This is a genomic window from Catellatospora methionotrophica (assembly GCF_011297335.1).
GTDB lineage: Bacteria > Actinomycetota > Actinomycetes > Mycobacteriales > Micromonosporaceae > Catellatospora > Catellatospora methionotrophica.
In genome coordinates this window covers 1-56,460 of record NZ_JAAOTJ010000007.1, presented here as the reverse complement: position 1 = coordinate 56,460, position 56,460 = coordinate 1, and the positions used below count along the sequence as shown (strand labels likewise).

55 protein-coding genes, 2 tRNA genes, 1 other RNA gene and 1 pseudogene (1 of these 59 only partly in view) are annotated in these 56,460 nt (G+C 71.5%); 26 read left to right on the top strand and 33 right to left on the bottom strand.

The window, feature by feature from the left end:
* Positions 1-425, bottom strand: partial view of a hypothetical protein gene (locus HAV40_RS18145; RefSeq protein ID WP_166382797.1) — the 5' portion only. Its footprint begins 226 nt before the window's first position; only the first 425 of its 651 coding nucleotides appear in the window; the start codon lies at positions 423-425; its stop codon lies off the left edge, out of view.
* Between the two features lie 106 nt (positions 426-531).
* On the opposite strand from HAV40_RS18145, the gene HAV40_RS18140 reads away from it, so the two are divergent.
* The 4 genes from HAV40_RS18140 to HAV40_RS18125 are packed head-to-tail and all read left to right on the top strand — an operon-like array spanning position 532 to position 3,597.
* Positions 532-1,092, top strand: coding sequence for a sigma factor (locus HAV40_RS18140; RefSeq protein ID WP_239085976.1), 561 nt, complete (start codon positions 532-534; stop codon positions 1,090-1,092).
* 33 nt (positions 1,093-1,125) lie between these two features.
* Entirely contained in the window at positions 1,126-1,695 is a 570-nt protein-coding gene (locus HAV40_RS18135) for a DoxX family protein (protein WP_166382793.1), read from the top strand.
* A gap of 18 nt (positions 1,696-1,713) precedes the next feature.
* Positions 1,714-2,448 carry a thioredoxin domain-containing protein gene (locus HAV40_RS18130; RefSeq protein WP_166382791.1) on the top strand — a complete coding sequence of 245 codons (735 nt, stop codon included), beginning with the start codon at positions 1,714-1,716 and terminating at the stop codon, positions 2,446-2,448.
* Positions 2,449-2,463: 15 nt separating this feature from the next.
* Positions 2,464-3,597, top strand: a complete 1,134-nt coding sequence (locus HAV40_RS18125; RefSeq protein WP_203671121.1) for a hypothetical protein — start codon at positions 2,464-2,466, stop codon at positions 3,595-3,597.
* Between the two features lie 154 nt (positions 3,598-3,751).
* On the opposite strand, the gene HAV40_RS18120 is transcribed toward HAV40_RS18125, so the two are convergent.
* The 4 genes and pseudogenes from HAV40_RS18120 to HAV40_RS38480 form a co-directional block, all read right to left on the bottom strand.
* Positions 3,752-4,510 carry an energy-coupling factor ABC transporter ATP-binding protein gene (locus HAV40_RS18120; RefSeq protein ID WP_166382789.1) on the bottom strand — a complete coding sequence of 253 codons (759 nt, stop codon included), beginning with the start codon at positions 4,508-4,510 and terminating at the stop codon, positions 3,752-3,754.
* On the bottom strand, positions 4,507-5,277 hold the full coding sequence (cbiQ, locus tag HAV40_RS18115) for a cobalt ECF transporter T component CbiQ (protein WP_166382787.1): 771 nt from the start codon (positions 5,275-5,277) through the stop codon (positions 4,507-4,509). The genes HAV40_RS18120 and cbiQ overlap by 4 nt, the downstream gene beginning before the upstream one ends.
* Positions 5,278-5,279: 2 nt before the next feature.
* The gene (locus HAV40_RS38485; RefSeq protein ID WP_409364942.1) at positions 5,280-5,672 is read right to left on the bottom strand and encodes a PDGLE domain-containing protein; all 393 of its coding nucleotides are present in this window, start codon (positions 5,670-5,672) and stop codon (positions 5,280-5,282) included.
* Positions 5,649-6,326 (bottom strand): annotated as a pseudogene (locus HAV40_RS38480) (energy-coupling factor ABC transporter permease); the annotation flags it as partial. The gene HAV40_RS38485 and the pseudogene HAV40_RS38480, both read right to left, overlap by 24 nt.
* A 107-nt stretch (positions 6,327-6,433) precedes the next feature.
* On the opposite strand from HAV40_RS38480, the gene bcp reads away from it, so the two are divergent.
* Positions 6,434-6,910 carry a thioredoxin-dependent thiol peroxidase gene (gene bcp / locus HAV40_RS18105; RefSeq protein WP_166382785.1) on the top strand — a complete coding sequence of 159 codons (477 nt, stop codon included), beginning with the start codon at positions 6,434-6,436 and terminating at the stop codon, positions 6,908-6,910.
* Positions 6,911-6,979: 69 nt separating this feature from the next.
* Positions 6,980-7,052: transfer RNA gene (locus HAV40_RS18100), tRNA-Leu, on the top strand.
* Between the two features lie 8 nt (positions 7,053-7,060).
* Here the strand turns inward: HAV40_RS18100 and HAV40_RS18095 are convergent.
* Positions 7,061-7,414 carry an MmcQ/YjbR family DNA-binding protein gene (locus tag HAV40_RS18095; RefSeq protein ID WP_166382783.1) on the bottom strand — a complete coding sequence of 118 codons (354 nt, stop codon included), beginning with the start codon at positions 7,412-7,414 and terminating at the stop codon, positions 7,061-7,063.
* A 165-nt stretch (positions 7,415-7,579) separates the two neighbouring features.
* Here HAV40_RS18095 and HAV40_RS18090 point away from each other — a divergent pair, with 165 nt between their 5' ends.
* Positions 7,580-10,687: a M14 family metallopeptidase gene (locus HAV40_RS18090; RefSeq protein WP_166382781.1), complete on the top strand. Its 3,108-nt coding sequence runs from the start codon at positions 7,580-7,582 to the stop codon at positions 10,685-10,687.
* A gap of 88 nt (positions 10,688-10,775) precedes the next feature.
* Positions 10,776-11,291 (top strand): GNAT family N-acetyltransferase, encoded by a 516-nt coding sequence (locus HAV40_RS18085; protein WP_166382779.1) that lies wholly within the window; start codon positions 10,776-10,778, stop codon positions 11,289-11,291.
* A gap of 100 nt (positions 11,292-11,391) precedes the next feature.
* Here the strand turns inward: HAV40_RS18085 and HAV40_RS18080 are convergent, their stop codons facing one another.
* Together HAV40_RS18080 and HAV40_RS18075 are read right to left on the bottom strand one after the other, a co-directional pair.
* Positions 11,392-12,225: an MOSC domain-containing protein gene (locus HAV40_RS18080; RefSeq protein ID WP_166382777.1), complete on the bottom strand. Its 834-nt coding sequence runs from the start codon at positions 12,223-12,225 to the stop codon at positions 11,392-11,394.
* Between the two features lie 154 nt (positions 12,226-12,379).
* A complete protein-coding gene (locus HAV40_RS18075; protein WP_166382775.1) occupies positions 12,380-13,222 on the bottom strand; it encodes a class I SAM-dependent methyltransferase in 843 nt (280 codons plus the stop codon).
* A 122-nt stretch (positions 13,223-13,344) separates the two neighbouring features.
* On the opposite strand from HAV40_RS18075, the gene HAV40_RS18070 reads away from it, so the two are divergent.
* From HAV40_RS18070 to hutH, 6 genes are read left to right on the top strand one after another with little or no spacing between them, the layout of a single operon-like run.
* Positions 13,345-14,202, top strand: coding sequence for a MurR/RpiR family transcriptional regulator (locus HAV40_RS18070; RefSeq protein ID WP_239085970.1), 858 nt, complete (start codon positions 13,345-13,347; stop codon positions 14,200-14,202).
* An 11-nt stretch (positions 14,203-14,213) separates the two neighbouring features.
* Positions 14,214-15,863 (top strand): urocanate hydratase, encoded by a 1,650-nt coding sequence (hutU, locus tag HAV40_RS18065; RefSeq protein ID WP_166382773.1) that lies wholly within the window; start codon positions 14,214-14,216, stop codon positions 15,861-15,863.
* Entirely contained in the window at positions 15,860-17,059 is a 1,200-nt protein-coding gene (locus tag HAV40_RS18060) for an allantoate amidohydrolase (protein WP_166382771.1), read from the top strand. The genes hutU and HAV40_RS18060 overlap by 4 nt, the downstream gene beginning before the upstream one ends.
* Complete coding sequence (locus tag HAV40_RS18055; protein WP_166382769.1) at positions 17,053-18,348, top strand: formimidoylglutamate deiminase; 1,296 nt, start codon at positions 17,053-17,055, stop codon at positions 18,346-18,348. Before HAV40_RS18060 ends, HAV40_RS18055 begins: the two co-directional genes overlap by 7 nt.
* Positions 18,336-19,553 carry an imidazolonepropionase gene (gene hutI / locus HAV40_RS18050; protein ID WP_166382767.1) on the top strand — a complete coding sequence of 406 codons (1,218 nt, stop codon included), beginning with the start codon at positions 18,336-18,338 and terminating at the stop codon, positions 19,551-19,553. Before HAV40_RS18055 ends, hutI begins: the two co-directional genes overlap by 13 nt.
* The gene (hutH, locus tag HAV40_RS18045; RefSeq protein WP_166382765.1) at positions 19,550-21,085 is read left to right on the top strand and encodes a histidine ammonia-lyase; all 1,536 of its coding nucleotides are present in this window, start codon (positions 19,550-19,552) and stop codon (positions 21,083-21,085) included. Before hutI ends, hutH begins: the two co-directional genes overlap by 4 nt.
* Before the next feature lie 137 nt (positions 21,086-21,222).
* On the opposite strand, the gene HAV40_RS18040 is transcribed toward hutH, so the two are convergent.
* The 5 genes from HAV40_RS18040 to murI all read right to left on the bottom strand — a co-directional run bounded on the left by HAV40_RS18040 (position 21,223) and on the right by murI (position 25,550).
* Positions 21,223-22,437, bottom strand: coding sequence for an FAD-dependent oxidoreductase (locus tag HAV40_RS18040; protein WP_166382763.1), 1,215 nt, complete (start codon positions 22,435-22,437; stop codon positions 21,223-21,225).
* Positions 22,438-22,598: 161 nt separating this feature from the next.
* Positions 22,599-23,222: an RdgB/HAM1 family non-canonical purine NTP pyrophosphatase gene (gene rdgB / locus HAV40_RS18035; RefSeq protein ID WP_166382761.1), complete on the bottom strand. Its 624-nt coding sequence runs from the start codon at positions 23,220-23,222 to the stop codon at positions 22,599-22,601.
* The gene (gene rph, locus HAV40_RS18030; RefSeq protein WP_166382759.1) at positions 23,219-23,995 is read right to left on the bottom strand and encodes a ribonuclease PH; all 777 of its coding nucleotides are present in this window, start codon (positions 23,993-23,995) and stop codon (positions 23,219-23,221) included. The genes rdgB and rph overlap by 4 nt, the downstream gene beginning before the upstream one ends.
* Positions 23,996-24,012: 17 nt before the next feature.
* The gene (locus HAV40_RS18025; RefSeq protein ID WP_166382757.1) at positions 24,013-24,759 is read right to left on the bottom strand and encodes an MBL fold metallo-hydrolase; all 747 of its coding nucleotides are present in this window, start codon (positions 24,757-24,759) and stop codon (positions 24,013-24,015) included.
* Entirely contained in the window at positions 24,756-25,550 is a 795-nt protein-coding gene (murI, locus tag HAV40_RS18020) for a glutamate racemase (RefSeq protein ID WP_166382755.1), read from the bottom strand. The genes HAV40_RS18025 and murI overlap by 4 nt, the downstream gene beginning before the upstream one ends.
* 167 nt (positions 25,551-25,717) lie before the next feature.
* On the opposite strand from murI, the gene HAV40_RS18015 reads away from it, so the two are divergent.
* Complete coding sequence (locus HAV40_RS18015; protein WP_166382753.1) at positions 25,718-26,206, top strand: hypothetical protein; 489 nt, start codon at positions 25,718-25,720, stop codon at positions 26,204-26,206.
* A 79-nt stretch (positions 26,207-26,285) separates the two neighbouring features.
* On the opposite strand, the gene HAV40_RS18010 is transcribed toward HAV40_RS18015, so the two are convergent.
* From HAV40_RS18010 to clpS, 5 genes are all read right to left on the bottom strand, one after another.
* Positions 26,286-27,251 (bottom strand): PLP-dependent cysteine synthase family protein, encoded by a 966-nt coding sequence (locus HAV40_RS18010; RefSeq protein WP_166382751.1) that lies wholly within the window; start codon positions 27,249-27,251, stop codon positions 26,286-26,288.
* 167 nt (positions 27,252-27,418) lie between these two features.
* Positions 27,419-27,733 (bottom strand): MoaD/ThiS family protein, encoded by a 315-nt coding sequence (locus HAV40_RS18005; protein ID WP_166382749.1) that lies wholly within the window; start codon positions 27,731-27,733, stop codon positions 27,419-27,421.
* A 65-nt stretch (positions 27,734-27,798) separates the two neighbouring features.
* Positions 27,799-28,314 carry a M67 family metallopeptidase gene (locus tag HAV40_RS18000; protein ID WP_166382747.1) on the bottom strand — a complete coding sequence of 172 codons (516 nt, stop codon included), beginning with the start codon at positions 28,312-28,314 and terminating at the stop codon, positions 27,799-27,801.
* Between the two features lie 63 nt (positions 28,315-28,377).
* Positions 28,378-28,893 (bottom strand): DUF2017 domain-containing protein, encoded by a 516-nt coding sequence (locus HAV40_RS17995; RefSeq protein ID WP_166382745.1) that lies wholly within the window; start codon positions 28,891-28,893, stop codon positions 28,378-28,380.
* Positions 28,894-28,903: 10 nt separating this feature from the next.
* A complete protein-coding gene (clpS, locus tag HAV40_RS17990; protein WP_166382743.1) occupies positions 28,904-29,206 on the bottom strand; it encodes an ATP-dependent Clp protease adapter ClpS in 303 nt (100 codons plus the stop codon).
* A gap of 151 nt (positions 29,207-29,357) precedes the next feature.
* Between clpS and HAV40_RS17985 the strand changes: the two genes are divergently transcribed.
* The 4 genes from HAV40_RS17985 (at position 29,358) to HAV40_RS17970 (ending at position 34,662) form a co-directional block, all read left to right on the top strand.
* Positions 29,358-30,653, top strand: a complete 1,296-nt coding sequence (locus tag HAV40_RS17985; RefSeq protein WP_166382741.1) for a nicotinate phosphoribosyltransferase — start codon at positions 29,358-29,360, stop codon at positions 30,651-30,653.
* 123 nt (positions 30,654-30,776) lie between these two features.
* The gene (locus tag HAV40_RS17980; protein WP_166382739.1) at positions 30,777-31,352 is read left to right on the top strand and encodes an isochorismatase family protein; all 576 of its coding nucleotides are present in this window, start codon (positions 30,777-30,779) and stop codon (positions 31,350-31,352) included.
* A gap of 118 nt (positions 31,353-31,470) precedes the next feature.
* Positions 31,471-33,102 (top strand): glycosyl hydrolase family 18 protein, encoded by a 1,632-nt coding sequence (locus HAV40_RS17975; RefSeq protein ID WP_166382737.1) that lies wholly within the window; start codon positions 31,471-31,473, stop codon positions 33,100-33,102.
* Between the two features lie 132 nt (positions 33,103-33,234).
* Positions 33,235-34,662: an MFS transporter gene (locus HAV40_RS17970; RefSeq protein WP_409364937.1), complete on the top strand. Its 1,428-nt coding sequence runs from the start codon at positions 33,235-33,237 to the stop codon at positions 34,660-34,662.
* Positions 34,663-34,723: 61 nt separating this feature from the next.
* Here HAV40_RS17970 and HAV40_RS17965 read toward each other — a convergent pair whose 3' ends face one another.
* From HAV40_RS17965 to HAV40_RS17955, 3 genes are all read right to left on the bottom strand, one after another.
* Positions 34,724-35,518, bottom strand: coding sequence for an Fpg/Nei family DNA glycosylase (locus HAV40_RS17965; protein WP_166382733.1), 795 nt, complete (start codon positions 35,516-35,518; stop codon positions 34,724-34,726).
* Positions 35,519-35,646: 128 nt separating this feature from the next.
* On the bottom strand, positions 35,647-37,371 hold the full coding sequence (gene ctaD, locus HAV40_RS17960; RefSeq protein WP_166382732.1) for an aa3-type cytochrome oxidase subunit I: 1,725 nt from the start codon (positions 37,369-37,371) through the stop codon (positions 35,647-35,649).
* Positions 37,372-37,575: 204 nt separating this feature from the next.
* Positions 37,576-37,866 (bottom strand): hypothetical protein, encoded by a 291-nt coding sequence (locus HAV40_RS17955; protein WP_166382730.1) that lies wholly within the window; start codon positions 37,864-37,866, stop codon positions 37,576-37,578.
* Positions 37,867-37,974: 108 nt separating this feature from the next.
* Here HAV40_RS17955 and HAV40_RS17950 point away from each other — a divergent pair, with 108 nt between their 5' ends.
* Together HAV40_RS17950 and fdhD are read left to right on the top strand one after the other, a co-directional pair.
* The gene (locus tag HAV40_RS17950; RefSeq protein ID WP_166382728.1) at positions 37,975-40,299 is read left to right on the top strand and encodes an FdhF/YdeP family oxidoreductase; all 2,325 of its coding nucleotides are present in this window, start codon (positions 37,975-37,977) and stop codon (positions 40,297-40,299) included.
* Positions 40,299-41,138, top strand: coding sequence for a formate dehydrogenase accessory sulfurtransferase FdhD (fdhD, locus tag HAV40_RS17945; RefSeq protein WP_166382727.1), 840 nt, complete (start codon positions 40,299-40,301; stop codon positions 41,136-41,138). The genes HAV40_RS17950 and fdhD overlap by 1 nt, the downstream gene beginning before the upstream one ends.
* Before the next feature lie 5 nt (positions 41,139-41,143).
* Here the strand turns inward: fdhD and HAV40_RS17940 are convergent, their stop codons facing one another.
* On the bottom strand, positions 41,144-41,938 hold the full coding sequence (locus HAV40_RS17940; protein ID WP_203671116.1) for an NUDIX domain-containing protein: 795 nt from the start codon (positions 41,936-41,938) through the stop codon (positions 41,144-41,146).
* 194 nt (positions 41,939-42,132) lie between these two features.
* Between HAV40_RS17940 and HAV40_RS17935 the strand changes: the two genes are divergently transcribed.
* Together HAV40_RS17935 and lysS are read left to right on the top strand one after the other, a co-directional pair.
* Positions 42,133-42,828 (top strand): sensor histidine kinase, encoded by a 696-nt coding sequence (locus HAV40_RS17935; RefSeq protein ID WP_166382723.1) that lies wholly within the window; start codon positions 42,133-42,135, stop codon positions 42,826-42,828.
* A 111-nt stretch (positions 42,829-42,939) separates the two neighbouring features.
* A complete protein-coding gene (gene lysS, locus HAV40_RS17930) occupies positions 42,940-44,670 on the top strand; it encodes a lysine--tRNA ligase (protein WP_203671114.1) in 1,731 nt (576 codons plus the stop codon).
* Positions 44,671-44,884: 214 nt separating this feature from the next.
* Here lysS and HAV40_RS17925 read toward each other — a convergent pair whose 3' ends face one another.
* Positions 44,885-45,613 carry a tyrosine-protein phosphatase gene (locus tag HAV40_RS17925; RefSeq protein WP_166382719.1) on the bottom strand — a complete coding sequence of 243 codons (729 nt, stop codon included), beginning with the start codon at positions 45,611-45,613 and terminating at the stop codon, positions 44,885-44,887.
* A gap of 163 nt (positions 45,614-45,776) precedes the next feature.
* On the opposite strand from HAV40_RS17925, the gene HAV40_RS17920 reads away from it, so the two are divergent.
* Together HAV40_RS17920 and HAV40_RS17915 are read left to right on the top strand one after the other, a co-directional pair.
* Positions 45,777-47,975 (top strand): terpene synthase family protein, encoded by a 2,199-nt coding sequence (locus tag HAV40_RS17920; protein WP_166382717.1) that lies wholly within the window; start codon positions 45,777-45,779, stop codon positions 47,973-47,975.
* Positions 47,976-48,227: 252 nt separating this feature from the next.
* Positions 48,228-48,764 carry a hypothetical protein gene (locus HAV40_RS17915; protein WP_166382715.1) on the top strand — a complete coding sequence of 179 codons (537 nt, stop codon included), beginning with the start codon at positions 48,228-48,230 and terminating at the stop codon, positions 48,762-48,764.
* 127 nt (positions 48,765-48,891) lie between these two features.
* Here HAV40_RS17915 and HAV40_RS17910 read toward each other — a convergent pair whose 3' ends face one another.
* The 4 genes from HAV40_RS17910 to HAV40_RS17895 all read right to left on the bottom strand — a co-directional run bounded on the left by HAV40_RS17910 (position 48,892) and on the right by HAV40_RS17895 (position 50,563).
* A complete protein-coding gene (locus HAV40_RS17910; protein WP_203671112.1) occupies positions 48,892-49,215 on the bottom strand; it encodes a PIN domain-containing protein in 324 nt (107 codons plus the stop codon).
* A 71-nt stretch (positions 49,216-49,286) separates the two neighbouring features.
* The gene (locus HAV40_RS17905; protein WP_166382711.1) at positions 49,287-49,505 is read right to left on the bottom strand and encodes a type II toxin-antitoxin system VapB family antitoxin; all 219 of its coding nucleotides are present in this window, start codon (positions 49,503-49,505) and stop codon (positions 49,287-49,289) included.
* A gap of 190 nt (positions 49,506-49,695) precedes the next feature.
* Positions 49,696-49,768, bottom strand: a tRNA-Ala gene (locus HAV40_RS17900).
* A 174-nt stretch (positions 49,769-49,942) separates the two neighbouring features.
* Positions 49,943-50,563: a YqgE/AlgH family protein gene (locus HAV40_RS17895; RefSeq protein WP_166382709.1), complete on the bottom strand. Its 621-nt coding sequence runs from the start codon at positions 50,561-50,563 to the stop codon at positions 49,943-49,945.
* 149 nt (positions 50,564-50,712) lie between these two features.
* Here HAV40_RS17895 and HAV40_RS17890 point away from each other — a divergent pair, with 149 nt between their 5' ends.
* Positions 50,713-51,297, top strand: a complete 585-nt coding sequence (locus tag HAV40_RS17890) for a nucleosidase (RefSeq protein ID WP_166382707.1) — start codon at positions 50,713-50,715, stop codon at positions 51,295-51,297.
* Between the two features lie 99 nt (positions 51,298-51,396).
* Here HAV40_RS17890 and HAV40_RS17885 read toward each other — a convergent pair whose 3' ends face one another.
* The 6 genes from HAV40_RS17885 to smpB all read right to left on the bottom strand — a co-directional run bounded on the left by HAV40_RS17885 (position 51,397) and on the right by smpB (position 56,302).
* Complete coding sequence (locus HAV40_RS17885) at positions 51,397-51,663, bottom strand: hypothetical protein (protein WP_166382706.1); 267 nt, start codon at positions 51,661-51,663, stop codon at positions 51,397-51,399.
* A gap of 169 nt (positions 51,664-51,832) precedes the next feature.
* Positions 51,833-52,208, bottom strand: a transfer-messenger RNA (tmRNA) gene (ssrA, locus tag HAV40_RS17880).
* Between the two features lie 86 nt (positions 52,209-52,294).
* Positions 52,295-53,443 carry an SRPBCC domain-containing protein gene (locus HAV40_RS17875; RefSeq protein ID WP_166382704.1) on the bottom strand — a complete coding sequence of 383 codons (1,149 nt, stop codon included), beginning with the start codon at positions 53,441-53,443 and terminating at the stop codon, positions 52,295-52,297.
* Positions 53,444-53,531: 88 nt separating this feature from the next.
* Positions 53,532-54,926 carry a cellulose binding domain-containing protein gene (locus HAV40_RS17870; protein WP_166382702.1) on the bottom strand — a complete coding sequence of 465 codons (1,395 nt, stop codon included), beginning with the start codon at positions 54,924-54,926 and terminating at the stop codon, positions 53,532-53,534.
* A 63-nt stretch (positions 54,927-54,989) separates the two neighbouring features.
* A complete protein-coding gene (locus tag HAV40_RS17865) occupies positions 54,990-55,745 on the bottom strand; it encodes a cellulose binding domain-containing protein (protein ID WP_166382700.1) in 756 nt (251 codons plus the stop codon).
* Positions 55,746-55,825: 80 nt separating this feature from the next.
* Positions 55,826-56,302: an SsrA-binding protein SmpB gene (gene smpB, locus HAV40_RS17860; RefSeq protein ID WP_166382698.1), complete on the bottom strand. Its 477-nt coding sequence runs from the start codon at positions 56,300-56,302 to the stop codon at positions 55,826-55,828.
* Positions 56,303-56,460: the final 158 nt, after the last annotated feature.

Genomic DNA, 56,460 nt, shown 5'->3' with positions numbered 1-56,460 from the left:
AGCGCGAACCCGACGGCCAGCGCGATGTCGAACGAGGCCGCCTCCCGTCCGGTGTGCAGGTCACCCCCACCCGCGAACAGCGCGGGCAGTGCCAGCAGCACCTGCACCACGGCGGTGGCGCCGAGCGCGACCCGCAGGATCTGCCGGCGGCCCTCGGCCTGCCGCCGGGCGGCCCGCACCGTGGCGGTCCGCTCGGCCGCGACCGCGGCGAGGATCGGGGCCGTCAGGTCGGGCACCGCGACCGCCCGCACCCGCACCGCGCGGGTGAGCTGCTCGGCCGCGCGTGACCAGGAGCGGCAGTCCGGGCACCCGGCCAGGTGCGTGTCGAGCGCGTCCGGCGCGAGTCCGGCCTGCGCGGCCCACGTGGCGGCCTCGCCGTCCAGCCGCGCGGACAGCCCCACGCGCACCTCGTCGCAGTTCGTCATGGGCGGGTAGTCGCCCGATGACCCCGTTCAGTTCCCGCCGGTGTCCCAGGACACGCGTGCCGTCACCGCCCGGGGTGAGCCTGGCAGGCGGTTAGGCTTGCTCCCCGTGCCCCCCGTGCCACGCGACGACACGCTCCCGGTCGACCCGGCCACCGAATGGGCCCTGGCCGCCCGCACGGGGGACCCTGTCGCGCAGGCCGCGTTCGTGCGGGCCACCCAGGCCGAGGTGTGGCGGTTCGTCGCCGCGCTGGTCGACCCCGGCACCGCCGACGACCTGACCCAGGAGACGTTCCTGCGGGCGTTCCGGGCGCTGCCCGCGTTCGAGGGGCGCTCGACGGTGCGCACCTGGCTGCTCGGCATCGCCCGGCGCACCTGCGCCGACCATCTGCGTACGGTGGTAAGGCAGCGCCGGCTGGGCGTACGCCTGGCCGCACAGGTGCTGACGAGCGGGCCGCACCCGGACCCGGCCGGCCAGGTCGGGGCGGCGCTGCTGCTGGACCGGCTGGCGCCGGAGCGCCGGGAGGCGTTCGTGCTGACCCAGCTGCTGGGGTTGTCGTACGAGCACGCGGCGGCGGTGCAGGAGGTGCCGGTCGGCACGATCCGTTCCCGGGTCGCGCGCGCCCGCGCCGAACTGGTAGACGGCGTCGTTAGCGCCTTAGCCGCCTGAGGCGGCCGTACGCGGGGGCGAAGGAGGAACACGATGGACGAGCGCACCGGCTGGCACAGGGCACAGCCGTGGGTGAGCCTGCTGGTCAGGCTCGGTCTGGCCGGGGTCTTCCTGGTCGCGGGCGGGCTCAAGGTCACCGACCTGGCCGCCAACGGCCGCGCCGTGAACGCGTACCAGATCATGTCGTACGACGCCGCCATGGTCGTCGGCGCGATCCAGCCCTTCGTGGAGATCGCCGTCGGCCTGCTGCTGCTGATCGGCCTGGCCACCCGCCTGGCCGCGTGGCTGTCGGCGGGCATGATGGTCGCCTTCATCGCGGGCATCAGCTCCGCCTGGGCCCGGGGCCTGAACATCGACTGCGGCTGCTTCAGCAAGGGCGGCCAGCTGCCGCCCGGGGTGACGCCCAACTATCTTCCGGAGATCTTCCGGGATGTGGCCTTCCTCGCGATGGCCATCTTTTTGATCATCTACCCGGTCAGCCGTTTCTCCCTCGACGCACGACTGGATCGACCGTTCTCCGCCGAGCCGGCGGAAGACGACGTGCTGGAGGAAGACAGTGACGAATCGACCGACCACACCGCGCAGCGCCGCGGGCGGGCCTGACCACCCGGCGGTGACCGCATGAGCAGTCGAAAGGACCAGAACGCGGCGGCCCGGATGGTCCGGGACCAGATCGCCAAGGAGCAGCGTCGCAAGCGCACCATGTGGATCTCCATCGCGGCGGTGTCCGCGCTGGTCATCGCCGGCCTGATCGGCTGGGGCATCTACGCGGGCGCCAAGACGACCGAGTTCACCGCGCCGAAGGGCGCCAACACTGCCGGCAACGGCATCACCAACGGCAGCGGACCGGTCGTCGTCGACGAGTACGTCGACTTCCTCTGCCCGCACTGCAAGACCTTCCACGACGAGGCCGCCGCCTCGATCGACCAGCTCGCCGCCGACGGCAAGATCACGCTGATCACGCACCCGGTGGCCTACCTCGACGGCGCGTCCACCAACCGGTACTCGACCCGCGCGTCGGCCGCCTCGGGCTGCGCCGCCGAGTACGGCAAGTTCACCGCGTTCGCCGACGTCCTGTTCGCCAACCAGCCCGCCGAGGGCGGGGCCGGACCCACCGACGACGACCTGATCGCGCTCGGCCGGCAGGCAGGACTCGGCGACGACTTCGCCCAGTGCGTACGCGACAAGCGCTTCGTCAACTGGGCCGGGCACGTCAGCGAGGAGGCCGGCCGGGCCGGGGTCACCGGCACCCCGACCGTCCTGGTCAACGGCAAGCCCACCCAGGCGAGCGCGGCGACCATCGCCGCCGCGGTGGCCGCGGCCGCCGGGGCCACCCCATCGGCGAGCACCAGCTGACCTGAGCAGGAGCAGATGACACCCCTCATGGCACGGCGGGTGGGCGCGGTCCTCGGGACCGCGCTCACCCTGCTGTTCACCCTCGCCTCCCCGGCCGCCGCGCACGGGGCCGACGCCCCGGACGCCACCAACTACCGCACCGCGATCACCGCCACCCCCGACCTGCCCGGCCTCGAAGTGATCACGATCGAGGCGGGGGCACGGCTCCAGCTGACCAACCACAGCGGCCGACCGGTCGAGGTCCTGGGCTACAACAACGAGCCCTACCTGGAGGTACGCCCCGACGGGGTGTACGAGAACATCCACTCCCCCGCCACGTACCTCAACATCACGATCGCGCACGTCGACCCGCCCGCCCACGCCGACCCGACGGTCGCCCCCGAGTGGCGCAAGGTCAGCGACGAGCCCGTCTACCGCTGGCACGACCAGCGCGCCATCTGGACCGACCCGGTCGAGCCGCCCGCCGTCGCCGCCGCGCCCGGCCAGCCGCACCGCATCCGCGAGTGGACCGTGCCGATGCGCACCGAGGTGACCCCGCTGCAGGTCACCGGCACGTTGGACTGGGTGCCCCCGCCCAGCTCGACCGCCTGGTGGGCCGCCACCGTCGCCGGAGCCCTCGCCATCGCCCTGCTCGGCCTGGTACGCGGCCGCCCCCGCCCGATCACCGTCGCCCTGTCCGCCGCCACGATCGCCGCGGGCGTGCTCGCCCTCGCCTACGCCGTAGCGCGCGAGATCGACGCGGGCAACCACACGGTCGGCCCGATCCTGCTCGAACTGTTCACCGTCCAGCTCTGGCCACTGGTCAGCGCCCTGGCCGCGATAGCCGCCGGGGCGTACTCGCTGTCCCGCCGCGCGGCCGGGGACTTCGCGCTGGCGCTCGGCGCGGCCGCGGTCGGCCTGTTCGCGGGCATGGTCAACGCGGCCGTCTTCCACCGCTCCATCGCCCCGGTCCCCTGGGGCGACACCCCCGCCCGCCTCACCGTCGCCACCATCATCGCCCTCGGCGTAGGCGTCGCCGCCGCCGGCATGCTCCGCCTCCGCGGCACCACCTCCGGCACCCCCACCGAACCCCTGGCCACCCCGGACTCCCCCGCGAACGCCGCCACCACCCCCAGCCCCACCCCGAACAACCCCACCCCCTCCACCTGACCCCACCCCGCCCGGCCGAACGGCCAACCCCGACCTTCATAGACGCTGGCCTATCACATCGAAAATATGCAGATCAAACTCGACGTAATAGGCCAGCGTCTATGAAAAACGGGTGCGGGTGCGGCGGACCCGGCTGCGGCGGGGCCCGACGTCGTCAGGGCACCGGGACGGCGAAGCCGTAGGGGAGTTCCAGGCGGTGGCGGGCCAGCAGGTCGGCGTCGGACAGCAGGTCGCGGGTCGGGCCGTCGGCCACGATGCGACCCGCGTCCAGGATCACCGAGCGCGGGCACAGCTGCATCGCGTACGGCAGGTCGTGGGTGACCATCAGCAGCGTCACGTCCAGCCCGAGCACGATCTCGGCCAGTTCCCGCCGCGCCTGCGGATCCAGGTTGGACGACGGCTCGTCCATGACCAGCAGGTCGGGCCGCATCGCCAGCACCGTCGCGACGGCGACCCGGCGGCGCTGCCCCAGCGACAGGTGGTGCGGGGCACGATCCTTGACCTCGCCCATCCCGACCGCCGCCAGCGCCTCGTCGACCCGCGCGGCCAGCTCGGCCCCGCGCAGGCCCAGGTTCGCCGGGCCGAACGCGACGTCCTCGGCGACCGTGGGCAGGAACAGCTGGTCGTCGGGGTCCTGGAAGACCAGGCCGACCCGGCGGCGGATCTCCGCCAGGCCGGGCCGGTCCCTCGGGTCGACGGTGCGGTCGCCGACCGACACCGTGCCCGACGCGCCGGTCAGGCCGGACGCGGGCAGGATGCCGTTGAGGTGCAGCACCAGCGTGGTCTTGCCCGCGCCGTTCGGGCCGAGCAGGGCGACCCGCTCGCCGGGCTCGATGCGCAGGCTGACGCCGTGCAGCGCCTGGTGGCCGTCGGGGTACGCGTAGCGCACGTCGTCGAGCAGCAGTGCGGTCATACCAGCAACCTATCCGTCAGCAGGACCACGACGGCGAGCGCGGGCACCGCGGCCCCGACCGCCCACTGCCCGGCGGTGGCCACGGTGCCCTCGTGCAGGGCCGCGGGCAGCCGCCCGGTGTAGCCGCGCGAGCGCATGGCCAGGAAGACGCGCTCGCCGCGCTCGAAGGCGCGCAGGAACAGGGTGCCGAGCCCGGACGCGAAGCCGCGCACCTGCCACAGGAAGCGCGGGTCGTCCAGCCGGGACAGCCGGGCGATGCGCATCCGCCGGGCCTCGTCGGCGAGCACGTCGAGGTAGCGGAGCATGAACAGGGCGATCTGGGTGATCGCCTGCGGGCAGCGCAGCCGGTCCAGGCCGACCAGCACGTCGCGGGCCGGGGTGGTGCCGGACAGCAGCAGCGCGATGAGCACACCGAGCGTGCCCTTGACCAGGATGTTCCACCCGGCCCAGAGACCTTCGACGGCCACCGAGAGCCCGAGCACGTCGGTGCGGGGACCGGCCGCGAAGAACGGCAGCAGCACGGCGGTCGCCACGAACGGCAGCTCGATCAGGCTGCGCCGGGCCAGCCACCCGACCGGGATCCGGGCCAGCACCGCGAGCACCGCGATGATCACGGCGTACGCCCCGAAGGCGGGCAGCAGCTCGCGCGGCGTCGCCACCACCACGATCGTGAACAGCACCGATGCGGCGATCTTGACCTCGGGGGCGAGGTGGTGCACGGGCGAGTGCCCGTGCACGTACATCGGATGGGTGTGCCCGGCGCCCACGGCTACTTCTCCGCGGAGACGGCGACCGGGACCTGCTCGGGCGCGGCGGCGGCGCGGCGGCGGCGCACCGTCCAGAAGATCGCCAGCCCGATCGCGAAGGTCAGCGCGACGCCGATGAGCCCGGCCAGGCCGGTGGCGTTGTCGATGCCCTTGATGCCGTAGTCGGCCAGGAACGAGCCGCCGAGTTCGTGGTCGGCCGCGCGCTGCGCGATGCAGCTGCCGCCGGTGATCGCCCCGTCGGCGTCGACCGTGCAGCCCTCCAGCGTCGTCGCGTCCAGACCGTCCGGCGAACCGGACGCGAGGTAGCTCGCACCACCGGCGAGCACCGCGGCGACGGCCAGCCCGCCGAGCACGAAGACCTTCGTGGGTACGCCGCCCGTGGCGGGCCGGTCCAGGCGGGCTCCCCGCAGCGCGTACACCAGATCGGGTCGGACCTTCGCCACGGTGGTGACGGTGACGGCCGCGATCAGGCCCTCACCGATGCCGATCAGCGCGTGCACCCCGGCCATGGTCGCCGAGATCTGCCCGTAGCCGATGGTCAGCGGCACCTCGCCGCCGAGCACGAACTGCAGCACGAAGCCCTGCGACGCCAGCACCACCGACGCGATCGAGGCGAGGAAGACGGCGAAGCCGACGCCCGCGGCGGTCCGCGGCAGCAGCTTGAGCAGGCCGACCAGCACCAGGTAGCCGACGGCGGTGCCGAGCAGCGCCATGTTGGAGATGTTGAGGCCCAGCGCGCTGATGCCGCCGTCGGCGAAGACCAGCGCCTGCACGATCAGGACCACGGACACGCACAGCGCGCCGACCCAGGGCCCGACCAGCGCGGCGGCCAGCGCGCCGCCGAGCAGGTGCCCGCTGACGCCCGGCAGCACGGGGAAGTTGAGCATCTGCACCGCGAAGATGAACGCGGCGACCAGTCCGGCCATGGGCGCGAGCCGGTCGTTGAGGTCCTGGCGCGCCCGGCCGAGGCACAGGACGAGCAGCCCGACGGCCACCACACCGTAGGCGAGCGAGACGGGCCCGCCGATGATGCCGTTGGAGATGTGCATCGCGATATTCACTCAGCCAGCCTAGGGTTGTTGCAAAAGACTTGCAATAAGCTGCGTCGGTCACGCCCTCACCAGCGGCGTCCGGCGGCACGGATAGGGTGGCCGGTGTGACGGAGAACGTACGACTCGCGCCCGGCGACGCCGCCCCCGACTTCAGCCTGCCGACCGCCGACGGCGGCACGCTCAGCCTGTCCGACCTGCGCGGCAAGAAGGTCGTCCTGTACGCCTACCCGGCCGCGATGACCCCCGGCTGCACCACCCAGGCCTGCGACTTCCGCGACTCGCTCGCCTCGCTGACCGCCAAGGGATACGCCGTGGTCGGCATCTCCCCCGACGCCCCCGCGAAGCTGGCGAAGTTCGTCGAGCGCGACGCGATCACGTTCCCGCTCGTCAGCGACCCCGACAAGTCCGTGCTGACCAGCTACGGCGCGTTCGGCGAGAAGAAGAACTACGGCAAGGTCGTGCAGGGCGTCATCCGGTCCACCTTCGTCATCGACGAGAAGGGCCTCATCGAGCACGCCTTCTACAACGTCAAGGCCACCGGCCACGTAGCCAAACTCCGCCGGGATCTCAAGATCGACTGAAATCGCCTAGCCTGCATCACGATCGTCGGCGAGGATGAGCGAGAATACGGCGGGCAGTTGATGCCCCCTGGGGCCGTAGCCCAACGGCAGAGGCACGCGGTTTAGGTCCGCGCCAGTGCGGGTTCGAATCCCGCCGGCCCTACTCATCCGTCAGCTCAGCCCGAGCACCCGCAGGTGCTCGGCGGCGACGCGTTTCGGGACGCACATGCGCCAGGCGTCGATGACCAGTTCGCGCATCTCCTCGGCGTCCAGCGCCGCCAGGCGGGCCTGCACCCAGTGGAAGCGCAGGTCGGACGTACGCGGCAGGAAGAACTTGTCCGGCTCGGCGGCCACCAGCGCGTCGCGGGCCTCCTTCGGATAACCGAAGCCCAGCTCGGTCTCGTCGGCGGATAACGCGGCGAACACGATGCTGCCGACCCGGAACTTGATCCGGTCACGGACCAGCACCTCGTACGCCCTCGGCAGCGCCACCGCCACCTGCCGCACCTGCTCGACCGTGACCATTCGCACGCTCCCCCGTTTCAGCCTGTACGCGCGCCCTGCCGCCAGTCTGCTCCGCACCGGCGACATTCCCGCGCGCGTCTGCGCAGAAGACACCGTGTCTATTGACATATTTAACGGTGTTCCGAAAGGCTCGGTGCGCGAGTCCTTCGACACCCTGGAGGGGCAGTGAGGAAACTACGAGTCGTGGCGGTGTGCCTCGGCATGATCGGCGCCATCGCGCTGGTCGTACCGGCCAGCGCTAAACCGGTCGGCGACAGCGATCGGGCCAGGAACCCGCTCGACGTGTACGTGGGAGAACTGGATCAGAAGCAGCTCGACGCGCTGCGCAAGACCGGCATCGACAGCGAGGAGCTGCGGACCGCGCCGCTCGCGGGCGGCAAGGTGAAGGTCGAGGTCGTGCTCTCCGAGGTGGAGGCGTCCCGGCTGGCCGGGCGCGGTGTGCCGCTGTCGGTGAAGATGATCCGGGGCCAGAAGGCGTCCGACGCGCTGCGCAAGCAGGCCCTGGCGGGCAACACCGTGTACCGGTCGTACAGCGAGCCGGGCGGTATCCGCGAGGAGCTGGAGAAGATCGCGAAGGACAACCCGTCGATCACCAAGCTGCTCACCATCGGGCACACCGTGCAGGGCAAGCCGATCAGGGGCATCAAGCTGTCCCTGGGCGCGCGCTGGCTGCCCGACGGGACCAAGCCGTCGGTGGTCTACGGCGCCGCCCAGCACGCCCGCGAGTGGATCACTCCGGAGATGGTGCGCCGCCTGCTGCACCACTACCTCGACGGATACGGCAGCAATGCCGAGCTGACCAACCTCATCAAGACGCGTGAGCTGTACTTCTTCCCGGTGGTGAACCCGGACGGCTACGACTTCACGTTCACCGAGGGCAACCGGTTGTGGCGCAAGAACCTGCGCGACAACAACGGTGACGGGCAGATCACGGCCGGCGACGGCGTCGACCCGAACCGCAACTACGCGTTCAAGTGGGGCTACGACAACGAGGGGTCCTCGCCGGACCCGTCCAACGAGACCTACCGGGGCAGCGGGCCGAACTCGGAGCCGGAGAGCAAGGCGCTCGACTCGTTCTTCAAGCGGGTCCGCCCCGACTTCTACATCAACTACCACTCGGCCGCCGAGCTGCTGCTCTACGGCACGGGCTGGCAGGTGAGCACGCCGACGCCGGACGACACCATCTACCAGGCGCTGGCCGGTGACGACGCGAACCCGGCGGTGCCCGGTTACGACCCGGACATCTCAGCGGAGCTGTACACGACCAACGGCGACGTCGACTCGCACATGCAGGCCAGGTACGGCACGCTCGGCTTCACTCCCGAGATGACGACCTGCGAGACGGTGTCGAACTCCATTCCGGACGACGAGTGGCTGGCCGAGGACTGCGCCAGCGGCTTCAACTTCCCGGACGACGAGGACCTGATCCAGGCGGAGTTCGTCAAGAACATCCCGTTCGCCCTGTCGCTGGCCAAGTCGGCGGCGCGGCCGGACGACCCGGTGTCCGCGCTGGGCCACGTCACCCCGCACTTCGTGACCGACGCCTTCGACGTGTCGTACGGCCGCAGCCAGGCCGTCGCCGCGACGATCCGCCGCTCGCTGAAGAACGTCAAGGTGAACTGGAAGATCAACGGTGGCGCGACGAAGTCCGGCTCCGTCAAGGAGTGGAAGGGCGGCGAGCGCTACGGCGACGAGAACGACGACTTCTACGCCGAGTTCCGCGGCACGGTGACCGGACAGAAGCCCGGTGACCAGGTCGAGGTGTGGTTCAGCGGATTCTCTGTGACGCCGGGCCGCACCGGCGCGGTGACCAGCGACCACTTCACCTACCGGGTGAACGCCGACATCGGCGGCAAGGTGCTGATCCTGGCCGCGGAGGACGTCACCGGCGTCAGCCCGGCGCAGGGCGTCACCACGGCCAAGTACGCCGCGGACTACGCCGCGTCGCTGAGCGCGGCGGGCTACTCCAGCGACGTGTACGACTTCGACGCGCAGGGCCGCAAGGCGCCGCACCACCTGGGCGTGCTGTCGCACTACAAGGCGATCGTCTGGGAGACCGGCGACGACGTCATCCTGCGGTCGACGGGACAGCCCGGCGGCACCGCCGCGAAGGCCGCGCTCGACATCGAGCTGTCGGTGCGCGACTACCTGAACGAGGGCGGCAAGCTGCTGCTCACGGGCCAGAACGCGCTGTTCGCGCAGTCGGCGGACGGGTCGTACTTCTACCACCCGGACGCTCCGGCGCAGCCGGAGTGCACCGTGCGGGAGTACCCGTGCCTGCCGCTGCTGAACGACTTCATGCAGTACTACCTCGGCGCGTACAACTACGTCAGCGACGGCGGCACCGACCCGGACGGCGCGCCGTACGGGGTCGGCGGCGGCGCGGGCGCGTTCAGCGGCTTCTCGGGCACGCTCAACGCGGCCGGCTCGGCGGGCAACCAGACGCACAGCGCGTCGTTCCTGACCACGTCGAGCTTCCTGCCCCCGGCACAGTTCCCGCAGTTCGCCAGCTCCGCCCCGGCGGACTGGCTGCGCCCGGGAGCGGCGCCGTTCGACCCGCGCACCGGTGACTGGTACGTCTACAGCGACCGGGCGGACACCTCCTACAAGCGGCTCACCCGCACCGTGGACCTGACCGGGAAGACGTCGGGCGAGCTGCGGTTCTGGTCGTCGTACGACACCGAGCCGAACTGGGACTTCATGTTCGTGGAGGCCCACGTCGTCGGCTCGGACAGCTGGACCACGCTGCCGGACACCACCGGGCACAGCACCCAGGTGACCGGTGACAGCTGCGCGAGCGGCTGGTCCGACCTGCACCCGTTCATCGCGCACTACCAGGGCGCGGACTGCTCGCCGACGGGTACGACGGGCGCGTGGCACGCGCTGACCGGCCCCTCCGGGGGCTGGACGGAGCTGGCCTACGACCTGACCCCGTACGCGGGCCAGCAGGTCGAGCTGTCGATCTCCTACGCCTCCGACTGGGGCGGCCAGGGGCTCGGCGTCTTCCTCGACGACGTGGCGGTCAGCGCCGACGGCGCGCCGGTCGCCACGACCTCGTTCGAGGACGGCTTGGGCGGGTTCACCGTCGCCGCCCCGCCGGACGGCTCAGGGGCCGGCAGCAACACCTGGGCCCGCAGCCAGCAGGCGTTCGAGGAGGGTTCGATCGTGGTCACCCGGGACACGGTCTTCACCGGCTTCGGCGCCGAGGGCCTGACCCCCGCGCAGCGCGACGACCTCGTGAAGCGCTCACTGAAACACCTGCTCGGGTACTGACCTGAGTGAAGAAGGGCACCTTCCCCCACGCGTAGCGATGGGAAGGTGCCCTTCTTTCGTACCGGGCGCGGGTTCGTAGGATTGGATCATGCGGTTTGAGGTGGATCCGGAGCTGACCGGCGAGCTGTGTGAGCAGATCGTCGCGATGTGGGCCGACGTGTCGAACGCGGGCGGGTCGGTCGGCTTCGTCGGGCAGGTGACCAGGGCGGACATCGAGCCGGTGGCCGAGGACACGTTCGCGGGGATCGCGGCCGGGATCGACCGGCTGCTGGTCGGGTACGACGAGGACGGCGCGGTCGTGGCCATGCTGATCCTGCGCAGCCAGCGCTTCCACCTGTCGGCGCACTGGCGCACCCTGGGCCGGGTCATGGTGCACCCCCGGCGGCAGGGGCGCGGCGAGGGCGCGGCGCTGATGCGCGAGGGTGAGCGCATCGGGCGGGAGATGGGCCTGGAAGGGCTGCACATCACCGTGCGCGGCGGCGAGGGCCTGGAGCGGTTCTACACGCCGCTCGGATACCGGGAGGTCGGGCGGCTGCCGGGGGCGCTGCGGGTGGCCCCCGGCGATGACCGCGACGAGGTCCGGATGTGGCTCGACCTAGGCTGAGGCACCTCTCCACCGGGTCGCCGACCGCGATCTCACCGGCTCAGCCGAGCGTGAACCGGTCCAGCACCTCCACCGGGGTCGCCGACCGCGACCTCACCGCTCAGCCGAGCGTGAACCGGTCCAGCACCTCGACCGGGTCGCCGACGGCGAGCTCGCCGACCGTGTCGGGGATCAGGTTGACGCCGAACAGCAGTTGCTGGCCGACGTTGCGGTGGCGGGCCAGGGTGCGCAGCGGTTCGCGGCCGCGCTCGGCGGTCTCCTGGTCGGTGGTGGTGACCACGCACCGGCCGCAGGCCTTGGCGGCTCGGAACAGCAGGCCGCCGATACGCAGGCGGTGGCCGAGCCAGTCGTCCTCGGCGAACGCCGCCGCGCCGTCGACCACGACGTTGGGCCGGAACCGGGCCATCGGCAGCGGGCCCTCCAGGGAGCCGGACTCGGCGATCCAGTCGTTGAGCCGGTCCAGCGAGCTGGTGCTGGCCAGCAGCAGCGGGAAGCCGTCGGCGAAGCCAACCCGGTCGGCTGGCAGCGCGTAGTCCGGGTCGACCGGGCGGCGGCTCGCCGGGTCGTCCATCCAGACCAGCCGCACGTCCCGGTCCAGCTCCTTGCTGAGCAGCGCGTCGGCCTCGGGACCGGCCGCGGTGGCGGCCATCGTGACGCGTCCCCAGAGCGTGGAGGTCACCGCCGGGTCGGGGAACGGCTGGGCGACCAGCAGCGGCGCCGAGCCGGGGAAGGACAGCTCCAGCCCGGCGTCGACCGGCACCGCGCGCAGCAGCGCCAGCCGGGCGACGTCGCGCTGCGTCACCTGCGCGCCGTCCGCGTCGATGATCATCCAGCGGCGGTCGCCGGCCAGGCCCCAGGGCTCGACGGCCGCCCGCTCGTGGTCGATCCGGCGGCAGCCCTTCACGGGGTAGCTGTGCAGCGCACTCACTCGCATGGACGCGACGTTATCAGCGGCGCGTCACCGGATGGGCCCGTGCTGTCAGCACAGCGTCACTCTGCGCGCGGCCGTGCAGCGTCCGGCGGACGCTCAGCCCTGCGGCGCGAACGGGCTCCGCGACCGCGTGTGGCGGGTCAGCGGTCCGGCCGGGTCAGCGCCAGGCCGCGCCGATGCCGTCGCCGGGATACCAGTGCTCCTTGGGCTGCTCGCGGAAGGCCAGGAAGCGGCGGCCGGTCTTCTCGGCGTGCTTGAGCAGCACCGTGGTGATGGTGACGTTGTCGGTCAGCAGCAGTGCCCGCTCGGACAGGTGCGGCTCGACCGCGGCGAACTCGCGCTGCTCGTGTCCGGCGCTGTGGTCGCTGTCGTGCAGGAACATGTCCACGGGGCGGTCCAGGGCGTTCAGCGTGGCGATCGAGTCGCCGATGACCAGGTCCACCACCCCGGCCCAGGGCTCGGCCCTGGCCAGGTAGCCCGCCTCGGGATTGATGTCCAGCGAGGTGACCCGGCCCGGGTGGCCCTCGGCCGCGTTGCGCAGCAGCGCCGCGGCCAGCACGCAGGTGCCCAGTCCCTTGTCCACGCCGGTCTCCACCACGTGCCCCGGCTTGCGGGCGCGGACCAGGGCATACCAGCCGACCCGGCGGGCGTAGCGGACCTGCTTGTCGGCCAGGCCCCGGCGGGCGGAGCGGGCCGTGGTCTGCTCGATGTGCGTACGCAGCACGTCGTCGGCGTCGATCTCCGCCATCCAGCCGCGTACGTCGGCGACCGGGGCCTCGGCGACCAGGCTGACGAACCAGGCCAGATGCTCGCGGTTGAGCGGGGTCAGGTCGTAGGTGTAGTTGTGGTGTTCGCGGGAGGTCACCAGCCAGCGCGCGGACTGCCGGATGACCTTCGCGTCGTGCCTGGCCACCCGGGCGAGCCGCTTCGGCAGCGCGGCCAGCGGGGCCAGCGCGGTGCGCGACACGGCACGCCTGATCCGGGTCTTGCGGTCGGGCATGGGACGCACCTTCCACGGCGAACATGAATCCGTGTGCGAGTTCTATCATGTCCGACCGCCCCCGGGACAGACCCGAGATTGTCACTGAATGAAAGTTTGCATACAGTGTCGATGTGAATGTGGTGCCAACAACCGAAGCGGCCACCGGCGCGACCGCTGGGGTGCGAACCCTCGTGCAGGGGGCCCGGCTTACGCCGACCCAGCGGCGCATCGCCCGCGAGCTCGTGCACCACGCCGACACCGTCGCCTACCTGTCCGCCGCCGAGGTCGCCGAGCTGGCACAGGTCAGCCAGCCGTCGGTGACCCGGTTCGCGATGGCGCTGGGCTTCGACGGCTACCCGGCGCTGCGCCGCCGCCTGCGCGAGCTGACCACCGGGCCGCGCCCCGCCGCCGCCCCGGACGGCGACAACGACCTGCAGCGTGCCGTACGCGGTGAGATGGCCAACCTGACCCGGCTCGCCGACCACCTCGCCGACCCGGCCGCCGTGCACGCCGCCGCGGGCCTGCTGGCCGCCAGCCGCCCGCTGCCGGTGCTCGGCCTGCGCGCCGCCGCCCCGCTCGCGGGCTACTTCGGCTACTTCGCCGCGAAGATCCACCCCGAGGTGCGGGTGCTGGACACCGGCGGCAGCCTGCTCGCCGAACGGCTCGAACAGGCCGTCGACTCCGGCGCGCGGGCCGTGCTGGCGTACGCGCTGCCGCGATACCCCCGGGAGTTGCGCGACGCCCTCAGCGAGGCCCGCGGCCTGGGCCTGAAGGTCGTCGTGGTGACCGACTCGCCGGTCAGCCCCGCCGCCGACCTCGCCGACGTGACGCTCACCGCCGCGGTCGGCTCCCAGCTCGTGTTCGACCTGCACACCGCGCCCATGGTGCTGACCATGGTGCTGCTGCAGGCCATCAGCGACGTCGACCCGGCGGCCACCCAGCGCCGGCTCGAACACTTCGAGAGCTCGGCCACCCGCCGCAGCGTCTTCACCGAATAGGTAGGGAAGCGATGGACCAGATCATCCGTGCCGCGACCGGCACCACCCGCACCGCCCAGGGCTGGGCCCAGGAGGCGGCGATCCGGATGCTGTGCAACAACCTGGACCCGGACGTCGCCGAGCGCCCGCAGGACCTGGTGGTGTACGGCGGCACCGGCAAGGCGGCCCGGGACTGGCCCAGCTTCCACGCGCTGATCCGCACCCTGACCACGCTCAAGGACGACGAGACCATGCTGGTCCAGTCGGGCCGCCCGGTCGGGGTGTTCCGCACCCACGAGTGGGCCCCGCGCGTGCTGCTGGCCAACTCGAACCTGGTCGGCGACTGGGCCACCTGGCCCGAGTTCCGCCGCCTGGAGCAGCTCGGCCTGACCATGTACGGCCAGATGACCGCCGGGTCCTGGATCTACATCGGGACGCAGGGCATCCTGCAGGGCACCTACGAGACGTTCGCGGCCGTGGGCGCGAAGAAGTTCGCCGGGACGCTCGCGGGCACGCTCACGCTGACCGGCGGCTGCGGCGGTATGGGCGGCGCCCAGCCGCTCGCGGTCACCATGAACGGCGGCGCGTGCATCGTCGTCGACGTCGACAAGACCCGGCTGGACCGCCGGGTGCAGACCCGCTACCTCGACGTCGTCGCCGACTCGCTCGACCACGGCATCGAGCTGGCGCTGGCCGCCAAGCGCGACCGGCAGCCGCTGTCAGTCGGCGTGGTCGGCAACGCCGCGACGATCTTCCCGGAACTGCTGCGCCGCGGCATCGCGATCGACATCGTGACCGACCAGACCAGCGCCCACGACCCGCTGTCCTACCTGCCCGAGGGCGTCTCCGTGGAGCAGTGGCAGACCTTCGCGGCCGACAAGCCGGAGGAGTTCACCGAGCGGGCCCGCGCCAGCATGGTCAAGCACGTCGAGGCCATGGTCGGCTTCATGGACGCGGGTGCCGAGGTGTTCGACTACGGCAACTCGATCCGCGGCGAGGCCCAGCTCGGCGGGTACGACCGGGCGTTCGCGTTCCCGGGGTTCGTACCCGCCTACATCCGGCCGCTGTTCGAGGAGGGCAAGGGGCCCTTCCGCTGGGCCGCGCTGTCCGGTGACCCGGCGGACATCGCCGCCACCGACAAGGCCGTGCTGGAGCTGTTCCCCGAGAACGAGTCCCTGTCGCGCTGGATCACCATGGCCCAGGAGAAGGTCGCCTTCCAGGGCCTGCCCGCCCGCATCTGCTGGCTCGGCTACGGCGAGCGCGACAAGGCCGGGGTCCGGTTCAACGAGATGGTCGCCGACGGCACACTCAAGGCCCCGGTCGTCATCGGCCGCGACCACCTCGACTGCGGCAGCGTCGCCTCGCCGTACCGGGAGACCGAGGCGATGCTCGACGGCTCCGACGCGATCGCCGACTGGCCGCTGCTCAACGCCCTGGTCAACACCGCCTCCGGCGCGTCGTGGGTGTCCCTGCACCACGGCGGCGGCGTCGGCATCGGCCGCTCCATCCACGCCGGTCAGGTCACCGTCGCCGACGGCACCGCCCTCGCGGCCCAGAAGATCGAGCGCGTCCTCACCAACGACCCCGGCATGGGCGTCATCCGTCACGTCGACGCGGGCTACGACCTCGCCGCCACCGTCGCCACCGACCGCGGTGTCCGTGTCCCCATGCGCGAGTCATGAGCGCGTTCGCGGAGCTGTGGGCGCAGCTCGCACCGGTCGGGCGGGACGCGGAGAGCGGGGGTTACCTGCGCTACGCGTTCGGCCCGGCCGAGCTGACGCTGCGAGCCTGGTTCCTTGACCAGGCCAGGGCACGGGGGCTGGTCGTCGAGGAGGACGGGAACGGCAACATCTTCGCGTGGTGGGGTGATCCCGCTGCCGGGGATGCGGTGCTGACCGGGTCGCATCTGGACTCGGTGCCGCACGGTGGGGCGTACGACGGGCCGCTCGGTGTGGTCAGTGCACTGCTCGCGGTCGACGAGTTGCGGGCGCGGGGCGTCAGGCCGGTCCGGCCGATCGGCGTCGCGGTGTTCGCCGAGGAGGAGGGTTCCCGGTTCGGGCTGGCCTGCCTCGGCTCGCGCCTGCTCGCCGGGCTGGTCGACCCGGCCGCCGCGGCGGCGCTGACCGACCGCGACGGGATCACCCTGGACGCGGCCATGCGCTCGGCACTCGGCGCCGGACCCGCCGGGGCCCGGCCCGACCTGCTCGGCCGGATCGGCTGCTACGTCGAGCTGCACGTCGAGCAGGGCCGCGCCCTGGTCGACGTGGACCGGCCCGTCGCCGTGGCCAGCGCGATCTGGCCGCACGGCCGCTGGCGGCTGGACTTCCACGGCGAGGCCAACCACGCCGGGACGACGCTGATGGGCGACCGCCGCGACCCGATGCTGACCTTCGCCGCGACCGTACTGGCCGCCAACGACGAGGCCCGGCGGCTCGGCGCGCACGCCACCATCGGCCGCGTCCAGGTCTACCCGAACGCCACCAACGCCATCCCCGGCAAGGTCAGCGCGTGGCTCGACGCCCGCGCCGACTCCCCGGACACGATGGAGCAGGTGGTGGCCGGGGTGCACCTGCACGCCCAGCACCGGGCACTGTCCGACGGCACGAGCGTCACGCTGACCGCCGAGTCGGTCTCGCCGGAGACGGAGTTCCACGGCGGCCTGCGCGACCGCCTCGCCAAGCTGCTCGACGACGCCCCGATCCTGCCGACCGGCGCCGGCCACGACGCGGGTGTGCTGAGCGCCTTCGTCCCGACCGCGATGCTGTTCGTCCGCAACCCGACCGGGGTCTCCCACTCCCCCGCCGAGCACTCCACCGACGCCGACTGCGAGGCCGGCGTCCAAGCGCTCGCCGACGTGCTGGCGGACCTCGCATGCTGATCCACTGCCAGTACGCGTGGCTGCCGGACGGCGTCTTCTCCGACGTCGTCCTGGAGATCCGGGACAACCGCCTGACCCGCGTCAGCCGCCGGGCGGACGGGACAGGGGCCGGGTACCGGGCCGGATTGACCATGCCCGGCTTCGCGAACGCGCACTCGCACGCGTTCCACCGGGCGTTGCGGGGCCGGACGCACGGGGACCGGGGGTCGTTCTGGACCTGGCGGGAGCAGATGTACCGGGTCGCGGGGGCGCTGGACCCGGACTCGTACTACCGGCTGGCGCGGGGCGTGTACGGGGAGATGGCGCTCGCGGGCATCACGTCCGTGGGCGAGTTCCACTACCTGCACCACGGGCCGGGCGGCACGCCGTACGCCGACCCGAACGCGATGAGCCACGCGCTGGTCGCCGCCGCGCAGGACGCCGGGCTGCGGATCACGCTGCTGGACACGCTCTACCTGACCGCGTCGGTGGACGGCAAGCCGCTCGAAGGGCCGCAGCTGCGGTTCGGGGACGGGGACGCGCTGCGCTGGGCGGACCGCGTCGACGCGCTGCCCGACGCGCCGCACCTGCTCGCCGGGGCGGCGATCCACTCGGTGCGGGCGGTGCCGCTGCCGCAGCTCGCGACCGTGGCCGCGTGGGCGGCGGGACGACCGCTGCACGCGCACGTGTCCGAGCAGCGCGCCGAGAACGAGGCCTGCCTGGCCGAGCACGGGCGTACGCCGACCGAGGTGCTGGCCGACTTCGGGGCGGTGCACGAGACGTTCACGGCGGTGCACGCCACGCACCTGACACACCGGGACATGGCGCTGCTGTCCGACGCGTACGCCTGCTTCTGCCCGACCACCGAACGCGACCTCGGCGACGGCATCGGCCCGGCCCGCGCGCTCGCCGACGCGGGCACCCGGCTGACCCTGGGCAGCGACAGCCACGCGGTCATCGACTTCTTCGAGGAGTCGCGGGCCCTGGAACTGGACGAACGTCTCGCCACCGAGCAGCGCGGCCACTTCACGGCCGCCGAACTGCGGGCCGCCGCGACGGCCACGGGGCACCGGAGCCTGGGCTGGCCCGACGCCGGTCGCATCGAGGTCGGAGGCCGCGCCGACCTGGTGACCGTGGCCCTGGACAGCCCGCGCACCGCGGGCATCGACCCGGAGGGCGTGCTGTTCGCGGCCGGTGCCGCCGACGTCACCCACGTGCTGGCCGACGGCCGGGAGATCGTCCGCGAGGGGCGGCACGTCTCCATCGACGTGGCCCGCGAGCTACAGGAGGCGATCACGTGTCTCTTCTGATCACTGACATCGGCGAGCTGACCACGAACGACCCGGAGTTGGGCATCCTGCGCGACGCCGCGATCGTCGTCGGCGAGCGCGTCGAGTGGGTCGGCCCGGCCGCGCAGGCGCCCGCCGCCGACGAGCGCCTGGACGTACGCGGCGCGGCGGTGCTGCCCGGTTTCGTGGACAGCCACAGCCACCTGGTGTTCGCCGGGGACCGCGCGCCGGAGTTCGCGGCGCGCATGGCCGGGCAGCCGTACACCGGGGGCGGTATCCGCACCACCGTCGCCGCGACCCGCGAAGCCAGCGACGAGCGGTTGCGCGCCAACGTGGCCCGGCTGGTCGGCGAGGCGCTGCGGCAGGGCACCACCACCATCGAGATCAAGAGTGGGTACGGCCTCAGCACGCTCGACGAGGCCCGCTCGCTCCGGATCGCCGCCGAGTTCACCGACGAGGTCACCTTCCTCGGCGCGCACGTGAAACCGGCGGACTCCCCCGACGGCTACGTGGACCTGGTCACCGGCCCGATGCTGGCCGCGTGCGCGCCGTACGCGGGCTGGGTCGACGTGTTCTGCGAGCGCGGGGCGTTCGACGTCGCCGAGTCGCGCCGGGTGCTCCAGGCCGGGATCGCGGCCGGGCTGAAGCCCCGCATCCACGCCAACCAGCTCACCATGGGCGGCGGCGTGCAGCTCGCCGTCGAGCTCGACTGCGCCAGCGCCGACCACTGCACCCACCTGTCCGACGCCGACGTCGATGCCCTGGCCGGCTCGAACACGGTCGCGACCCTGCTCCCCGGTGCCGAGTTCTCGACCCGCGCGCCCTACCCGGACGCGCGGAGGCTGCTCGCCGCCGGTGCCACCGTCGCCCTCGCGTCGGACTGCAACCCGGGCTCCTCGTACACCTCGTCCATGCCCTTCTGTATCGCCCTGGCGGTGCGGGACATGCTCCTGACCCCCACCGAGGCGGTCTGGGCCGCGACGGCAGGCGGCGCGCGCGCCCTGCGCCGCCCCGACCTCGGCCACCTCGGCATCGGCGCGTCCGCGGACCTGATCGTCCTGGACGCACCCTCTCACCTGCACCTGGCCTACCGGCCCGGCGTGCCGCTGATCCGCTCCGTCGTAAGGAAGGGCACCCTGCAATCGCTATGCGTAGCGGAAGGGCACCTTCCTCACACCTCGGGGCCGCACCAACCGGAATCTCCGCACAAGGGAGTGCTCTCATGACCGTCATCGTCGAACCCCACGGCATCGCCCCCGGCGACGTCGCCGCCGTCGCCCGCGCCGACGCGCAGGTCGCCATCAGCGACGCCGCCATCGCCGCCATGCAGGCCAGCCGCGCCATCGTCGACGACATCGAGCGTGACGGCCGCCCCGTGTACGGCGTCTCCACCGGCTTCGGCGCGCTCGCCAACACGTTCATCGCCCCCGAGCGCCGCGCCGAGCTCCAGCACTCGCTGATCCGCTCGCACGCCGCGGGCATCGGCGCGCCCATGCCGCGCGAGGTGGTCCGGGCCATGATGCTGCTGCGGGTCCGCTCGCTGGCGCTGGGCCACTCCGGCGTACGCCCGCTCGTCGCCCAGGCGCTCGTCGACCTGCTCAACCACGACATCACCCCGTGGGTTCCCGAGCACGGCTCGCTCGGCGCGTCCGGCGACCTCGCCCCGCTCGCCCACTGCGCGCTGGTGCTCATGGGCGAGGGCTGGGTGCTCGGCAAGGACGGCGCGCGGGTATCCGCCGAGGACGCCCTGCACGCCGCCGGGCTCACCGGCATCTCGCTGTCCTCCAAGGAGGGCCTGGCGCTGATCAACGGCACCGACGGCATGCTCGCCATGCTGCTGCTGGCCTGCGACGACCTCGGCCACCTGTGCACCATGGCCGACGTGACCGCGGCCCTGTCGATCGAGGCCATGCTCGGCACCGACCGGCCGTTCCACCCGTCGATCCACGCCATCCGCCCGCACCCGGGCCAGGGCGCGAGCGCCGCCAACATGTACAAGCTGCTCCAGCAGTCCTCGATCATGGACAGCCACCGGGACGACCTGGCCCACGCGGTGCAGGACGCGTACTCGATGCGCTGCGCCCCGCAGGTCGCCGGCGCCGCCCGCGACACCCTGGAGTTCGCCCGCACCGTCGCCGCCCGCGAACTGATCAGCCTCGCCGACAATCCGGTCGTGCTGCCCGACGGCCGCGTCGAGTCGACCGGCAACTTCCACGGCGCGCCGCTCGGCTTCGCCGCCGACTTCCTCGCCATCGCCGCCGCCGAGATCGGCTCCATCAGCGAGCGCCGCGTCGACCGGCTGCTCGACATGACCCGCTCGCGGGACCTGCCGCCGTTCCTCAGCCCCGACGCCGGCGTCAACTCCGGCCTGATGATCGCCCAGTACACCGCGGCGGGCATCGTGGCCGAGAACCGCCGCCTGGCCTCGCCCGCCAGCGTCGACACCATCCCGACCTCGGGTATGCAGGAGGACCACGTCAGCATGGGCTGGGCCGCCGCGAAGAAGCTGCGCACCGTGCTGGACAACCTGACCAGCCTGCTCGCGGTCGAACTGCTTTCCGCGGTACGCGGACTGCAACTGCGCGCCCCGCTGACCCCGTCCCCCGCGGGCCGGATCGCCATCGACCAGCTCACCCCGGTCATCGGCACCCCCGGCCCCGACGTCTTCATGGCCCCGATCCTGGAACAGGTCCGCGCCGCCGTCGCCGGCCCGGCCCTCCTGTCCGCCATCGAAGCCGAAGTGGGCCCCCTGTCCTGACCCGCCAGCCGCTACCGCACGGCGGCGCGTGCCATGATCGCTGTTTCGGGTCAGAAAGTGTGGTCCAACCACAGGTTTTGACCCGCCCCAGCGATCATCACCGCTGACGCGACCCGGGCGGCGGGCGGGAGACGGGGTCAGGCGACGTGTTCCGGGCGGATGCCGCGGCCGACGAGGCGGGCGGGGACGGCCTGGAGGGCGGGGAAGCGCCGGAAGAGTTTCAGGACGCGGGGGGCCTTGATCGGGGTGTCGGCCCTGAGGACCGCGCCGACCAGGCGGCTCTGCGCGGCCCGTTGTGCCCGCTGGGTGAGCCGGGTGGGGAACATGCGGCGCTTGCGTACCAGGTCGAGGTCCTCGGTGCGCAGCCGTCCCGCCTTCAGTTTCGGTCCGAGCAGCCGGGCCGTGGCGACCGCGTCCTGTACGGCGAGGTTGACCCCGACGCCGCCGACCGGGCTCATCGCATGGGCGGCATCACCGATGCACAGTGCACCCGGCACGTGCCACGTCTCCAGCCGGTTGACCTGCACGGTGAGTAGATGCACCTGCTCCCACGAGGTGACCTCACCGACCCGGCCGCACACCATCGGGGCGAGCCCGGCGACGCGTTCGCGGAACCTGTCCAGGCCCTCCGCCTGCAGCTTCGCGTAGCCGCCCTTCGGGATGACGTATCCGCACTGGTAGTAGTCGTGCCGGTCGATCATGACGAGCATGGCGCCCGCCCCGACCCGGCCCAGCAGCCCCTCCGGGTCCCCGGGCTCCCGCGAGATCCGGAACCACAGCACGTCCATCGGCGCACCGAAGTCCACCGGCACCAGCCCGAGTCGGTCCCGGATCACCGACGACCGCCCGTCGCACGCCACCGTCAGCTCCGCGTGCACCAGCACCGCAGCCCCGTCCGGCCCGACCGCCGACACCCCGGTGACCCGCCCCGTGTCGTCCCGAAGTACGTCCACGGCCTCGGTCGAGCGCAGCAGCGTGAACCCCGGCAGCTTCGCCGCCTCGGCCGCGAGCACGTCCAGGAAGTCCCACTGCGGCAGGATCAGCAGGTAGTTGTGCGGCTTCGGCAGCCGGGTGAAGTCCCCGACCTGGTACGTCCCGTCCTCGAACGAGACGTTCACGCCCGACTCGCGCCGCCCCGGCAGCCGCGCGATGGCCTCACCGAGCCCCAGCTCGTCGAGCACGTCCAGCGTGGACGGGTGGATCGTGTCGCCCCGGAAGTCCCGGAAGAAGTCGGCGTGCTTCTCCAGCAGCACCACCTCGACCCCCTGCCGGGCCAGCAGGAACGCCAGCATCAGCCCGGCGGGCCCACTGCCCACGACGCAGACCCGCGTCCGCGACTCCCGCTCCGCCACGCGCGCCACTCCTCACGATCGCGACGATCCTGCCCGACTGCTGCAAGCATGCCCGTTTGGCGCGTGCCGTACCCGTCGATGATCACGGTTTCGGGTCAAAACCTTTGGTGAAAACTCACCTGTTGACCCGAAACAGCGATCATCGCGTCCCGGTGGGTGGATCAGGAGAGGTTCTTGGCGATCACGGCGGCCAGGGCGCGGAAGGCTTTGCCGCGGTGGCTGATGGCGTCCTTCTCGGCCGGGTCGAGTTCGGCGGTGGTACGGGTGTGGCCCTCGGCGACGAAGATCGGGTCGTAGCCGAAGCCGCCCTCGCCGCGCGGGGCGCGCAGGACACGGCCGGGCATCTTGCCGTTGACCAGGTGCTCGCGGCCGTTGGGCGAGGTGCCGCCACCGGGCAGGACCAGGGCGGCGGCGCAGATGAAGGCCGCTCCGCGGTGCTCGTCGGGCACGTCGCCGATCTGGGCGAGGACCAGGTCCAGATTGGCGCGGTCGTCGCCGTGGCGGCCGGACCAGCGGGCGCTGAACACGCCCGGCATGCCGTTCAGCGCGTCGACGGCGATGCCCGAGTCGTCGGCGACCGTGGGCAGGCCGGTGTGCTTGGCCCCCTCGCGCGCCTTGAGCAAGGCGTTCTCGGCGAAGGTCAACCCGGTCTCGGGGACCTCCACGTACGGCGGGACGTCGTCGAGGCCGACCAGTTCCACCCGGAGCAGTTCCGGCGAGGCGGCCAGGATGCGGCGCAGCTCGTCGAGCTTCTTGACGTTGCGGGTGGCGAGCAGGAGCTTCACTTGCGGAACACCTCCAGCAGCCCGGCCGCGTCCAGGGTGGGCAGTCCCAGCACCTGGCGCTGCATCGTGGTCAGCGTCTCGCAGCCCGCCACACCCAGGTCGAGCAGGGCGTTGAGCTGCTTGCGGTCGAAGACGCCGTCCTCGCCCGTGCCCTGCACCTCGACGAAGTCGCCGGTGCCGGTGCAGACCACGTTCATGTCGACGATCGCGGTCACGTCCTCTTCGTAGCACAGGTCCAGGCGCGGCTCACCGGCGATGATGCCGACGCTGACGGCGGCGACCGAGCGGTGCAGCGTCGTCTCGACGGTCTGCTTGCGGGTCAGCATGTTCTTGGCGGCCAGCCAGCTCACCGCGTCGTGCAGGGCCACGTAGGAGCCGGTGATCGCGGCGGTGCGGGTGCCGCCGTCGGCCTGCAGCACGTCGCAGTCGATGACGATGGAGTTCTCGCCCAGCGCCTTGAGGTTGACGCAGGCCCGCAGCGCGCGGCCGATCAGGCGGGAGATCTCGTGCGTACGCCCGCCGACCTTGCCCTTGATGCTCTCCCGGTCGGACCGGGTCGTGGTGGCGCGCGGCAGCATGGCGTACTCGGCGGTGACCCAGCCCTGGCCGGTGCCCTTGCGCCAGCGCGGCACGCCCTCGGTGACGCTCGCGGTGCACAGCACCCGCGTGTTCCCGAACTCCACGAGAACGGAGCCCTCGGGATGCATGCTCCAGTTCCGCGTCAGCGTGACCGGTCGAAGCTGGTCGGGCGAGCGCCCATCAGGTCTGGTCATGCGCCCACCCTATGGTGTCAAACTTCGTACCGGGCACCGGGGCGGACGATCTCGACGGGTCCCGCGAACGTTGCCGCGGCGTTGTTCAGCGTCTCCGCCTCGGAACCCCAAGCGGTCACCAGATGCGTGAGCAGCAGCCGCCGCACCCCGGCCTTGGTGGCGATCTCGCCCGCCTCGCCGCCGGTCAGGTGCAGGTCCGGCGGGTTGTCGACGCCGTCGAGGTAACTCGCCTCGCACAGGAACAGGTCCGCGCCCTGGGCCAGCCGCAGCAGCGCGTCGCACGGCGCGGTGTCGCCCGAGTACGCCAGCACCCGCCCCTCGTGCTCCAGGCGCACGCCGTACGTCTCCACCGGGTGGTTCACCCGGTCGACGCTGACCTGGAACGGCCCGATCGGGAAGCTGCCCGGCTGCAGCGCGTAGAACGTGTAGACGTCGTCCAGCGGCCCCTCGTCGAGGCTGTACGCGGTCGCGATGCGCTCCGGAGCGCCCGCGGGCGCGTACACGGGGATCGGCGGGTACGGGCCGTCGGGCGCGTAGCGGCGCACCACGACGTAGGTGCAGGCGTCCATCATGTGATCGCAGTGCAGGTGGCTGAGCAGGATCGCGTCGACCGACTTCAGGCTCGCGTAGCGCTGCAGCGCCGACAGCGAGCCCGCGCCGAAGTCGACCAGCAGCCGGAAGCCGTCCGCCTCCACCAGGTACGCCGAGCAGGCCGACTCCGGCCCGGGAAAGCTGCCCGCGCAGCCCAAAACCGTGAGCCTCATGCCCGCGCTCCCGCAGGGTCCAGCGCGGATCCGAGGAACCGCTTCGCCAGCCGGTCGAAGATCTCCTGGTCGCCGGTGCACAGCAGTTCGTGCGCGGGGGCCGGGGCGTCGTCCGGGCGGAGCAGGTCACGCTCCACCAGCACACGGTAGACATCCCGCGCCGTCTCGTCCGCGCTCGACACCAGGGTCACCTGATCCCCCATCACGAGGCTGATCACACCGGTGAGCAGCGGATAGTGCGTGCAACCCAGCACCAGCGTGTCCACCTGGGCGCGCTGTAGCGGCTCCAGGTAGGCGCTGGCCAGGCCGAGCAGCGCCCGGCCGGACGTCACTCCCCGTTCGACCAGCCCGACGAACTGCGGGCAGGCTGCCGCGGTCACCGCGATGTGCGGCGCGGCGGCGAACGAGTCCTGGTACGCCCCTGAGTTGATCGTAGCCGTGGTGCCGATGACACCGACCCTGCCGTTGCGCGTGGCGGCCACGGCGCGCCGCACGGCCGGGCGGATCACCTCGACCACGGGCACCGCGTAGCGCTCGCGCGCGTCGTGCAGGCAGGCGGCCGAGGCGGTGTTGCAGGCGATGACCAGCATCTTCGCGCCGCGCTCGACGAGGGCGTCCAGGCAGTCCAGCGCGTACGAGCGCACGTCGGCGATGGGTTTGGGCCCGTACGGCACGTGCGCCGTGTCGGCCATGTAGACGACGCGTTCGTGCGGCAGCTGGTCGAGGATGGCCCGGGCCACCGTCAGCCCGCCGACCCCCGAGTCGAAGATGCCGATGGGCGCGTCCGTCACGCTGCGCAGCCTACTTGGCCAACCCCCCTTCAGGGGAACGGTCCGTTCCGAGATGTCGCGAACGTGACAGGGTTATCAGCCTGCCGTTACGCAGGGTCGCCGAACGCCGTTGCACTCAGTGCACGGCCCGATCAACGGGCAGGTCAGGCAGAGGATTGGCGAGCACAGTGCGTACTGAGTCGAACTCCGAGCGCGACGCCGAGGGCGTCCTCGCCACCGCGGTCCCGGCAGGCACCACGGGCAACACGCCAGGCACTGCCAGTGACGAGCACGCCGTGATGCCGTCGGCCCGCACCGCGCCCGACGACCAGCAGGACGCGACCGGCCTGCGCACCGCCGTGACGTCGCGGTTCCGGCTGCCCGGCGAGGACGACCCGTCCCCGCGTACCGGCCGCCTGCTCGGTCTGTGCGTCTGGGCCGCCGCGCTGGGCTTCCTCGGCCTGATCCCGGGCGGCCGTCTCGCCGTCGCGCTGGCGGTCAACCTCGACGTGCCCGTCTGGTACGCCCCCACCGCGCTGACCATCGGCGTGGTCGGCGTCGCCGCGATCGCCGCGGGCTTCGCCGCGATCCACCGCTACCGCCTCCCCATCATCTGCTTCACCACCGCCACCTTCCTGCTCTTGGTCAACATCGTCCTCGCCTACACCACGCTGTAGTCCGAGCGCCGGACCCACCGCACGGCAGAGCCCCGACCGGGGACCCGGTCGGGGCTCTGCCGTTCACGAGGCGGGGCGGCTACGCCCAGAGCTGGCCTTCGAGAGCCGTCTCGGCGTCGTTGAGGGTGCCGGTGTAGGCGCCGGTGGACAGGTACTTCCAGCCGGCGTCGGCGACGAGGAAGGCCACGTCGGCGGCCTGGCCCTTCTTGGCGGCATCGTGGGCGACCGCCAGGGCGGCGTGCGCGACGGCACCGGTGGAGAAGCCGACGAACAGGCCCTCGACCTCGACGAGCTGCCGGGTGCGCAGCACCGCGTCACGGGTGCCGACGGAGAAGCGCCGGGTCAGCACGGAGGCGTCGTACAGCTCGGGCACGTAGCCCTCGTCGATGTTGCGCAGGCCGTACACCACCTCGCCGTAGCGGGGCTCCGCCGCGATGATCTGGATGTCGGGGTTCTTCTCGCGCAGGTAGCGGCCGGTGCCCATGAGCGTGCCGGTGGTGCCCAGCCCGGCCACGAAATGGGTCAGCGTGGGCAGGTCGCGCAGCAGCTCGGGGCCGGTGGTCTCGTAGTGGGCGCGGGCGTTGGCCTCGTTGCCGTACTGGTACAGCATGACCCAGTCGGGGTGCTCGGCCGCGATCTGCTTCGCGGTCGCGACGGCCTGGTTCGAGCCGCCCGCCGCGGGCGAGGAGATGATCTCCGCGCCGTACATGCGCAGCAGCTGGATGCGCTCTGTGGACACGTTCTCCGGCATCACGCAGACCAGCCGGTAGCCGCGCAGCTTGGCCACCATGGCCAGGGCGATGCCGGTGTTGCCGCTGGTCGGCTCCAGGATCGTGGCCCCGGGACGCAGCCGCCCGTCGGCCTCGGCCGCGCGCACCATGTACATGGCGGCCCGGTCCTTGACGCTGCCGGTCGGGTTGCGGTCCTCCAGCTTGGCCCACAGGCGCACCGGCGGCGCGCCCTCCGGAACGGCCGGGCTCAATCGGGGCAGCCCGATCAGCGGCGTGTCGCCGCAGACGTCGAGCAGTGAATCAAAACGCGCCATGATCAGCTCCGTTCGCACAGGTCGCCGCCACGATCGAACACGCCGGGCACCCGAAACGGGCCGCGCCGGCGGGTCGTCCCGCAGGTCCGCCGTCACGGCGTACCCGCAGAAACGCCCCACCGGCGCGTGTGCCCACGATGCGCGCGAGGTCGTCGCGGCGGGGGAGGTCAGCGGCCGAGGACGGCAGCCGCGGCGGCTAGGCCGAAGGCGCCGCCGGCGACGGCAGGCAGGATGGTGACGGTGTCGCCGTCGCTGATCTTGGCGTCGAGCGAGCCGAGGAAGCGCACATCCTCGTCGTTGACGTAGATGTTCACGAAGCGGTGCAGGCCGCCCTCGGGCGTGATCAGCCGGCCGCGCAGGCCGGGGTACGTGCCGTCGAGGTTGGTCAGCAGCTCGGCGAGGTTGTCGCCGGCGCTGGAGACGGCCTTCGCGCCACCGGTGTAGGAGCGCAGGATGGTGGGGATGCGGACGTCGATAGCCATGGCAGAGAACTCCTGAAAGAAGAAAAGTCGAACGGACGGTCGTCGGGACTCAGGGCGAGATCAGCTCAGGGCTGACACTCGTAGTCCACCGCCGCCGGGCTCTGCCCGAACATGAACGACTGCACGGCGTGCGGGTCGCCGTTCTCCTCGTAGCTCCGCATGGCTTCCATACTCTCACCAACGAGCTGGACCGGCTCTTCGGACACCTGCCCGTCCAGAATGCGGAACGAGCGGATCTCCGCGGTCTGCGGGTCGCGGGTCGAGACGAGAAGGTAGTGGGCGTTCGGTTCGCCCGCGTAGGAGATGTCGGTCCGCGAGGGGTACGGCTCCGTCGCCGTGTGCGAGTGGTAGATCACCACCGGCTCCTCGTCGCGGTCGTCCATCTCCCGCCACACGCGCAGCTGCTCCGTCGAGTCGAAGCGGTAGAACGTGGTGGAACGCTCGGCGTTCTCCATCGGGATGTGCCGCGCGGGCGTGTCCGAGCCCACGGGACCGGCCACGACACCGCAGGCCTCGTCCGGGTGGTCCCGGCGGGCATGGGCGACGATCGCCTCGATGATCTCCCTGTGGATGGTCAGCACGGCGACCAGCCTACCGACCCCGACCCACCCCGGAACAGCCATGTGATCCGCGCCATGACGACCTCAGCGGCGGAAGTTCGCGCCGATGACGGCTTCGAGCAGCGACTCCTGCAGGTAGCCCAGGTAGGAGTAGACGCTGAGCTGGAACACCCGGGCCGAGCCCGCGTCCTGCTCCAGGGCCTCCTCCAGCTCGTACTCCACCACCGTGTCGTCGGTCAGCTCCAGCCGGATGCCGAGCGCCAGCCGGGCGTCGTTGATCGCGCGCAGCCAGGCCTGCGCGGACTCGGTGTCCAGGCGCACCTCGCCCTTGCCCGCCTCCGGCAGCCCGGCCAGCACGGCGCCGGCCTGGTCGATCTTCGCGGTCTTCAGGTCGCCCTCGGTGAAGCGCCGGAACTCGGCGGAGTTCTTCACGTCCTCGGGGTACACGTCGGGGAACAGTCGTCCGACGACGGGGTCCTCGCGGTCGAAGCCGTCGGTCAGCAGACCGACGACCTCTTCGGCGACCTTGCGCAGTACCCGTACCTCGTCTTCGCGAAAGTCCGCCACGCATTCCGCGCCGACTCTGCGGAAGATCGTCATGCGTGCTCGCTCACTGTTTGTCGACCGTGGCCCACAGGCCGTAGGTATGCAGCCTGCTGGCGTCGTGCTCCATGCGCTCGCGGGCCCCCGCCGACACGACGGCCCGGCCCTTCTGGTGCACGTCGAGCATCAACAGTTCGGCCTTGTCCCTGCTGTAACCGAAGAGCTGCTGGAAAACCCAGGTCACGTAGCTCATCAGGTTCACCGGATCGTTGTGCACGATGGTGACCCAGGGTCGGGCGAATTCCGACGCTTCGTCTATGTCCGGTTTATCAACCGGAACTGTCTGTGGGGCGGCGGTCACGTCCCCCATCCTACGAGTTGATTCGGGCAACACACAGGCACGAGGAAGTGCCGTCCTGGCGCGGCCGCGACGATCTTGCGGGAAGCGTGCACGGCCAGGACGCCTTCGCATGTCACGGGGGACGGCTCCACAAGATCGGGCGAGGCCATAGGGTGTGGGGATGTTTGCTGGGGCGCCGAGTCTGCTGACGGACCACTACGAGCTGACGATGATCAGCGCTGCGCTGCGCGACGGCACCGCCCACCGCAGCAGCGTCTTCGAGGTCTTCGCGCGGCGGCTGCCGCAGGGCCGCCGCTACGGCGTGGTCGCGGGCACCGGCCGCCTGCTGGAGCAGCTCGCCGCGTTCCGTTTTCACCCGGACGAGATCACCTTCCTGCGGGACGGCGGTGTCGTCGACGAGCAGACCGCGGCCTGGCTGGCCGACTACCGCTTCCGCGGCGACCTCGACGGGTACGCCGAGGGTGAGCTGTTCTTCCCCGGCTCCCCCATCGTGACCGTGACCGGCACGTTCGCCGAGTGCGTGGTGCTCGAGACGCTGATCCTGTCGATCCTCAACCACGACTGCGCCATCGCCGCGGCCGCGGCCCGCATGGTCACCGCGGCCCGGGGCCGCCCGCTGATCGAGATGGGCTCGCGCCGGGCGCACGAGGAGGCCGCCGTGGCCTCGGCCCGCGCCGCCTACCTGGCCGGCTTCGCCTCGACGTCGAACCTGGCCGCCGGGATGCGCTACGGCATCCCCACCGCGGGCACCGCCGCGCACGCCTTCACGCTGCTGCACGACGACGAGAAGGCCGCGTTCGCCTCGCAGGTCGCGGCGCTGGGCGAGCAGACCACGCTGCTGGTCGACACGTACGACATCAGCCAGGGCATCCGCAACGCGATCGCGGTCGCCGGACCCGGCCTGCGCGCGGTGCGCATCGACTCGGGCGACCTGTCGGTGCTGGCCGCGCAGTCCCGCGCGCTGCTCGACGAGCTGGGCGCGCCGGACGTGAAGATCGTCGTCAGCGGCGACCTCGACGAGTACGCCATCGCCGCCCTGGCCGCCGAACCCGTCGACGTGTACGGCGCGGGCACGGCCGTGGTGACCGGGTCCGGCGCGCCGACCGCGGGCCTGGTCTACAAGCTGGTCGAGGTCGACGGCCGTCCCGTGGTCAAGCGCTCCGAGAACAAGGCGACCGTCGGCGGCCGCAAGACGGCGTACCGCCGCCACAAGCCGACCGGCACCGCCGTCGAGGAGATCGTGCTGTCCCAGCAGTACGCTCCCCCGGCGCAGCCCGGCGACCGGCTGCTGCAGCGCCCGTTCGTGCGCGGCGGCGAGTTCGTCGCCGACCTGCCGACCCTGGCCGACAGCCGCGCCCACCTGCGCGACTGTCTGATCACGATCCCCTGGGAGGGCCTGAAGCTGTCGGCGGGCGACCCGGCCGTGCCCGTGACGGTGACCGCGCCGCGCTCGTGACGGTGCCCGCGCCGCGGCAGTCGCGATGTGAGCCTGCCCCGTGATCGTTGCGGGACGGCTCCGACCGGAGCAGCATGGGCAGCGGTGGAGAGGCACCACCGTTGACTGTCCGGGGAGGCGGCCATGGCCCGCGCACTGATCATCGTCGACGTGCAGAACGACTTCTGCGAGGGCGGCTCGCTGCCGGTGACCGGCGGAGCGGCCGTCGCGGCCGGGGTGTCGGCCCGGCTCGCCGGGGACGCGGTCGCGTCACCGCGCCGCTGGGACCACATCGTCGCCACCAAGGATCACCACCAGGACCCGGGCGCGCACTTCGGCGATCCGCCGAACTACTCCACCACCTGGCCGGTGCACTGCGTCGCGGACACCGTCGGCGAGCAGTTCCACCCCGCGCTGGACACCGAGCGGATCGACGCGGTCTTCCTCAAGGGCGAGTACGCCGCGGCGTACTCCGGGTTCGAGGGGCAGAGCGACGGTGTCGGCCTGACCGCGTGGCTGCGCGAGCGCGACGTCACCGAGGTCGACGTGGTGGGCATCGCGACCGATCACTGTGTACGCGCCACCGCGCTGGACGCGGCCCGCGAAGGCTTCGCGACCACGGTGCTGCTCGACCTGACCGCCGGCGTCGCTCCGGAATCGACGGAGCTCGCGCTGACCGAACTTCGCGAGTCCGGTGTGGAGATCATCAGCGCGGCATAGACCCGCTGCTCAAAGCACCTTAAAGGACGTTTTAGGTAAACGCTCTTCCATTTTAAGGAAAGTTAACTTAATGTTTGGCCGCATCGGGGGGATAGGTGTCAATCATTAAGGGAGAGCCATGCTCAGAACACGGGCCCGCCTGATAGCCGCCACCGCAGCCATGGTCGTCGCCGGTTCCATCGGTGCCGTCACCATGGCGAACGCGGCCGGCACCGTCACCGCCACCTACACCCAGACGTCCAACTGGGGAAGCGGCGCCGAGGGCAAGTACGTCATCACCAACGGCACCAGCGCGGCGGCCACGTGGACCCTGGTGTTCACGATGCCCTCGGGCACGGCCGTGACCTCCTCCTGGGATGCCACCCTGACCGGCACGGGCCAGACCCGCACCGCGACCGGCACCTGGAACGCGACCATCCCGGCCGGCGGCAGCGCGTCGTTCGGCTTCGTCACCAGCGGCTCCGGCAAGCCGACCGTGTGCACGATCAACGGCGCGAACTGCGCCACCGGGGCGAGCCCGTCGGCCGTGCCCAGCTCCTCGGCCCCCAGCCCGAGCGCGTCGCCGAGCAAGTCGCCCAGCGCCTCGCCGAGTGCCCCGCCGAGCCCGTCGAGCAGCCCGACCAACCCGAACCCGGGCAAGAAGGTCATCGGCTACTACACGAACTGGGCGCAGTACCAGCGCGGCTACCACGTGAAGAACATCGTGAGCAGCGGCTCGGCCGCGAAGCTGACGCACATCAACTACGCGTTCGGCAACGTGACCAACGGCCAGTGCGTGATCGGTGACTCCTACACCGACTACGACCGGGCCTACAGCGCGGCCGAGAGCGTGGACGGCGTCGCCGACACCTGGGACGCGGGCGCACTGCGCGGCAACTTCAACCAGCTGCGCAAGCTGAAGAAGGTCTACCCGAACCTGAAGATCGTGTGGTCGTTCGGCGGCTGGACCTGGTCCGGCGGCTTCGGCCAGGCAGCGGCCAACCCGACCGCGTTCGCCAACTCCTGCTACAACCTGGTCGAGGACCCGCGCTGGGCCGACGTGTTCGACGGCATCGACATCGACTGGGAGTACCCGAACGCCTGTGGTCTGACCTGCGACAGCAGCGGCCCGCTCGCGTACCGGAACCTGATGCAGGCGCTGCGCAACCGCTTCGGCGCGAACAACCTGATCACCTCGGCGATCACCGCCGACGGCAGCAACGGCGGCAAGATCGACGCCACCGACTACGCCGCCGCCGCGCAGTACGTCGACTGGTACCTGCCGATGACGTACGACTTCTTCGGCGCGTTCGCCGCGCAGGGTCCGACCGCCCCGCACTCGCCGCTGAACTGCTACGCGGGCATCCCGCAGGCGGGCTTCTGCACCGAGGCGGCCATCGCGAAGCTGAAGAGCAAGGGCATCCCGTCCAGCAAGCTGCTCATCGGCATCGGCTTCTACGGCCGCGGCTGGACCGGCGTCACCCAGGCCGCTCCCGGCGGCTCGGCCACCGGCGCGGCCCCGGGCACCTACGAGGCCGGCAACGAGGACTACCACAAGCTGAAGACCTCGTGCCCGGCCAACGGCACCGTCGGCGGCACCGCCTACTGCTTCAGCGGTGGGCAGTGGTGGAGCTACGACACCCCGGCGACCATCCAGGGCAAGATGACCTGGGCGAAGAACCAGAGCCTGGCCGGTGCGTTCTTCTGGGAGCTGTTCGGCGACACCTCCAACGGTGAGCTCATCACCGCGATCAAGAACGGCCTTGCCTGATCCAGCGAGGCTTGGCGGCCCGTCGGAACCTCGGGGTTCCGGCGGGCCGCCGCCTTTTCACCCGGGCGGTGACGGAGCTAACCCCGTTGACCACGGTTAATCACTGACGCGGTGTCGGGGTGCTCGGGCAGGATGGGCGCGGAGGTAAAGACCGCAATGACCATCGAGCCTTACCGCAAGATCCTCGGACTCCCCGGCGTACGCGCGCTGATGCTGGTGGGGTTGATAGCTCGTGTCCCGGTCATCGCGGCCGGCATCGTGCTGACGCTGCACGTCGTCAACACCATGCACCTCGGCTACGCCCAGGCCGGTCTGGTCGGCACCGCCTCCACCCTCGGCACCGCGATCGGCTCCCCGCTGGCCGGACGCCTGATCGACCGGCACGGCCTGCGGCCGGTGCTGATCGTCACGACCGCCGCCCAGGGCATGTTCTGGAGCATCGCCCCGCAGCTCAGCTACCACGTCCTGCTGATCGGCGCGCTGATCGCGGGCGTGCTCAGCCTGCCCGTGTTCAGCCTGGTCCGGCAGTGCATCGCCGCACTCATCCCGGCCGACCAGCGCCGCCCCGGCTTCGCCCTGGACTCCATGGCCGTCGAGCTGTCCTACATGCTCGCCCCGGCGGCGGCCGTCGCCGCGGTCACCGCCTTCGGCAGCCGCCCCACCATGTACGCCGTGGGCATCGGCGTGGTCGGCGCGGGCCTGGCCCTGATCACCCTCAACCCGCCGACACGCTCGGCCGCGGAGCGGGAGAACCCGCAGGCCGCCGTACCGCGACGGCAGTGGCTGCGGCCGCGCCTGTTCGCGCTGCTGTCGATCACCGCCGTGCTGACCTTCGTGCTCACCGCCACCGACCTGACCCTGATCGCCACGCTCAAGGGCAGCGGCCAGGAGACCTGGATCGGCCTGGTCATCGCAGTGTGGTGCGGCTACTCCCTGATCGGCGGCTTCGTCTACGGTGCGCTGCACCGCAGCATCTCGCCCCTGCTCCTGGCCGGGGCCATGAGCGCGCTGACCATCCCGCTCGGCCTGGTCGGCGGCGGCTGGTGGTGGCTGCTGCTCGCGCTGATCCCGGCGGGCGTGCTGTGCGCGCCGTCGCTGTCGGCCACCATCGACACGATGAGCCAGTGGGTGCCGTCGGCGGCCCGTGGCGAGGCGATGGGCCTGCACGGCACCGCGCTGACGGTCGGCGTGGCGGCGGGCGCGCCGTTCGCCGGAACCATCATCGACGCGTACGGCCCCGGCTGGGCGTTCGCCGCCACCGGCACCGCCGGCGTACTCCTGGCCCTCATCGCGCTGCCGCTCTGGCGCCTCGCGGGCGCGGGCATCCGCACGGCCCCCACCCCTGAGCCCGTACCCGCCGCGACCGCGCCCGGGGACACGCAGCTCGCCGGTGCAACGGCCGCCGCCACCACCTGGGCGGCAGCCCCCGAACCGGCGTCCGCCTGGGAGGGCACCGTCCTCGCCGAGGCCTCGATCTCCGGCGCGGCCTCGACCACTCCCGCCGCCGCGTCGAAGATCGGCGTTTCCGGTCAAGATCTGCGGCCTGACCACAGGTCTTGACCCGAGACAGCGATCATGGGCCGGAGTGGCCGGAGTGGCCGGAGTGGCCGGAGCGGCCGGGTCAGGTCGGGCGGGGCTGGCAGTGGGGGCACCAGTAGGTGATGCGCTCGGCTTCGCCGTCGGTCTTGGCGATCGGGCCGTTGCAGCGGCGGCAGGGCTGGGCGCGGCGGCCGTAGGTGTAGCTGGTCTCGCCTCGGTGCAGGGAGCCGGTGGTCGACTGGGTCCAGCGGCCCCGGTTGGCCGCCAGCAGCCGCTGGCCGAGCGCCACCATGCCGGGCAGGTCCGGGACGTCGCCGATCGGTGTCCACGGCCACACACCGCGCAGGAACAGCAGCTCGCACTTGTAGAGGTTGCCGATCCCGGCGAGATTGCGCTGGTCGAGCAGCGCCTCGGCGACGGGCCGCGCCGGGTCGGCAGCCAGCCGCCGCACGGCCTCGTCGGCGTCCCAGTCGGGCCCGAGCAGGTCCGGCCCTAGGTGCCCGACCAGCTCCGCCTCCCGCGCGGTCGGCACGAGCTTGAGATCGTGCAGGTGGTACCCGACGGCGACGGCCTTCGCGGTGCGCAGCACGACCCGGATCAGATACGCGGGCCGGGCCGTCCACCGCTGTCCGGGGGCGTACACCCGCCAGGCCCCCTCCATCCGCAGATGCGAGTGCAGCGTCAACTCGCGGTGCTGCGGCGACACCACCCGCAGGAGCAGATGCTTACCCCGGCTCAGCGACGCGGCCACCCGGTAACCCGCCAGGTCCACGGTCGCCAGCTGCGGCACCCGGAAGTCCGACCCGGTCAGCTCCGCGTCCTCCAGCCCGTCCCGCAGCACCTTGGCGGTGTTCCAGACGGTGTCCCCTTCCGGCATGTCTCCATCCTGCCCCACCGGCCCGTGCCCCGACCCCCGGCCCGTCCTGGCTCACCAAAGGCGTGGACAGAAGAAGGGGCCCGGTCCGCACGCGCGGACCGGGCCCCTGGGTAGGCCGGAATCGAGGATCAGACCTCGTGGTCGCCGCCGTGGCGGCCGTGGGAGTAGCTGGGGGCCTCGATGACCGGGGCCTTGGTGCCGGTGCTGATCGCCAGGTGCGGGAACTTGGCGTCGAAGGCGGGGCGCTCCGAGCGGATGCGGGGCATGCGGTCGAAGTTGCGCAGCGGCGGCGGGCAGCTGGTGGCCCACTCCAGGGAGTTGCCGTGGCCCCACGGGTCGTCGACGGTCACCAGCGGGCCGGTGCGGTACGACTTCCACACGTTGTAGAGGAACGGCAGCGTGGAGGCGCCGAGGATGAACGCGCCGACGGTGGAGAACGCGTTCAGGAACGTGAAGCCGTCGCTCGGCAGGTAGTCGGCGTACCGGCGGGGCATGCCCTCGGCGCCCAGCCAGTGCTGCACCAGGAAGGTCCAGTTGAAGCCGATCACGGTCAGCCAGAAGTGGACCTTGCCGAGCTTCTCGTCGAGCATCCGGCCGAACATCTTCGGGAACCAGAAGTAGATGCCGGAGTACACGGCGAACACGATGGTGCCGAAGAGCACGTAGTGGAAGTGCGCGACGACGAAGTACGAGTCCGAGACGTGGAAGTCGATCGGCGGGCTGGCCAGCAGCACGCCCGACAGGCCGCCGAACAGGAAGATCGCGAGGAAGCCGATGGCGAACAGCATCGGTGTCTCGAACGTTATCTGCCCTCGCCACATGGTGCCGATCCAGTTGAAGAACTTCATACCGGTGGGCACGGCGATCAGGAAGCTGAGGAACGAGAAGAACGGCAGCAGCACCTGGCCGGTGGCGAACATGTGGTGCGCCCACACGCTCATCGACAGGGCGGCGATCAGCAGGGTCGCGGCGACCAGACCGGTGTAACCGAAGATCGGCTTGCGGCTGAAGACCGGGATGACCTCGGAGATGATGCCGAAGAACGGCAGCGCGACGATGTACACCTCAGGGTGGCCGAAGAACCAGAAGAGGTGCTGCCAGAGCATGGGGCCGCCGGTGGCGGGGTCGAACACGTGCGCGCCGAGGCGGCGGTCGGCGAGCAGGGCCAGCAGCGCGGCGGCCAGCAGCGGGAAGACCATGATCACGAGCAGGCTGGTGACCAGGATGTTCCAGGTCATGATCGACATGCGGAACATCGTCATGCCGGGCGCGCGCAGGGTCAGGATCGTGGTGATCATGTTGACCGCGCCGAGGATGGTGCCCAGACCCGACAGCACCAGGCCGGCGATCCACATGTCCGCGCCGATGCCGGGCGAGTTGATCGCGTCGTTCAGCGGCGCGTACGCGAACCAGCCGAAGTCGGCCGCGCCACCCGGCGTGATGAACCCGGCGGTCGCCAGGCTCGCGCCGAACAGGTAGAGCCAGTACGCGAAGGAGTTCAGCCGCGGGAACGACACGTCGGGCGCGCCGATCTGGATCGGCACCACGAAGTTCGCGAACGCGAACACGATCGGCGTCGCGAAGAACAGCAGCATGATCGTGCCGTGCATGGTGAACAGCTGGTTGTACTGCTCCGGGGAGAGGTACTGCATGCCCGGCGCGGCCAGTTCGGCGCGCATGAGCAGCGCCATCAGGCCACCGATCAGGAAGAACACGAAGGCCGTGACCATGTACATGATCCCGATCTGCTTCGCATCCGTGGTGCGCAGCAGGCGTGCGATCGCGGAACCCTTGACCTGCTTGCGCACAGGGTAGGGCCGGGTCGCGATCGGCTGCGGTGCGACGGTGGTCACGTCTGGCCTCCTGTAGCTGGCCCGGCTGCTCGCGACGCCCCGTTCTCGCGCCGCCACCCGGATTGATCATTCGAGGCGTACCTCGGAGGCAGAATAATCCTTCGCAGGCGCCCCTTGAGCACGGGGTGCCCAGGCGCGCCGAGTCGCCTATCAGAATGGCCCGGCGTGACGACGCCGGGCCATGGTGTTTGGACGGTCTACAGGTCAGCGTGTTCCGGCCGACGCGCCGAGGGTGAACTGGATGGCGCCCGCCGCGACGGCGGCCAGGGCCAGCAGGATCACACCCCACGCGATGAGCCGGTCGGCGGCGTTGATGCGGTGCAGCCAGCGCGAGAACCTGTTGCCGCTGGTGGTGGCGGTCTCGCCCAGGGGGTCCGGGCCGGCCGGGGTGCCGGCCGGGTCGGGGGTGAGCGTCTTGACCACGGTGACCGTGGCTCCGGCCAGGACGAGCAGGGTGCCCAGCACGGCCAGCAGACCGGCGATCCAATCCTTCATGATCATCCTCCCCACGAGGGATGCCGCCGGTCGGGGTGCCGGCGAACGACTCAGGTTAGACCTGCGCCGCACTCGGCGACGCGCCGCGAACGTGAGATCGTTTGAGGTATGGCGAAGAAGCCCCCACACGACGACGTCGGTGACCGGAATCTCACTGTGCGCGGCCCCAAGGCCGCCGCGGCGGGTCTGCCGGGGGTGGGGCACGGCCTGGCGGCCGCGGTGAACCAGATGGGCGTACGCCGCACCGCGCTCACCCTGCTGAAGGTGAACCAGGCCGGTGGCTTCGACTGCCCCGGCTGCGCCTGGCCCGAGCCCGCGCCGGAGCACCGCCCGCACGCAGCGCACCCGGAAGCGCTCAGCTCGCCTCGCTCCGCTCCCCAGCGCTCGCGCTTCGAGTTCTGCGAGAACGGGGCCAAGGCGGTAGCCGAGGAGGCGACCCTGCGCCGGATCACGCCCGAGTTCTTCGCCGAGCACTCCGTGGCCGAACTCGCCGGACGCAGCGACTACTGGCTGGGCCAGCAGGGCAGGCTGACCACCCCGATGGTCAAGCACCCGGGCGGGACGCACTTCCGGCCGCTGGGCTGGGAGCAGGCGTTCGCGCTGGCCGCCGAGCACCTCAAGGCGATCGAACCGGACCAGGCCCTCTTCTACACGTCCGGCCGCACCTCGAACGAGGCCGCGTTCCTGTACCAGCTGTTCGCGCGGGCGTACGGGACGAACAATCTGCCCGACTGCAGCAACATGTGCCACGAGTCGTCGGGCGTGGCGCTGGGCGCGACGATCGGCATGGGCAAGGGCTCGGTCACCCTCGACGACATCCACGAGGCGAAGCTGATCGTGGTGGTCGGCCAGAACCCGGGCACCAACCACCCGCGCATGCTGACCGCGCTGGAGAAGGCCAAGCAGCGCGGCGCGAAGATCATCTCGATCAACCCGCTGCCCGAGGCCGGGCTGATGCGCTTCAAGAACCCGCAGAAGGTCGGCGGCCTCGTCGGCTCCGGGACCGCACTGGCCGACCTGCACCTGCCGGTCCGGGTCGGCGGCGACCTGGCCCTGTTCCAGGCGATCGGCGCGAAGCTGGTCGCGTGGGGAGCCGTCGACGAGGCGTTCGTCACGGCGTACACCTCGGGATTCGAGGGTTATGCCGCGGCCGTGCGCGAGGTGGACGCGGACCTGGTGGCCCGCGCGACCGGCCTGGGCGACGACGAGATCGAGCAGGCCGCGCGTTTGTTCGCCGCGTCGCAGGCGACCGTGGTCTGCTGGGCCATGGGCCTCACCCAGGGGCGCGACGCGGTCGCGACCATCCAGGAAGTCGTCAACGTGCAGCTGCTGCGCGGCATGATCGGCAAACCCGGCGCGGGGCTGTGCCCGGTGCGCGGGCACTCCAACGTGCAGGGCGACCGGACCATGGGCATCTGGCACGAGCCGCCGACCTGGCTCGGCGGGCTCGGCGACCGGCTCGGCCTGACCATGCCGACCAGGCGCGGGCACGACACCGTCGAGGCGATCCGGGCCATGCGCGACGGCCACGCCAAGGTGTTCGTCGCGGTCGGCGGCAACTTCGCCGCGGCCAGCCCGGACACCGACGTCACCGAGGCCGCGCTGCGCCGCTGCACGCTCACCGCACACGTGTCGACCAAGCTCAACCGCTCGCACGTGGTCACCGCCGACGAGCAGACGGTGCTGATCCTGCCCTGCCTGGGCCGCACCGAGCGGGACACCCAGGCCGCCGGGGACCAGTTCGTCACCGTCGAGGACTCGATGTCGAACGTGCACGCCTCGCAGGGCCGCCTCGACCCGGCGTCGCCGCTGCTGCGCTCCGAGGTCGCCATCGTGGCCGGGCTGGCCCGCGCGGTGCTGCCGGACTCGACCATCCCGTGGGAGTCGTACCCGCAGGACTACCGGACGATCCGGGCGCTGATCGAGCAGACCGTGCCCGGCTTCGGCGACTTCGAGGCGAAGGTGCGCACCAAGGCCGGGTTCACGCTGCCGCACCCGCCCCGCGACAGCCGCAGCTTCCCCACCCCGGACGGCAGGGCGCGGTTCACCGTCAGCCCGCTGGACGTGCTGACCGTGCCCCCGGGCCGCCTGCTGCTGCAGACGCTGCGCAGCCACGACCAGTACAACACCACGATCTACGGCCTCGACGACCGTTACCGGGGCGTCAAGGCGGGCCGCCGGGTGGTCTTCGTCAACCCCGACGACCTGACCGAACTCGGCATCGCCGACGGGGCCATCGTCGACCTGATCTCCGAGTGGGCCGACGGCGAGCGCCGCGCACCGGCGTTCCGCGTGATCGCGTACCCGACGGTGCGCGGCTGCGCCGCCGCCTACTTCCCCGAGGCGAACGTGCTGGTGCCGCTGGACTCCACGGCGACCGGGTCGAACACGCCGACCTCGAAGCAGATCATCGTCCGGCTGCAGCCCGCCTGATGGGCCGCGCCAGCGACCGCAGGCAGGTGACCCGCATCGACCTCGGCGGGCCCGGCCCCGTACGCCGCCAGGACACCCTGGCCGCCGAGGAGCCGCTGGAGATCCGGGTCGGCCACCGGCGCGGCCCGCGCCCGCCGCTCGCGGTCACCATGCGCACCCCCGGCGACGAGCTCGACCTCGCCCTCGGCTTCCTGCTCACCGAAGGCGTCGTCACCGGGCCCGGCGACGTGCTCACCGCGCAGCTCTGCGACGGCGCCGACACGGCGAACAGCTACAACGTCGTCGACGTCGTGCTCGCCGACCACGTGCCGCCGCCCGCCGCCGGAACGGAGCGCAACTTCTACACCACCTCCTCCTGCGGCGTATGCGGCAAGGCCAGCATCGACGCCATCCGCACCCGCTCCCCGCACGACGTCGCGGCCGACCCGGTCACCGTCGACGCGCACGTGCTGAGCGCGCTTCCCGACCGGCTGCGGGCCGCCCAGCGCACCTTCGAGCGCACCGGCGGGCTGCACGCGGCGGGCCTGTTCACGGCAGCCGGCGAGCTGGTCGCGATCCGGGAGGACGTCGGGCGGCACAACGCCGTCGACAAGGTCATCGGTGCTCAGTTGCAGGCCGGGCGGCTGCCGCTGGCCGGGCACGTGCTGCTGGTCTCCGGCCGGGCCAGCTTCGAGCTGACCCAGAAGGCCTGGATGGCGGGCATCAGCGTGCTGGCGGCGGTGTCCGCGCCGAGCACGCTGGCCGTCGACCTCGCCGCCGAGGCGGGCATGACCCTGGTCGGCTTCCTGCGCGGCCAGACCATGAACGTGTACGCGGGCCCGCAGCGCATCACCGCCTGACACCGCTACGGGCGCAGCGCGTGGGAGCGGCGGTAGTCGCCGTCGGCGGCGACCAGCCAGCCGTGCAGTGGTCCGTCGGCGACCCGCGCGGTGGTGGCCGCCAGGCGGCACAGGCGGGTGGCGAGTTCGAGTTCGCTGACCCCGGTCGCGCGGGCCAGCCAGTCGCCCGCACTGAGCTCGCAGCCGTACGCGGGGTCACCGGCGTCGGGGTCGATCCAGACCGTGGCGCGTACGTCGGCGGCGTCCGCCAGGTCCTCGGCGGGGCCGATGAAGACGTCGGCCGGGTCCAGCCCGTACGCCGTGTGCAGCGCCTCCCGCAGCGCCGGTGCCGACGTGCCCGACGCGAACGAGACGCTGTAACTGGCCCGGCCGTCCTGGGCGGCCTGCCACACCTGGTCGACCGCCGACCTCAGGTAAGCCCCGACCCCCTCGGGCTGCATGTTCAGGTCGCCGATAGCCTCCGCCGTGAACGGCACCCGCACCACGTCGTACGTGCCCTTCGCCGGGTCGGCGAACTCCGCGCCGTAGCGCCCCGCGACGTCCATCGCGACCAGGCGGCACGCGTACAGGTGCTGGCGCTGCCAGCGGCCGTCCTCGCGCTGCGCGTCGACGAAGGTCAGCGGCACCGCCGGGGTGACCACCGCGCGCAGCTCCTCGTCGAGCTCCCGGTACAGCGCCGCCAGCAGGTTCGCGTCCTGCCTGTCCACGCCGCCGCCGGGGGTGGCCCAGTAGCGCGGCACGCCGGGCCGGGTCCGCTCGAACAGGATCATGTCGTCGCCGTCGAGCAGCACGGCACGCACACGCTGACGGTCCGGCACGGCAACCATGTCACCAGCCTCGTCGCCCGTGACGTCGCTGTCGACCGGAAGGCCGATTCCGCCGCATGCCGGGTCCGGCTTTCGACAGCCGTGAGAAACGTGATTGAGTCTCGCCAAGCACGCGCCGTGCTGATATATGTGATTCCCGTAACCCCGGGGGAGAGGAGGTGGTCGTCATGGCTGGCGCGTCCGACCCCTCCGCAGGGGAGATCGAGACCACCAACATGCTGTTCCACCTCTCGCGGCGCTCGCAGGCGATGGTGGACCGGCTGATCAGCTGCCTGGACCGGATGGAGCAGGTCGACCCCGACGCCGACCGCATGAAGGACGTCTTCGAGCTCGACTTCCTCGCCATCCGCATGCGGCGCAACGACGAGAGCCTGCTGGTGCTGGCCGGGGGCGAGTCCGCCAGGATCCGGCGGGAGCCGGTCTCGCTGGTCGACGTGCTGCACGGGGCCCGGTCCGAGGTCGAGGACTTCCGCCGGATCGAGTTCGGCGTGATCGACGAGAGCCTGGTGGTCGTCGCCCCGGCCGTGAACGACCTGGTGCACCTGCTGGCTGAGCTGTTCGACAACGCGGCCGCGTTCTCCCCGCCGGACAGCACGGTGCTGGTGGAGGCGCGCCGGGTGGCCGACCGGGCGGTGCTGCTGATCGAGGACCGCGGCATCGGCATCGGCACGGAGCGCCTGCGCGAGCTGAACCACCGGCTGGCCCACCCGAGCCCGGTGACCGCCGCGACGTGCCGCCAGATGGGCATCGAGGTGGTCAGCCGCCTCGCCCAGCGCCACGAGATGCGCGTCGAGCTGGAGCCCGCGGGCACCCGCGGCATCGCCGCCTCGGTCGTCCTGCCCGCCCACGCCCTCGTGAACTGACCCCGCCCCGCGCGCCCGCGCGGGTGGGGTGGGTAGGGGCGTCGTGAAACGCGCTCGACCGATCCGGGAGAATGGGGATCATCTCGCTTCTCTTGGAAGGACGTGCCGATCGTGGCCGCAAACCCGGAGGCCGACTGGGTCTCCCGCTTCGCTGACGAGGTCATCGCCGAGGCGGAGCGCCGTGCTCCGGGCAAACCGATCGTCTGCGCGTCCGGCCTGAGCCCGTCCGGCCCGATCCACCTGGGCAACCTGCGCGAGGTGATGACCCCGCACCTGGTCGCCGACGAGATCCGCCGCCGCGGGCACGCCGTCGAGCACATCATCAGCTGGGACGACTACGACCGGTTCCGCAAGGTGCCCACGGTCGACGGCGTCGACCCGTCCTGGGCCGAGCACATCGGCAAGGCGCTGACCTCGGTGCCCGCCCCGGTCGGCAGCGCGTACCCGAACTGGGCGGAGCACTTCAAGGCCTCGATGATCGCGTCGCTGGCCCAGCTGGGCGTGGAGTACCGCGGCATCAGCCAGACCGAGATGTACACCTCGGGGGCGTACCAGGAGCAGATCCTGCACGCCATGCGCGAACGCGGCACGATCGACGCGGTGCTGGACCGTTACCGCACCAAGGGCCGGACCGGCGCGGGCGGCGCGCAGCAGGGCAAGCTCGACGAGGACGAGGCCGCCGCAGCGCAGGAGGCGGCGGAGGGCTCCGGCGCGGCCGCCGAGGACGACGGCACGGGCGCGGCGGGCTACTTCCCGTACAAGCCGTACTGCGCGGTCTGCGACCGTGACCTGACCACGGTGACGGCGTACGACGACGCGACGACCGAGCTGACCTACACCTGCCAGTGCGGCCACGGCGACACGGTGCTGCTGTCCGAGCACCGCAGCGGCAAGCTGGTGTGGAAGGTCGACTGGCCGATGCGCTGGGCGTACGAGGGCGTGGTGTTCGAGCCCTCGGGCGTGGACCACTCCTCCCCCGGCTCGTCGTTCCAGGTCGGCGGCCAGATCGTCGGCGAGGTCTTCGGCGGACAGCAGCCGATCGGCCCGATGTACGCCTTCGTCGGCATCTCCGGCATGGCGAAGATGAGCAGCTCGCGGGGCAGCGTGCCGACCCCGGCCGACGCGCTGCAGATCATGGAGCCGCCGCTGCTGCGCTGGCTCTACGCGCGCCGCCGCCCGAACCAGGCGTTCAAGATCGCGTTCGACCAGGAGATCCAGCGCCTCTACGACGAGTGGGACACGCTGGGCCGCAAGGTCGCCGAGGGCACCGCGAACGCGGCCGACACGGCGGCGTACAGCCGTGCCGTCGGCACCGCCGCAGGCCCGCTGCCGACGACCCCGCACCCGCTGCCGTACCGCACCCTGGCCTCGATCGTCGACATCACCACCGGCGACCCGGAGCAGACCCTGCGCATCCTGCGCGACCTGGACCCGGCCGACCCGGTGACCTCGCTCGACGAGACCCGCCCGCGCCTGGACCGCGCCCAGCACTGGATCACCACCCAGGTCCCCGCCGACCAGCGCACCCGCGTCCTGCCCGAGCCCGACGCCGCCCTGCTGGCCAAGCTCGACGACGACCAGCGCGAGTCCCTGCGCCTGCTGCTGGCGGGCCTGGACGGCCACTGGTCCCTGGAGGGCCTGACCACCCTGGTCTACGGCGTCCCCAAGACCCGCCTCGGCCTGCCCATGGACGTCAAGCCGACGCCCGAGCTCAAGGTCGCCCAGCGCGAGTTCTTCGCCCTGCTCTACCACCTGCTGGTAGGCCGCGACACCGGCCCGCGCCTGCCCACCCTCCTCCTGGCCGTCGGCCCCGACCAGGTCCGCACCCTGCTCACCCCCTGACCGAGCCCACCACACACCACGGTTCGCCAGTCCGGCCCTGACCCACCCACCCCGCCCGACTCACCCCGCCCCGCCCCGCCCGCCCCGACCGCATAGACGCTGGCCTATCACGTCGAATTTGAAGGCCGAAAATTCGATGTGATAGGCCAGCGTCGATAAAAGGCGGGCCGCGTGGGAGCCGGACGGGTGGGGCCGGTCCGGGTGGGCGGGTGGGTCAGGGTTCGAGGAGGGTGGCGCGGAGGCGGGTGATGTAGGCGTCGTCGATGCCCAGCTGGGTCTCGGCGTAGCCGCGCAGGGAGCCGTGGTGCTCCGCGGCCCAGGCCAGGAACAGCGTCATCACCTCGGCGGGAGCGCGGCCGTAGCCGGGCCAGACCGGCGGGACGCCCATCAGGGCGGTGATGTCGGCGACCAGGCCCGCCGTGGCCAGTTCGGTGAGCGCGAAGTCCTCGACGACGACCTCGTCGGGCACGTCGAGCAGGGTCAGCACCAGGGCCGCGAGCAGGCCGGTGCGGTCCTTGCCGGATGCGCAGTGGAACACCAGCGGACCGCTGTCCTCGGCTACGATCACGTCGAGCGCCTGCCGCAGCTCCACCACCCCGTCCTGCGCGACCTCGACGTACTTGCCCGCCAGGAACGGCCCGACAGCCACCTCCGGTCCCAGCTCCGCCTGCCGGTACGGCCGATGCTCGACGCTGAGGTTGTGGTACGCCAGCCCGTCGTGCTCGCGCACCCGGCCCCGCTTGGCGATCTCGAACGGATACCGCAGGTCGATCACGGTCTTGACGCCCAGTTCCAGAAACCGCGCCCAGTCCCCGTCATCCATCTTGGACAGCGCGTCGGCGCGGTAGAGCCGCCCCCAGCGCACGGTCCTGCCCTCGAATCCCGCGTAGCCGCCCAGGTCCCGGAAGTTGCGCAGCCGCGTGAACGCGATGTGTCTACTCACGTCGGATCACCCTACGGGCCGCGGACCCGTCCCGTCCGGCCCGGATCTTACGGCTAGAACAGGCCTTTTTCACCATCTACTCAAACCGGACGTATCCCTATAGAGTCGTGACAGCCGCGGCAACACCTGCACGTCATCGCCAGGAAAACGTCAGGAGACGGTGATGCAAGCGTTCGTCCTGCCCGACTTCTACCTCCCCCACCCGGCGCGGCTGAACCCGCACGAGCAGCACGCCCGGGACCACTCGAACGCCTGGGCCCAGCAGATGGGCATGCTCGACGCCCCCGGCCCGTCCGGCGAACCGGTGTGGGACCTGGAGAAGCTGAACAAGCACGACTACGCGCTGATGTGCGCGTACACCCATCCCGACTGTGACTCCACGGCGCTGGACCTGGTCACCGACTGGTACGTGTGGGTGTTCTTCTTCGACGACCACTTCCTGGAGTCCTTCAAGTACGACCGCGACCTCGTCGGGGCGCAGGAGTACCTGGACCGGCTGGAACTGTTCATGACCGAGCCCGGCCAGACCCCGCCGGAGCCGCGCAACCCGGCCGAGGCGGGCCTGGCCGACCTGTGGGCGCGCACCATCCCGCACATGTCCGACGGGTGGCGGCGGCGCTTCGTGGCCAGCACGCACAACCTCATGGTCGAGTCGATGTGGGAGCTGGACAACATCAACCGGCACCGCATCGCCAACCCGATCGAGTACATCGAGATGCGGCGGCGGGTCGGCGGCGCGCCCTGGTCGGCGAACCTCGTCGAGTACGCCTGCGGGGCCGAGGTGCCCGACCGGCTGGCCGGGCTGCGCCCGCTGCAGGTGCTGCGCGACACCTTCGCCGACGCGGTGCACCTGCGCAACGACCTGTTCTCGTACCAGCGGGAGGTCGCCGAGGAGGGCGAGAACTCCAACGCGGTGCTGGTGCTGGAGAAGTTCCTCGACGTGCCCACCCAGCGGGCCGGTGACCTGGTCGGCGAGCTGCTGACCTCGCGCCTGCACCAGTTCGAGCACACCGCGCTGACCGAGCTGCCGGTGCTGTACGCCGAGCACGGGGTCACCCCGCCGGAGCAGCTGGCGGTGGCGCTGTACGCCAAGGGGCTGCAGGATTGGCAGTCGGGCGGGCACGAGTGGCACGCCCGGTCCAGCCGGTACACGAAGATCACGCCACGGGCCGAGGGTCCTGCCGCGGTACTGGCCCCGGGGCTGCCGACGCTGTTCGGGCAGTACGCCCACCTGCCGCTCGGGCGGCAACCGGGCCACCTGCCGATCCCCCCGCTGCACATGCCCTACCAGCCACGGACCAGCCCGCACCTGAACCGGGCCCGGCGGCAGACCGTGCAGTGGGGCCGCGAGATGGGCATGCTCGACCCCGTGCCGGGCACCGGCGTACACGGGCTGTGGGACGAGCAGGCCCTCGAAGGGTTCGACTTCCCGCACTGCGCCGCGATGATCCACGCCGACGCGACCCCGGAGGAGCTGGAGGTCTCGTCGAACTGGCTCACCTGGGGCACCTACGGCGACGACCTGTTCCCGGTGCAGTTCGGCCGCGGCCGGGACTTCCTCGGCGCGAAGGCGGCCAACGCCCGGCTGTCGCTGTTCATGCCGCTGGACGGCGAGCCGGTCCCGGCACCGGCGAACCCCATGGAACGCGGCCTGGCGGACCTGTGGCAGCGCACCGCAGGCCCGATGGCCCCGGCCGCGCGGGCGCGCTTCCGGCAGTCGGTCGAGGACATGACCGCCTCCTGGGTATGGGAGCTGGCCAACCAGATCCAGAACCGGGTGCCCGACCCGGTGGACTACGTGGAGATGCGCCGGGCGACGTTCGGCTCCGACATGACGATGAGCCTGTGCCGGCTCGCCCACGCCGGAGCGGTGCCCGACGAGATCTACGAGAACCGGGTGATCCAGCAACTGGAGCACGCCGCGCAGGACTACTCGTGCTTCACCAACGACCTGTTCTCCTACCAGAAGGAGATCGAGTACGAGGACGAGATCCACAACCTGGTGTTCGTGCTGGAGCGCTTCCTCGGCTGCGACCGTTACGCCGCGCGTGACCTGGTGGCGCGGTTGATGACCGAGCGCATGCGGCAGTTCGAGCACATCGTGTCGGTGGAGCTGCCCGCCATGTTCGACCAGCTGGACCTGGACGACGAGATCCGGCGACGGCTGACGGCGTACGCCGACCAGCTCAAGGACTGGATGTCGGGCATCCTGCGCTGGCACGAGGACTGCGTGCGCTACTCCCCCGCCAGCCTGTCGATGCGCAGCCCCGGCCTGGCCACCCACGCCCCCGCGCTGCTGCCGCTGCCGACGGGGCTGGGCACCTCGGCGGTGCGGGTGCTGGAGCTGCTCGCGCCACGTTAGCTCCACGCACACCCGTGGCACCGCATCCGGATCAGCTCCGGGTGCGGTGCCACGGTGCGCTCGGCCCCACCGGCGAGCTCTCGAGCTGCGCCCGAAGCAGCCAATATATCGATGTTAATAGATTGTTTCAAGCCGTCACATCTTATCGATATCTGACAGTCTATCGATCTATGGCCACGCTTAGTGTATCGGTGGTTGCCGAATCGTCACTATCGGCAACCACACCCCCGTCCCCTAGATCGGAGGCCCCTGGTGGTCCGACTCGTCCGCGTCGCGCTCACCGCAATGCTGGTGCTCGGCGGCACCCTGTTCGCCGCCGCACCGGCGAACGCCGCAGTGCTCGACGTCCAGTGCACCTCGCCGAGCAGCACCAACACCATCACGTTCAGCCCGCCGCTGACCCTGGTGTACCAGCCGACCGTGGTGTCACGCACCACGAACTACAAGCCCTGCCGCGCCCCGCGCTGGCCCAACCTGGTCTCCGGCTTCGAGACCAAGACGATCACCATGATGGACGACTGCACCATGGTGCTCGGCACGCTGAACGTGAACTTCACGATCACCTGGAACACCGGTCAGACGACCACGGTCAGCGCCGTGCGTACCGCCTCGCTGTCCGGCTCCAACCTCGTCGTGACGTTCAACGGCACCGTCACCGCCGGACTGTTCCTCGGCAGCAACGTCAACCAGGTGTTCGTCGGCTCGGGGGTCGACCTCATCAACTGCCTCGCCGGCCGCGGCGCGGTGAAGAGCATCGTGTCCCGGGTGAACCTGACCATCACCCACTGACACCACACCGGGGCCGTGGCGGCCACAGCCCTGCCGCCGCCACGGCCCTACCCGGATCCCCGGAAACGGGAAAGCCTGCGCCGACGTCGAGAAGTCCGTCGCGGACAACGCGACCCGGTTCTCGGTGTCAATCAATCCGGATCATGGCCAGGCCCGGCCGGACTTTGGCCACCGAGGCGAAGTCCGCGTCGGCGTGCAGCAACGTCAGCCGCTGCTCGGCAGCCGTGAGTGCGATGACGATGTCCATGGGAGAAGGACCGCGATGATGTCCGATCCGGATGAGGTCGCGCTGCACGGCAAGCACCTGACGCCAGGGATCGTCGATCGGCGGACACCATGCGAACGTCTGCTTGAGCACGGCGAAGAACGGTTCGTAGTCACGGTCGGCGCGGACCGAGACCATGAGCTCCGACTCGACCGGCGACGTGATCGCGACCAGACCCTGCGCCACGTACGTCGTCCACGGCTCTCCCACCTGGCCCCGCAACAGCCGCCACACGGCGGAGGTGTCAGCTAGATAGGTCACCGGCCTGCGCGCTCCTCTTCCTCCAGCACGTCGAAGTCCAGGATCTGATCGGCGTTGTCACGCAGCCAGGCGAGCCCACGGACCCGATCGTCGGCACTGGTGCCGGCCGCGATCGCCAGCGCGCGATTGATCGTCTCGCGCTTTGTCTTCGTGCCGAGCTGCTGTTGGGCAAAGGCCAGCATCGAGTCGTCTACATCGATAACCGTTCGAGCCATCGTCGGCCTCCTGCGGTGATATACGCAACGATGCCAAGATATCACGATGGGCATACACGGGTTCGGCCAGCGAACCGTCGGCACCGGCGGCGCTTCCCCCGATGAGCTCCGGCAGCATGGCGTAGTGCCCGCTGCCTGCCCTGGCAAAGCGAAACGCCCAGGTCGTTGACCTGGGCGTTTCGCATTTCGGTGGAGCCGAGGGGACTCGAACCCCTGACCCCCACACTGCCAGTGTGGTGCGCTACCAGCTGCGCCACGGCCCCTTGTTCCTGGTAAGTCCCCGTTTGACGTTTCCGCCGCCGGGCACCTGCGAAATATTACACGGCCCCACCCCCCGCGCAAAAACGGGTATCCCCGCGAGTCGACCGAGGCCGCAGCCACCGCACGCACCAGCCGATCATGAACTCGGGTTCACGACCGGCCGAGACCCGCGCAGGTCAGTTGAGGGCGACGTCGGGCGGGAAGTTGGCCACCGCGGCCGTCATGCCGCCCTGGCGGCGCAGCACCAGCGGCCACAGCTCCTCGGGCTGGGTGCGGAACGGGTCACTGGGCAGGGCCTCGAACACCAGCCAGGCGTTCTCCTCGATCTCCTGCTCCAGCTGCCCGGCGCCCCACCCGGCATAGCCGTGGTAGACGCGCACGCACTCCAGCCGCTGGCCGACGCGGGCCGGATCGCGACTGAGGTCCACCGTGCCGATCTGCCCCATCACCCGGCTGAAGCCGACGAAGCCCGCCACGCCCGCGCGGGCACGTGCCACGCAGATGGCCGAGTCCGTGCCGACCGGCCCGCCCTCGAACAGCACCCCGGGCTCGCGCAGCAGCGACTCCCAGCCGGGCAGGATGTCACCCACCAGCGCTTCGGTGGGCCGGTTCAGCACCACCCCGAGCGCCCCGTCGGCCTCGTGGGCCAGAACGAAGACGACCGTACGTTCGAAGTTGGGATCCCGGAGCGAGGGCATGGCAACCAGCAGGTGCCCGGTCAGTGACTCCACTGCGTCCCGCCCCGTGCCCTTCCCCGCATTGTCGTGCCGCGTGGTGTGCGGCTCTCCCGACGCCATGAATGGCACCCTATCCGTCCGGAGGCGGCACGGTCAGGGTCTCGGCACGGCTTGTGCGCCAAACTTCCCCGACTCGGTGACAAGGACCGTTCTGACCTGCACCCGTTCGCGTACATGAGACCCGTTCGACACGCCGCTAGAATTCGCGGGTGATTCTTACCGGCACCGTGGCCCCCGACCGGCCGCTGATCGTCGTCGCGCTGGCCGAGGAGGCCGCGCACCTGGACACCCCGTATCCGGTGCTGCTGACCGGTGTGGGCAAGGTCAGCGCGGCGCTGGCGGTGGCGCGGGTGCTGGGCGCGGGTGTGCTGCCGCGCGAGATCGTGAACCTGGGCACCGCCGGGGCGCTGCGGTCCGGCCTGGGCGGCCTGCACGAGATCAGCCGGGTGGTACAGCACGACTTCCACACCGCGACGATCCAGGCGGTGACCGGCTACACCTTCGGCGGCCCGCTGGACCTGCCGGGCGCCGGGCCGGTGCTGGCCACCGGGGACGTGTTCGTCTCCGACCCGGTGCTGCGTACGGCGCTGGCCGAGCACGCGGACCTGGTCGACATGGAGGGCTACGCCGTCGCCGCGGCGGCGGCTGCGTACGGCGTGCCGCTGCGGATGGTCAAGCAGGTCAGCGACGAGGCGGACGGCGAGGCCGTCACGGGCTGGGCCGAGGCCGTCGACCACTGCGCCCGGCTGCTCGCGGGCTGGCTGGCCGAGTGGCAGTCCGACGCCGTGCGCTGACGCCGCGAGCCGCCGGTCGGGGATGATCGTCGCTGCCTGGTGTCCGATGGAGTCGTCATACCCGAGGTGCTGACACTAAACGGCGACCAACGGGATGCCTCAGGTCTCTCCGCCGAGGTCGACGCCGTACGCCTGGTACAGGACGTCGGCGGTGCGCTGGCGGTGGGCGGTCAGCCGGTGTGCGAGCTGTTCCTCGGTGTGCCGGTCGGCGGGAGCGGAGGTCACCGCGGCGAGCAGCGCGCGGCGGTCCGACTCCAGGGCCTGCACGCTGTGGGTCAGGCGCGGGGCGTCCGCGATGACCTCGCCGAGCCGGCCGGATGGGCCGAGCACCGCGTTCGACAGCTCGTCCAGTGAATCGGTGGCCATGCCTCACCCCCGGACCGCGAAACGTCCTTGCGTTCGATGGTCACGCGGGCGTGGCCCGAAGTCCATACCTTTGCCCAGGTTTGAACGTGCGTTCAGCCAGTCATTCGGGCAGTTACCAGGGCGTATACGGCGAACGGCCCCGGTCCTGGTGGACCGGGGCCGTTACATCAGGTGGAGGTGCCGGGAATCGAACCCGGGTCCATCGCCGCATAAACAGGGCTTCTCCGAGCGCAGCTCACTATGCCTCTACTCGGCCCCACCGATCACATGAGCAAGACGGTGTGACGGGCCCAGTCGCGATTGATCTCGCCTCAGCAGCCCCGCGACGGGACTGAATCGGCCAGCCTACTAACTGATGCCGGTACACGGGCCGTAGGCACTCCCGGACCGACAGACTTGCTACTCGCCTCAGGCGGCGAGAGCGAAGTCGCGCTTGACGTTAGTCTTGGCGCTTATAGTTTTCCGACGACGATTATCGAGACGACGTCGGCTTCCTCGGCTCGCTTCTCCTGCCGCAACGAACGATGTCGAAACCTGTCACCCCCTGGTCGCGCGAGAGCGCGTGCGCGCTGACGATCACCGCGCCTGTAAAGAGTAACGTCCGGGGCGACCAAAGTCATTCCGGTATCGGTCAACTCCCCGTGCAGGCGATCCCGTCCACCGTGCAGGCGGTGACCTTCTGGCCGAGGGCCAGCAGGGCCGGGAAACGGATGATGAAGGTCACCGATCCGTTCGCGGCCACCGTGCGCGCCGCGCCGACCGGGGTCACCGTGATGCTGGTGCCGTCCTGGACGAAGTTCACCGCCGAGGTGGACCTGTTCTCCACCGCCCGGTCCGCGGGCATGGTCAGCACGACGGTCCAGTTCTCCCGTGCGGTCGCACCGGGATTGCGCACCGTGACCTCGGTGTCGAAACCGCCGAGCCCGAGCAGCGCGATCGTGCGGTAGGTCGCCGTCAGCGGCGTGCCGCCGGGCGGCGTGGCGGTCGCCTCGGGCAGCGGGGTGGCGAGCGGCGATCCGGAGACCCCTGGTCGGGGCGAGGCGCCGGGCGCACCCGGCAGCGGGGTGCCCGAGGCAGCCGCCGCCGGGTCCGTCACGCCTACGCCGGGCTGCACGCCGGAGTCCAGCCCGTAGACCGGCTCGGTGTTGGCGCTGGGCGCGCCGCCGCTGTTGCCGCCGATCATGACGGCCACCGCGGTGCTGATCAGCACGACCAGCACCACCGCTCCGGCCAGCGAGAGCAGCCGCAGCCGCTTGGAGGCCCCAGCGGGCGGCGGCGGGGGCGCCGGGTCGAAGGCGACCGTCTCGCGCCGCCTTGGGGCCGCGGTGTGCAGGTCGGCCCGCACGCCGCCCAGGTCGACCTCGCCGGAGGCGAGCCGGTCCAGGGACGCGGGCAGCTGGTCGCCGAACATGAACTGGTATGACCGGCGCAGCTCGCGCCGCCGCTGGGTGCCGTCGACGCCGAAGAATCCCGTCTGCAGCACCGTCAGCCGGCAACCGGCCGCGGTGTCCGCCAGCGACCAGGTGACCTCGGTGTGCGTGTGGTCGTCCCGCCAGTGCATGGCCAGACGCTCCTGCGCGGCCACCGCCACCACGTCCAGATCGAACGGTGTCGCCAGCCCGGCCAGGCCCGGCGGCGGGAAGGCACGGAAGGTCTCCCCCGCGGACGGCGCGAGATCGGTGGGCACGAACCACTCGCGCAGCAGTCGCTGCTCGGTGAGCGCCCGCCAAACCCTGGCCCGGGGGTGGGAGAGATCGACGTCGAGTCGCAGCTCGGTCACGGACCGACTATAGGGTCGCTCCCCCGCCCATGACATCCCCGAAATCGACCAAGGTCATGACCCGGCTGTCCGTCACCCGACAGAGGTGCTATCTCTTACCGCAGCTCACGCCCTCGACGGCGCAGCTTTCCGGCCGGGTCGCGCCGGAGGGATCACCCACCTGGAAGGCGACCGTGAACTCCTCGCCCGCAGGCAGCTCACGGTGTACGGCCTGCGGGGTGAAGGTGACCCGGTCGCCGTCCTGCCGGAAGTCGATCCGGTCCCAGGCGCTGGTCACCGCGGCTCCCCTGGGGAGGGTGACCTTTGCCGACCAGCCGTCCAGCGCCGCGTTCGGTCGGATGGCGATCTCTCCGATGTAGCCGCCGTTCCAGGTCTCCAGCGTCCGATAGGTGACGGTCACCGCCGCGCCCTCGGTGGGTCCGGGGCGGCTCGGCGCGGACGCGGCCGCCGACGGCGGGACGGCCGCCGACGCGCCCGGTGCGACGGACAGGCTCGGTGCGACGGACGGGCTCGGCGAAGCCGCCGCCGAGGGTGTCACGGACTCCGCTGCCTGCACCCCGGACCACGGGCCACGGGCACCGTCGACCGGCTCCGCCGCAGGGTCGGGCGACCGCAGCAGCAGCGTCGCGACCGCGGTGACCGCCAGCACCGTGAGCACCATCGCCCCTGCCGCCGACAGCAACCGCAGCCGCCGGTCCACCGGCATGTGGAACACCCGGCCGAGCAGACCGCCGGGTCCCGGATCGTCCTCGTCCCCGACGTCCGGCCCGGCAGCGTCCAGCTCCTCGGCGATCAGGTCCGCAGGGTCCGGGTGATGGGCGTCGAACCCGGGCTCGGCCGGCTCGTCCGCGCCACGGTCCCGGACGGGCGAACCGAGGACCGCCGTGGGCGGCGGACAGGCTCCGGGGTACGCCACAGATGGCGGGCGGGACCGGGAACCCGACGCCGATCGTGCCGGTCCGGCGGCCTGCCGGGCGCGGCTCACCGGCGCGGCCGCCGGGCGGCGGGGCATGTCGGCGGCGTCGTAGATGTCCCTGCTGCGCCGCCGCCGGGACGGGGCCGCCGCCGCCAGCTCCTGGCGGGCCAGCAGGGCGGGCAGCCGCTGTTCGAACATCGTCGCGTACGCCCGCCGCAGCTCCACCCGGCGCACCTGACCCGCGATGCCGAGAAAACCGGTCTGGCTCACCCGCAGCCGACAGCCCTCCGCCACCGTCGACAGCTCCCAGACCACGTCGGCGTGCAGCTGCTCGCCGCGCCAGCGCAGGGCCAGCCGGGTCGGCCCGACCACCTCGATGACGTCCATGTCGAACGGCACCGTGAATCCCGGCAGGTCACCGGCCGGGTACGCGCGATAGACGCCGCCCTGCACCGGCACGAGGTCGGTCTGCAGGAACCACTCGCCGAGCAGCCTGCGATCGGTCAGCGCCAGCCACACCAGCTCCACCGGGTACGGGAGCTCCACATCGAGCCGCAGCACGGTCACGGCCCGAATATAGGGCCGTCCGGCCGCCCTGCCGCAGGGTTTAGGGCGGAGTTAAGCCAGTGCTCAGTCAGCCTGGCACGCGACGCCGTTGACGGTGCAGGTGACCGGGAAGTCGCCCTGCCCGCGCCGGCCGATGAAACCGAAGGTCAGGCTCGCGCCGGGGGCGAGGTCGCCGCGTTCGGGGGTGAACGTCCACACACCGTCCTGACCGGACCGGTCGGCCTCCCAGTCGCCGTCGACGGTGGCGCCCTGCGGCAGCTGGATGCGGACCGTCCAGGCCAGCGGGGCGGTGCCGGTGTTGCGCACCCGTACGGAGATCACATAACCGCCGCCCCAGGAGTTCACGTCGTACGTCGCGGTGGCGGTGCCGGAAGCGGGCGGCGGCGCGGCGACGGGCGGGCTCGACGGCCGGGGCCCGCTGCTGCCCGGGGCGGGGCTGGCGGGCGGGGACGCCGACGGCGCGGTTGACGGGGAGGCGCTCGGCCGCGCGGGCGGCACCTCGGGCAGGGTGCCCGCGCTGGGCGTCATCACCCCGAAGCCGTCGGTGAACCCGGCCCCCGTGGCGGACGCGCCGCTCGTGGGCGGCGCCGTCGACGGCTCGGGTGCGGGTTTGGCCAGCGCCCACGCGGCCGCGCCCGACACCAGCAGGCACATCGTCGCGACGCCGATCACGAGCGGCTGACGGCCGACCCGACGCCGGACGGGCTCCTCGTGCGCCGTGGGCTCGGCCGGACGCGGGGCGGGCTCCTGCGCCGGGTCTTCGACCGTACGGGGCAGCAGGGTGGTCTCGTCGTCCTCGTGCAGCCGATGCTTGCTCACGACCCGCGAGGCTACCGTGACCGCGCTCGCCTCCGCGATCGGCCATCCGACTCTGACCCGGTGGCCGCCTCGCGGTGGCTCTAGCGCATGCCCTTGGCGCGGCGGCCGAGCTCGCGGCTGATCTCCCGGTCGGAGTCCCGCTTGGCGATGTCCTGGCGCTTGTCGTAGGTCTTCTTACCGCGCGCGAGCCCGATCTCCACCTTGGCCCAGCCGTCCTTGAAGTACATGGACAGCGGGATCATCGTCAGACCGCCCTCACGGGTCTTCGTGAGCAGGTGGATGATCTCCTTCTGCTTGAGCAGCAGCTTGCGGGTCCGCCGCGGCGCGTGGTTGGTCCACGTGCCCATGGCGTACTCCGGAATGTGCAGCGCGTGCAGGTAGATCTCCCCGTCGCGCTCCTGGCCGAACGCGTCGACCAGCGACGCCCGCCCCGCCCGCAGCGACTTCACCTCGGTGCCCATCAGCGCGATGCCCGCCTCGAACGTCTCGAGGATGGCGTAGTCGTGATACGCCTTGCGGTTCGACGCGATGACCTTGCGCCCCTTCTCCCGCGGCATGACTGCCCTCCTCTCCTCGATCTCGATCACGGCAACCCGCCAATGCTACCGATCACCAACCCCCACCCGCGATCGAGATAACCCCCACCGGCCCGGCCCACCCCTCCACCCCTGTCGCAACTCTTAAAAAGTCGCGGCCTCCGGCAGTGCCGGAGGCC

Coding starts and splice junctions, on each gene's coding strand:
- HAV40_RS18135 (WP_166382793.1), top strand. CDS start 1,126: ATGGACGAGCGCACCGGCTGGCACAGGGCACAGCCGTGGGTGAGCCTG.
- HAV40_RS18130 (WP_166382791.1), top strand. CDS start 1,714: ATGAGCAGTCGAAAGGACCAGAACGCGGCGGCCCGGATGGTCCGGGAC.
- HAV40_RS18125 (WP_203671121.1), top strand. CDS start 2,464: ATGACACCCCTCATGGCACGGCGGGTGGGCGCGGTCCTCGGGACCGCG.
- HAV40_RS18120 (WP_166382789.1), bottom strand. CDS start 4,510: ATGACCGCACTGCTGCTCGACGACGTGCGCTACGCGTACCCCGACGGC.
- HAV40_RS18095 (WP_166382783.1), bottom strand. CDS start 7,414: ATGGTCACGGTCGAGCAGGTGCGGCAGGTGGCGGTGGCGCTGCCGAGG.
- HAV40_RS18085 (WP_166382779.1), top strand. CDS start 10,776: ATGCGGTTTGAGGTGGATCCGGAGCTGACCGGCGAGCTGTGTGAGCAG.
- HAV40_RS18080 (WP_166382777.1), bottom strand. CDS start 12,225: ATGCGAGTGAGTGCGCTGCACAGCTACCCCGTGAAGGGCTGCCGCCGG.
- HAV40_RS18075 (WP_166382775.1), bottom strand. CDS start 13,222: ATGCCCGACCGCAAGACCCGGATCAGGCGTGCCGTGTCGCGCACCGCG.
- hutU (WP_166382773.1), top strand. CDS start 14,214: ATGGACCAGATCATCCGTGCCGCGACCGGCACCACCCGCACCGCCCAG.
- HAV40_RS18060 (WP_166382771.1), top strand. CDS start 15,860: ATGAGCGCGTTCGCGGAGCTGTGGGCGCAGCTCGCACCGGTCGGGCGG.
- HAV40_RS18055 (WP_166382769.1), top strand. CDS start 17,053: ATGCTGATCCACTGCCAGTACGCGTGGCTGCCGGACGGCGTCTTCTCC.
- hutH (WP_166382765.1), top strand. CDS start 19,550: ATGACCGTCATCGTCGAACCCCACGGCATCGCCCCCGGCGACGTCGCC.
- rph (WP_166382759.1), bottom strand. CDS start 23,995: ATGACCAGACCTGATGGGCGCTCGCCCGACCAGCTTCGACCGGTCACG.
- HAV40_RS18025 (WP_166382757.1), bottom strand. CDS start 24,759: ATGAGGCTCACGGTTTTGGGCTGCGCGGGCAGCTTTCCCGGGCCGGAG.
- HAV40_RS18010 (WP_166382751.1), bottom strand. CDS start 27,251: ATGGCGCGTTTTGATTCACTGCTCGACGTCTGCGGCGACACGCCGCTG.
- HAV40_RS18005 (WP_166382749.1), bottom strand. CDS start 27,733: ATGGCTATCGACGTCCGCATCCCCACCATCCTGCGCTCCTACACCGGT.
- HAV40_RS17995 (WP_166382745.1), bottom strand. CDS start 28,893: ATGACGATCTTCCGCAGAGTCGGCGCGGAATGCGTGGCGGACTTTCGC.
- clpS (WP_166382743.1), bottom strand. CDS start 29,206: ATGGGGGACGTGACCGCCGCCCCACAGACAGTTCCGGTTGATAAACCG.
- HAV40_RS17985 (WP_166382741.1), top strand. CDS start 29,358: ATGTTTGCTGGGGCGCCGAGTCTGCTGACGGACCACTACGAGCTGACG.
- HAV40_RS17980 (WP_166382739.1), top strand. CDS start 30,777: ATGGCCCGCGCACTGATCATCGTCGACGTGCAGAACGACTTCTGCGAG.
- HAV40_RS17975 (WP_166382737.1), top strand. CDS start 31,471: ATGCTCAGAACACGGGCCCGCCTGATAGCCGCCACCGCAGCCATGGTC.
- HAV40_RS17970 (WP_409364937.1), top strand. CDS start 33,235: ATGGGCGCGGAGGTAAAGACCGCAATGACCATCGAGCCTTACCGCAAG.
- HAV40_RS17965 (WP_166382733.1), bottom strand. CDS start 35,518: ATGCCGGAAGGGGACACCGTCTGGAACACCGCCAAGGTGCTGCGGGAC.
- HAV40_RS17955 (WP_166382730.1), bottom strand. CDS start 37,866: ATGAAGGATTGGATCGCCGGTCTGCTGGCCGTGCTGGGCACCCTGCTC.
- HAV40_RS17950 (WP_166382728.1), top strand. CDS start 37,975: ATGGCGAAGAAGCCCCCACACGACGACGTCGGTGACCGGAATCTCACT.
- fdhD (WP_166382727.1), top strand. CDS start 40,299: ATGGGCCGCGCCAGCGACCGCAGGCAGGTGACCCGCATCGACCTCGGC.
- HAV40_RS17935 (WP_166382723.1), top strand. CDS start 42,133: ATGGCTGGCGCGTCCGACCCCTCCGCAGGGGAGATCGAGACCACCAAC.
- HAV40_RS17920 (WP_166382717.1), top strand. CDS start 45,777: ATGCAAGCGTTCGTCCTGCCCGACTTCTACCTCCCCCACCCGGCGCGG.
- HAV40_RS17905 (WP_166382711.1), bottom strand. CDS start 49,505: ATGGCTCGAACGGTTATCGATGTAGACGACTCGATGCTGGCCTTTGCC.
- HAV40_RS17895 (WP_166382709.1), bottom strand. CDS start 50,563: ATGGCGTCGGGAGAGCCGCACACCACGCGGCACGACAATGCGGGGAAG.
- HAV40_RS17885 (WP_166382706.1), bottom strand. CDS start 51,663: ATGGCCACCGATTCACTGGACGAGCTGTCGAACGCGGTGCTCGGCCCA.
- smpB (WP_166382698.1), bottom strand. CDS start 56,302: ATGCCGCGGGAGAAGGGGCGCAAGGTCATCGCGTCGAACCGCAAGGCG.